The sequence below is a fragment of the Okeania sp. SIO3I5 genome (genome assembly GCF_010672085.1).
Lineage (GTDB): Bacteria > Cyanobacteriota > Cyanobacteriia > Cyanobacteriales > Microcoleaceae > Trichodesmium.
Map to the genome: position 1 here is coordinate 1 of NZ_JAAHHT010000043.1, position 55,718 is coordinate 55,718.

The 55,718-nt window shown below is 36.0% G+C and carries 39 protein-coding genes, 6 tRNA genes and 1 pseudogene; 29 read left to right on the plus strand and 17 right to left on the minus strand.

Annotated elements, in window-relative coordinates; translation table 11 throughout:
* Positions 1-276 precede the first annotated feature (276 nt).
* The 3 genes from F6K40_RS12765 to F6K40_RS12770 all read right to left on the minus strand — a co-directional run bounded on the left by F6K40_RS12765 (position 277) and on the right by F6K40_RS12770 (position 4,846).
* Positions 277-3,870, minus strand: coding sequence for a DUF4347 domain-containing protein (locus tag F6K40_RS12765; RefSeq protein WP_293136312.1), 3,594 nt, complete (start codon positions 3,868-3,870; stop codon positions 277-279).
* 556 nt (positions 3,871-4,426) lie between these two features.
* A complete protein-coding gene (locus F6K40_RS40815) occupies positions 4,427-4,573 on the minus strand; it encodes a DUF5131 family protein (RefSeq protein WP_365671253.1) in 147 nt (48 codons plus the stop codon).
* Between the two features lie 18 nt (positions 4,574-4,591).
* Entirely contained in the window at positions 4,592-4,846 is a 255-nt protein-coding gene (locus tag F6K40_RS12770) for a hypothetical protein (protein ID WP_293136314.1), read from the minus strand.
* A gap of 1,272 nt (positions 4,847-6,118) precedes the next feature.
* Here F6K40_RS12770 and F6K40_RS12775 point away from each other — a divergent pair.
* The 5 genes from F6K40_RS12775 (at position 6,119) to F6K40_RS12795 (ending at position 12,033) form a co-directional block, all read left to right on the plus strand.
* Complete coding sequence (locus F6K40_RS12775; protein ID WP_375340564.1) at positions 6,119-8,047, plus strand: AMP-binding protein; 1,929 nt, start codon at positions 6,119-6,121, stop codon at positions 8,045-8,047.
* A gap of 539 nt (positions 8,048-8,586) precedes the next feature.
* A complete protein-coding gene (locus tag F6K40_RS12780) occupies positions 8,587-9,036 on the plus strand; it encodes a YlqD family protein (RefSeq protein ID WP_293136318.1) in 450 nt (149 codons plus the stop codon).
* 21 nt (positions 9,037-9,057) lie between these two features.
* Entirely contained in the window at positions 9,058-9,183 is a 126-nt protein-coding gene (locus tag F6K40_RS12785; RefSeq protein ID WP_293136320.1) for a hypothetical protein, read from the plus strand.
* A 153-nt stretch (positions 9,184-9,336) separates the two neighbouring features.
* On the plus strand, positions 9,337-10,623 hold the full coding sequence (locus F6K40_RS12790; RefSeq protein WP_293136322.1) for a dihydrolipoamide acetyltransferase family protein: 1,287 nt from the start codon (positions 9,337-9,339) through the stop codon (positions 10,621-10,623).
* Positions 10,624-11,037: 414 nt separating this feature from the next.
* On the plus strand, positions 11,038-12,033 hold the full coding sequence (locus F6K40_RS12795) for a zinc-dependent alcohol dehydrogenase family protein (protein WP_293136324.1): 996 nt from the start codon (positions 11,038-11,040) through the stop codon (positions 12,031-12,033).
* A gap of 989 nt (positions 12,034-13,022) precedes the next feature.
* Here F6K40_RS12795 and F6K40_RS12800 read toward each other — a convergent pair.
* A complete protein-coding gene (locus tag F6K40_RS12800) occupies positions 13,023-13,718 on the minus strand; it encodes a hypothetical protein (protein ID WP_293136326.1) in 696 nt (231 codons plus the stop codon).
* 1,168 nt (positions 13,719-14,886) lie between these two features.
* On the opposite strand from F6K40_RS12800, the gene F6K40_RS12805 reads away from it, so the two are divergent.
* The 4 genes from F6K40_RS12805 to F6K40_RS12820 all read left to right on the plus strand — a co-directional run bounded on the left by F6K40_RS12805 (position 14,887) and on the right by F6K40_RS12820 (position 20,458).
* Positions 14,887-15,267: a hypothetical protein gene (locus F6K40_RS12805; RefSeq protein WP_293136328.1), complete on the plus strand. Its 381-nt coding sequence runs from the start codon at positions 14,887-14,889 to the stop codon at positions 15,265-15,267.
* Between the two features lie 320 nt (positions 15,268-15,587).
* Entirely contained in the window at positions 15,588-15,986 is a 399-nt protein-coding gene (locus F6K40_RS12810) for a response regulator (protein WP_293136330.1), read from the plus strand.
* Positions 15,987-17,668: 1,682 nt separating this feature from the next.
* Positions 17,669-19,390 (plus strand): ABC-F family ATP-binding cassette domain-containing protein, encoded by a 1,722-nt coding sequence (locus F6K40_RS12815; protein WP_293136332.1) that lies wholly within the window; start codon positions 17,669-17,671, stop codon positions 19,388-19,390.
* 555 nt (positions 19,391-19,945) lie between these two features.
* Complete coding sequence (locus F6K40_RS12820) at positions 19,946-20,458, plus strand: hypothetical protein (RefSeq protein ID WP_293136334.1); 513 nt, start codon at positions 19,946-19,948, stop codon at positions 20,456-20,458.
* Positions 20,459-21,684: 1,226 nt separating this feature from the next.
* Here the strand turns inward: F6K40_RS12820 and F6K40_RS12825 are convergent.
* Complete coding sequence (locus tag F6K40_RS12825) at positions 21,685-23,403, minus strand: hypothetical protein (protein WP_293136336.1); 1,719 nt, start codon at positions 23,401-23,403, stop codon at positions 21,685-21,687.
* 897 nt (positions 23,404-24,300) lie between these two features.
* On the opposite strand from F6K40_RS12825, the gene F6K40_RS12830 reads away from it, so the two are divergent.
* A complete protein-coding gene (locus F6K40_RS12830; protein ID WP_293136338.1) occupies positions 24,301-25,392 on the plus strand; it encodes a metallophosphoesterase family protein in 1,092 nt (363 codons plus the stop codon).
* A 1,903-nt stretch (positions 25,393-27,295) separates the two neighbouring features.
* On the opposite strand, the gene F6K40_RS12835 is transcribed toward F6K40_RS12830, so the two are convergent.
* Complete coding sequence (locus tag F6K40_RS12835; RefSeq protein WP_293136340.1) at positions 27,296-28,555, minus strand: FIST signal transduction protein; 1,260 nt, start codon at positions 28,553-28,555, stop codon at positions 27,296-27,298.
* A gap of 1,951 nt (positions 28,556-30,506) precedes the next feature.
* On the opposite strand from F6K40_RS12835, the gene F6K40_RS12840 reads away from it, so the two are divergent.
* Both F6K40_RS12840 and F6K40_RS12845 read left to right on the plus strand, forming a co-directional pair.
* Positions 30,507-30,731, plus strand: coding sequence for a Calvin cycle protein CP12 (locus F6K40_RS12840; protein WP_293136342.1), 225 nt, complete (start codon positions 30,507-30,509; stop codon positions 30,729-30,731).
* A 573-nt stretch (positions 30,732-31,304) separates the two neighbouring features.
* A complete protein-coding gene (locus F6K40_RS12845) occupies positions 31,305-31,925 on the plus strand; it encodes a DUF3177 family protein (protein WP_293136345.1) in 621 nt (206 codons plus the stop codon).
* A 108-nt stretch (positions 31,926-32,033) separates the two neighbouring features.
* Here F6K40_RS12845 and F6K40_RS12850 read toward each other — a convergent pair whose 3' ends face one another.
* Positions 32,034-32,345, minus strand: a complete 312-nt coding sequence (locus tag F6K40_RS12850) for a hypothetical protein (protein WP_293136348.1) — start codon at positions 32,343-32,345, stop codon at positions 32,034-32,036.
* Positions 32,346-32,548: 203 nt separating this feature from the next.
* On the opposite strand from F6K40_RS12850, the gene F6K40_RS12855 reads away from it, so the two are divergent.
* On the plus strand, positions 32,549-34,114 hold the full coding sequence (locus tag F6K40_RS12855; protein WP_293136351.1) for an IS200/IS605 family accessory protein TnpB-related protein: 1,566 nt from the start codon (positions 32,549-32,551) through the stop codon (positions 34,112-34,114).
* An 897-nt stretch (positions 34,115-35,011) separates the two neighbouring features.
* A complete protein-coding gene (locus F6K40_RS12860) occupies positions 35,012-35,311 on the plus strand; it encodes a DUF7734 family protein (RefSeq protein ID WP_293136353.1) in 300 nt (99 codons plus the stop codon).
* A 318-nt stretch (positions 35,312-35,629) separates the two neighbouring features.
* Here the strand turns inward: F6K40_RS12860 and atpC are convergent, their stop codons facing one another.
* From atpC to minC, 7 genes and pseudogenes are all read right to left on the minus strand, one after another.
* Complete coding sequence (gene atpC / locus F6K40_RS12865) at positions 35,630-36,034, minus strand: ATP synthase F1 subunit epsilon (RefSeq protein ID WP_293136355.1); 405 nt, start codon at positions 36,032-36,034, stop codon at positions 35,630-35,632.
* A gap of 324 nt (positions 36,035-36,358) precedes the next feature.
* A complete protein-coding gene (gene atpD / locus F6K40_RS12870; RefSeq protein WP_293136390.1) occupies positions 36,359-37,813 on the minus strand; it encodes a F0F1 ATP synthase subunit beta in 1,455 nt (484 codons plus the stop codon).
* 664 nt (positions 37,814-38,477) lie between these two features.
* A pseudogene (locus tag F6K40_RS12875) lies at positions 38,478-38,774 on the minus strand (FkbM family methyltransferase); the annotation flags it as partial.
* Between the two features lie 51 nt (positions 38,775-38,825).
* A complete protein-coding gene (locus tag F6K40_RS12880) occupies positions 38,826-39,053 on the minus strand; it encodes an SAM-dependent methyltransferase (RefSeq protein WP_293136357.1) in 228 nt (75 codons plus the stop codon).
* A gap of 136 nt (positions 39,054-39,189) precedes the next feature.
* A complete protein-coding gene (gene minE, locus F6K40_RS12885) occupies positions 39,190-39,492 on the minus strand; it encodes a cell division topological specificity factor MinE (protein ID WP_293136359.1) in 303 nt (100 codons plus the stop codon).
* Positions 39,493-39,552: 60 nt separating this feature from the next.
* Positions 39,553-40,359, minus strand: coding sequence for a septum site-determining protein MinD (gene minD / locus F6K40_RS12890; protein WP_293136361.1), 807 nt, complete (start codon positions 40,357-40,359; stop codon positions 39,553-39,555).
* A gap of 121 nt (positions 40,360-40,480) precedes the next feature.
* Entirely contained in the window at positions 40,481-41,272 is a 792-nt protein-coding gene (minC, locus tag F6K40_RS12895) for a septum site-determining protein MinC (protein ID WP_293136363.1), read from the minus strand.
* A 283-nt stretch (positions 41,273-41,555) separates the two neighbouring features.
* Here minC and F6K40_RS12900 point away from each other — a divergent pair, with 283 nt between their 5' ends.
* Positions 41,556-42,524, plus strand: coding sequence for a GNAT family N-acetyltransferase (locus tag F6K40_RS12900; protein ID WP_293136366.1), 969 nt, complete (start codon positions 41,556-41,558; stop codon positions 42,522-42,524).
* Between the two features lie 117 nt (positions 42,525-42,641).
* Here F6K40_RS12900 and F6K40_RS12905 read toward each other — a convergent pair whose 3' ends face one another.
* The 3 genes from F6K40_RS12905 to F6K40_RS12915 form a co-directional block, all read right to left on the minus strand.
* Entirely contained in the window at positions 42,642-43,217 is a 576-nt protein-coding gene (locus F6K40_RS12905; RefSeq protein WP_293136368.1) for a hypothetical protein, read from the minus strand.
* A 259-nt stretch (positions 43,218-43,476) separates the two neighbouring features.
* On the minus strand, positions 43,477-44,622 hold the full coding sequence (locus F6K40_RS12910; protein WP_293136370.1) for an AAA family ATPase: 1,146 nt from the start codon (positions 44,620-44,622) through the stop codon (positions 43,477-43,479).
* A gap of 171 nt (positions 44,623-44,793) precedes the next feature.
* A complete protein-coding gene (locus F6K40_RS12915; protein WP_293136372.1) occupies positions 44,794-45,528 on the minus strand; it encodes an SDR family NAD(P)-dependent oxidoreductase in 735 nt (244 codons plus the stop codon).
* An 811-nt stretch (positions 45,529-46,339) separates the two neighbouring features.
* Between F6K40_RS12915 and F6K40_RS12920 the strand changes: the two genes are divergently transcribed.
* The 14 genes from F6K40_RS12920 to F6K40_RS12985 all read left to right on the plus strand — a co-directional run bounded on the left by F6K40_RS12920 (position 46,340) and on the right by F6K40_RS12985 (position 55,627).
* On the plus strand, positions 46,340-46,540 hold the full coding sequence (locus tag F6K40_RS12920) for a hypothetical protein (protein ID WP_293136374.1): 201 nt from the start codon (positions 46,340-46,342) through the stop codon (positions 46,538-46,540).
* A 29-nt stretch (positions 46,541-46,569) separates the two neighbouring features.
* A tRNA-Ser gene (locus F6K40_RS12925) sits at positions 46,570-46,657 on the plus strand.
* A 122-nt stretch (positions 46,658-46,779) separates the two neighbouring features.
* A tRNA-Leu gene (locus F6K40_RS12930) sits at positions 46,780-46,849 on the plus strand.
* Between the two features lie 551 nt (positions 46,850-47,400).
* Positions 47,401-49,221, plus strand: a complete 1,821-nt coding sequence (locus F6K40_RS12935) for a type 2 periplasmic-binding domain-containing protein (protein WP_293136376.1) — start codon at positions 47,401-47,403, stop codon at positions 49,219-49,221.
* Between the two features lie 429 nt (positions 49,222-49,650).
* Positions 49,651-49,721 (plus strand) — tRNA-Ala (locus F6K40_RS12940).
* A 4-nt stretch (positions 49,722-49,725) separates the two neighbouring features.
* Positions 49,726-49,799, plus strand: a tRNA-His gene (locus F6K40_RS12945).
* Positions 49,800-49,833: 34 nt separating this feature from the next.
* A complete protein-coding gene (locus F6K40_RS12950) occupies positions 49,834-50,805 on the plus strand; it encodes a GNAT family N-acetyltransferase (protein WP_293136378.1) in 972 nt (323 codons plus the stop codon).
* A 288-nt stretch (positions 50,806-51,093) separates the two neighbouring features.
* Positions 51,094-51,167 (plus strand) — tRNA-Asn (locus F6K40_RS12955).
* 960 nt (positions 51,168-52,127) lie between these two features.
* Positions 52,128-52,211: transfer RNA gene (locus F6K40_RS12960), tRNA-Met, on the plus strand.
* 98 nt (positions 52,212-52,309) lie between these two features.
* Positions 52,310-52,696, plus strand: a complete 387-nt coding sequence (locus F6K40_RS12965; RefSeq protein WP_293136380.1) for a ribosomal protein L7/L12 — start codon at positions 52,310-52,312, stop codon at positions 52,694-52,696.
* 165 nt (positions 52,697-52,861) lie between these two features.
* Positions 52,862-53,251 carry a 50S ribosomal protein L7/L12 gene (gene rplL, locus F6K40_RS12970; RefSeq protein ID WP_293136382.1) on the plus strand — a complete coding sequence of 130 codons (390 nt, stop codon included), beginning with the start codon at positions 52,862-52,864 and terminating at the stop codon, positions 53,249-53,251.
* Positions 53,252-53,258: 7 nt separating this feature from the next.
* Positions 53,259-53,486 (plus strand): hypothetical protein, encoded by a 228-nt coding sequence (locus F6K40_RS12975; RefSeq protein WP_293136385.1) that lies wholly within the window; start codon positions 53,259-53,261, stop codon positions 53,484-53,486.
* Positions 53,479-53,688 (plus strand): hypothetical protein, encoded by a 210-nt coding sequence (locus tag F6K40_RS12980; protein WP_293136387.1) that lies wholly within the window; start codon positions 53,479-53,481, stop codon positions 53,686-53,688. The genes F6K40_RS12975 and F6K40_RS12980 overlap by 8 nt, the downstream gene beginning before the upstream one ends.
* A 460-nt stretch (positions 53,689-54,148) precedes the next feature.
* Positions 54,149-55,627: a hypothetical protein gene (locus tag F6K40_RS12985; RefSeq protein WP_483143768.1), complete on the plus strand. Its 1,479-nt coding sequence runs from the start codon at positions 54,149-54,151 to the stop codon at positions 55,625-55,627.
* Positions 55,628-55,718: the final 91 nt, after the last annotated feature.

The following is a 55,718-nucleotide window of genomic DNA, read 5'->3' on the forward strand; positions in this document are numbered from 1 at the left end:
TATCAAATCCAGTTGAATACAAGAGTGTATTGTTGGGGGAGATGGTCCGATTGTCCGATTTAATAATGAACATATACTATATAACCGGATTCTATATGAAATAGTATTTTGGTGATATAGCGCTACCCATTAAGGTTAGGACATTCCTAAATCTTGTTTGCGGAGCATTTCCCTATACGAAAAACCTTTTGACAGTTTACTATTCCCTAGTACGTAACGCCATACCATTTCTGCGCTTGAGATGCACCTTTTTGTAGGATTTTTTTCAAAGTGCTATTATGCTATTAATACAAAATCTTCAGCTTGCAAGTTTGCTTGATTTTCTAAAGTTGCAAACAGACCTCCATCACCGAAACCGCTAGTTGCACCATTAGGGTTATAGAAAAGTTGACTATTGGCAGAATTATAAACTATCTTAGCGCTGCTAGTCGCTGCTGCAGCATCACTATCAACAACGGCGAATTCTCCTGCTACACTGAAACCATCCCCAGCTACACTAGCTAAACTGGTAAAGGTAGTTTTATCTAAAACTATTTTGTCTAACTCAGCACTATTGAAGTCTGTAATAATATCTGAACCAATATCAGTCAGATTAAATTGACTGCCAATATCAAAGATAAAGCGATCGCTATTACTACCACCTGTTAAAGTATCTGTTCCCTGTTCGCCATTGAGAATATCTAGACCATCACCACCTTGAAGAATGTCATTTCCCGTAGCTCCCGTCAGAGTATCATTACCTATCCAACCAGTGAGGGAGTCATTACCTGCATTACCGTTGATAATATCTTGACCATTACCGCCACCAAGTGTATCTTGACCATCACCACCGTTAAGTTCGTCATCACCTGCCTGACCTTCTATAAAGTCGTCCCCACTATCACCGTTAAGTTGGTCATTCCCTTTACCTCCTTTGAGGGTATCAGCATCATTGCCACCATTCAAGGTATCAGCATCATCTCCACCTTGGAGAATGTCGAAACCATCACCTCCATCAATAATGTCATTACCTATCCAACCAGTGAGGGAGTCATTACCTGCATTGCCGTTGATAATATCTTGACCATTACCACCACCAAGTGTATCTTGACCATCACCACCGTTAAGTTCGTCATCACCTGCCTCTCCTTCTATAAAGTCGTCCCCACTACCACCGTTGAGTAGGTCGTTCCCTGTACCTCCGTTGAGAGTATCCGCATCATTGCCACCATTCAGGGTGTCAGCGTCATCTCCACCTTGGAGAGTATCAAAACCATTCCCCCCATCAATAATGTCATTACCCAACCAACCAATTAGGGAGTCATTACCTGCATTGCCGTTGATAATATCTTGACCATTACCGCCACCAATTGTATCTTGACCATCACCACCGTTAAGTTCGTCATCATCTGCCTCTCCTTCTATAAAGTCGTCCCCATTACCACCGTTAAGTAGGTCGTTCCCGATACCTCCTGTGAGGGTGTCAGCATCATCTCCACCTTGGAGAGTGTCGAACCCATCACCCCCATCAATAATATCATTACCCCGCCAACCAGTGAGAGAGTCATTACCTGCATCACCATTAAGTTGATCGTTACCCGCACCTCCACCTAGGGTATCATTACCATCACCGCCATTTATAGTATCGTCACCAGCAGCGCCTTTTAAAGTATCGTTGCCACCAAGACCATCAATGCAGTCATGATCTGATGTACCATTGAGTGAGTTATCTGAGCTATCGCCAGTTATACAGTTTTCTGGTGGTGATGTAGGGATAAACTCAACAGCACCAATATCTGTAATGCTACTACCATTATTATCGCCATCTACAGGGCGAGTATTGCCTAACTGGTCTGTAGTGGGTGCATCAGTATTAACTCCTGCATCAATAGCGGCACTACCATCTTCCAGGGGATGAACCAAGAAACCGTTAACCTCTTGCAAATGTGCTAAGTTAGGATCGCCAATTGCAATATTCGCTGTCACCAATATGTCATGGCCATTTACTGCGGGAAATTGCAAGTTACCTCCCCTGTCAGTCAATTGAAAGTGTGTTTGTTGACTAATACCAAATTCATTACCAGCAGTGTTGCGATCAAAAATCGTATTTCTGACTCTGACATCAGGAGCTATACTCTCCGTGGTGTAAACAGCACCTGCCAGATTTGCTGCATAATTGTTAGTAATTGTCGTGTTGGTAATTGTCGTAGGTGATAAAGTGGCGATCGCACCTCCCAGCCCCACCGTACCATCTGGACTTTCTGTTCTGTTCTCGGAAAAGGTACTGTTAACAACATTGACTCTGGTTAAATCTGGTTGTTGTTGGACCCACAAACCTCCACCCTGGGTCTCCGCAGTATTGCCCGCAAAAGTAGTATTGGTAATTTGATGCTGCACTGGAGTGGTACGGCCTGCGCTACTTTTCCCTGTACCGATTCTGATGCCTCCACCATCAGCAAAATTCTGGTCGTTAAAAATTACAGAATTATTGATAACCTGAGTATCTTCAATTACTACATTATCCCCCGGATAAGTAAACAAGAACGCTGCACCACCACCACCAGCACCTTTGTTATTTTCAAACAAACTATCGCGGATGATAATGCTGCCATTATCGCCCCCGAAACTGGCAGAAACTCCATCGGTATATATTGCACCTCCCAAACCGTGGTTACCGGTTGGTGTAAATGCTCCAGCAGTGCTGTCATTCTTGATAAATGTCGAATTTTCTATTGTCAAAGCAGTGGAAGGAGTATTGATGGCACCACCGTTAATTCCTTTATTATTAGTAAACTCGCTATTTTGAATTGTCAGAGTTGCAAAACCAAATGTAGCAATTGCACCACCACCTCTTTCATGTTCACCCGCAGTAGCATCGTTGTTATCAAACTTACTGTTAATAATTGTCGTATTACTCTGATGTCCCGTCGCAATAGCACCGCCTCCTTGTCCAGAGGTTACGTTATTTTTAAACGTACTGTTTTCTACGGTTAGGGTACTTTGAAAGCCAGTATTAATTCCGCCTCCGTTTCCTTCTAAACCTGATTCAGTTGTTCTGCCATTAGCAATTGTCAAGTTTTTGATGGTAACATCTGTTTGATGATCTGTCTGGAAAACTCGATGGGTGTTATTCCCATTAATAGTTAAACCAGGTGCATCTACTGCATCAATGATTATGTCTTCTGTGATGTCTAATTGACTGGAAGTAAGGGTAATAGTTTGATTAGCTAAACTGGGAGAAAATTCAATTGTATCTCCTGATTGAGCAGTGGCGATCGCTTCTCTTAAGGAACCAGCACCACTATCATTATTATTGGCGACTGTAAGAGTGGCTAAAGTACCATTATAATTAGCCATTGTTTCTGGCTTTAATACTTTAGAAGCTGTAATTTTTCCAGTAGTAAATTCTAAGTTCCAATCTCCAGGATAAGCACCTGTTAGATTAACTGAAGCTGCAATATTTGCTTTAGTTAGTTGATGTAATTTCTGGACAAAGTTTTCACCTATTCCTGCTGCGATATTACAACCATAAAGTAAAATTTCTGAGCTTGAATTAAGAGAATTTTGCCACTGTTTTAAATGGTCGCGATACCGATCAATATTATTGATATCTAGACAAATATTTCCTAATTTTAAGCTGCCTGGGCTACCGTGGGAAAATATGTGAATGGTATCTAATGTTTGGCGGGAATTAGTATATTGTTCTAGATAAGTTGTAATGACTTCTATTCCGTCTTGATTTTGAGGAATAATAATTACATTGATTCCTGAAGAAATTCCGGAAACTAAGAATTGATAATCCTCAATTTGCGAATCAATAAAAACAAGATTTTGGGATAAAAAATTAGGTGTTTCTAATTTCTGATTAATTTGAGAATCTGCAGTTAACATTTTTCTTTCTCCTAGAGGGTGATTATTGGTAGATATACCCTTGGAGTTAGATAGTCAGCTTGATTAGTTATTCTCTGAGCAACAAGTAATAATTATTACTCATTTAAAGCTTTAGTTATGGGATAATCTAGCAGGAATTGCCAGCCTTCTAATATTCAAGATACTTCAGGCTCGTACAAAATGTCACCCGTGGTTTTACTGAATTTTTCTGTTGTTGAGTAGAATACTAATTATGGCTTAGTAAAAAAGTATTTTGCTGAGGACAAAGAATTAGAAATACTTAATCCTTAACAATTGCACGAGATAAAATTCCTCACCCCTCACTAATATAAAATCCGGTTATACAGTAATCGCATTCAAAAATCCTCAACTAAAATATGTGTTTGCTAGAAGGACGAATTTAAAAATTTATGCATTTTCATTTCCTTTCTTACTCCTTACTTCTTACTCCTTACTTCTTACTCCTTACTCATTACTCCTCAGTAATACGATAACTAATTACCCGGATTCTATATAAAATACAAGGGTTTTAGGCTGTGTGCTCCGTGCCCACGTATTAAGTATATACAAATATAGACATATTTTTCGGCTTCCTGTTCGTAACCTCTAACGCATAACAATTAGCACACCCAGGGCTAATTTGGTTGCATCCTGTCACCGGATTCCAGGACTTGTCGCACAAATCAATATTAGTTTTCTTCATCTATTTCTTCAACCCTTTCTAACTCTTCAACTCTGATTCTTCATAAGCTTGTAACTCTTCAAATTCTCTTAGCAATTCCTCAAGAAATTCAATTTCTCGGCGCTTATAATACCCTTGAAAAACCTCCAGATAAGAATCATACCCCAAACGCGAATCAGGATCGAGTTCTCTTGAATAATAACACCCTAAATCGTTTCGAGACAGAGACCAGAATTCGTCAGAATATTCTCTAGCAAACTGATGATCAAGGTTGACCGAAATTAGTTTTTCCAATAATTAAAGCAAGAAAACATTATTTGGAAACCTTAAAAAAAAGTACCTATAGCCTTTCCCAAGCTCTCGGAGGTACAGTTGTTTTTCTTCTTTATATTCCTACGGAATGAGAATTACTACTCCTTATTCCCTACTCCCTACTCCCTATTCCCTACTCCCTATTCCCTATTCCCTATTCCCTACTCCCTACTCCCTATTCCCTATTCCCAGTTAATAGTTAATAGTTAAGTGTTCCCTGTTCCCTAAAACCAAAGAATTTTGTACCTCACGCTTTTTGGGAATTGCTATATCACTCCTTATATAGAATCCGGGTAATTAGTTATCGTATTACTGAGGAGTAATGAGTAATGAGTAATGAGTAATGAGTAAGGAGTAAGGAGTAAGGAGTAAGGAGTAATATCAAATCCAGTTGAATACAAGAGTGTATTGTTGGGGGAGATGGTCCGATTGTCCGATTTAATAATGAACATATACTATATAACCGGATTCTATATTAGAAGGAAAATTTAGGGGTTCTACAGCAATTCCGGCAGCTTGTGCAGCCACCATAATGATTACTGGAAAAGAAAGGGAACCCAGGCATATCAAGTCTTATAAGTGTCGGATTCAAGGAGGAGAGATCGATTTTTTGTATAGACTTGATGAATATTATTGGCCTCAGAGAACATCATCGAATATACCAAGTGTTGACTTTTCAATAGCCAGGCAAATTATTGATTATTTGTGCAAAAAAGGTTGTGCTGAAGTCAAAGAATTAGCAATGTTTTTAAACAAAACATCCGAATATATTATAGTAGTTTTAAGTCGGTTAAAAAGCAGGGGAGTGGTTAAATGTAAAGTAGGGAGGAAGGACAAAAGGCGACGAATATAGGAGTTAAGTCGGGGTGATAAGGGAACACTTAACTGGGAACAGGCATGAAAAACATTTCCTAGTCTAAGATTTATCATCAGAGACTGAATGCACAACTAAAGATTAAGACGGCCAGAGTGGTTGATGTTCGGTGGGTGGGGTGCGGAAAGTTAAATTTTGGTTACGATTCACGCGTTATTGCCGCCTCACCCTCCCCACCCTAGGCCTGGATTTAATATTCCTTTTACAAACATTCTCTCAGTAGTTGTCCTAACTCTCCCTTACTTTGCTATATATGTAAGTTAAAAAATCGTCCCGAAAATTAGTAAACTTACTTACAATTCTTAGATACTAGATTTATAACCAAAACTTTTAGGAAATAGACAATGACCATATCTCCCACCTCCCCCAACTCCTGGCAAATGAGCGATCGCGAACGTGCCAATCTCCAAAAAGTCACTCTCTACGACTCTGTTCAATCTCTCCCGGAAATATGGCCCTTAGCATCCCAATATTTTGGCAGAACTACCGCCCTCCACGATCCCCACGTTAAACCAGAAGTAAAATTTACCTACGAACAACTAAATCAACAAATTCAAAAATTTGCTGCTGGTTTACAATCTTTGGGGGTTGTCTCCACGGAAAATACCACATCCCTACCTCCTAGAGTGGCCTTATTTGCCGACAATAGTCCCCGGTGGATGATTGCTGACCAAGGTATTATTATGGCTGGTGGAGCAGATGTAGTTAGAAGCGGGACTGCAGATATACAAGAATTGGTCTACATTCTTCAAGATAGTGGCAGTATTAGTTTGGTCGTAGAAAACTTGGCCTTGTTGGAGAAATTGAGCGATCGCCTACAAGACCTACCTATACATTTAATTATTCTCCTATCTGACGAAGACCCAGACTCTAACGAAACTCTACCCGTGGTCAAATTTTCCCAAGTTATTGCCACAGGAGAAGAAACTACCCTCAAACCAATTAACCAAAATCTGGAAACTCTAGCTACCCTACTCTACACTTCCGGGACTACAGGTAAACCCAAGGGAGTAATGCTAACCCACGGCAACTTGCTGTATCAAATCAACCTGCTTGGCACAATCATTCAACCTAACCCAGGAGAATTTACCCTGAGTATTCTGCCAACTTGGCATAGTTTTGGACGTGTAGGAGAATATCTTTCTCTCTCCCAAGGTTGTACCCAAATTTATACGAATAAGCGTTATTTGAAAAAAGATTTCCAAGAATACAAACCCCACTACGTCTTCTGTGTACCCAGGGTTTGGGAATTAATTTATGACGGAGTACAAAAACAGCTCAGGGAACAACCAGCAAGTAAACAAAAATTAGCCAACTTTTTCTTCAGTATAAGTCAGCAATACATCACAGCTAGGCGTATTAGTCAAGGGTTAATTTTGCAACTTGACAAACCGTCTCAGTCTGAGAAATTCCTAGCAACCTTAAAAAGTTGGTTATTATTACCTCTTCATATTTTGGGAGAAAAAATTGTTTATCAAAAAATCCGTCAAGCTACAGGAGGTCGGTTAAAATTTGCCGTAAGTGGGGGTGGTTCCCTAGCAATGCACTTAGAAAATTTCTTTCAAATAGTTGGTATAGATTTATTAGTCGGATATGGTTTAACGGAAACTTCCCCAGTTTTGACCGCCCGACACCATTGGGAAAATCTGCGGGGGTCTGCGGGAAGACCTCTTCCAGGAACTGAGATTAAAATAGTTGACCCAGAAAGTGGTAAAACTTTACCTCCTGGAGAGAAAGGAATAGTTTTAGCACGGGGGCCACAAATTATGGTGGGTTATTATCAAAATCCTGAAGCGACCAAAAAAGCTATTGACTCAGAGGGTTGGTTTAATACTGGTGATATTGGTTGGATGACTCCTGAGAATGATTTGGTATTAACAGGCCGGGCAAAAGATACAATTGTTTTGACTAATGGGGAAAATATTGAACCTCAGCCTATTGAAGATGCTTGTGCCCGTAGTCAATATATAGACCAAATTATGTTGGTGGGGCAAGACCAAAAATATTTGGGTGCTTTGATAGTACCAAATGTTGAGGCAGTAGAAGCTCAGGTTGCTCAAGGGAATCCTTCAGAGTCTCAACCAGAGATTGACTGGAAAGGTCAAGCACTTCAAGAATTGTTCCGTCAAGAATTGAATCGAGAGGTAAAAAATCGCCCTGGATATCGGCCTGATGACCGTATTGGCCCATTTAACTTGATTTTGGAGCCATTTACGATAGAGAATGGAATGATGACCCAAACTATGAAGATTAAGCGTCCTGTTGTCACAGAGCATTACCGCGATATGATCGACAGAATGTTTGATTAATTATTATTGGTAATTTTTGATTTTAGATTTTAAAGAACCAGTAAGGGTTTTTTAACGTTTAGAAGGAGATTTTAACCCAAGTTCAAAAAGCTAATAGCTGAATGCTAAAAGCTAATATAGCAGTCGAAGCAAAGGTTAGGACCTATAAAAAGCCTAAAACTCAGTTCCTTCTGCCCCCCCTTTGAAAGCTATGCTTTATAAACATCTTTCTTAACATAAAATTTGGGCATTATTGACAAGTTATGGGTATATCTGGGTTCGGTTTTTTCGGGAGAAAAATGTATTGAATTAGACACGCTGGAGTGAAGACTGTAGACAGAATTCTTCCTCCCCCTCCTCCCCCTCCTCCCCCTCCTCCCCACCCTCCCACAAGGGTGTTAAGAGTTCCTTATAAGGGATAGCTTGTTAAGGGGGGTAGGGGGGATGCCCTCAGCATAAATGCCTTTTGCTATAGCTAGTTAAATTTTCCTCTAAATCATCTAAAATCAAATTTTTTACCCATATTTGTAGACACAAAACAAACTAACAAGAAAAATTTTATGGAGTATTCTCAAACACAATTACTTCTAAAGCGAGCGATTAATGTTAAGGTAGTCGTTACACCACGCTGGAAAGAAGAAGCTCAACAACAATTGCAAGCTCAAATTAATAATTTAGATAGCCAATTACAACAGCTAGAAATGCAAGGGCAAAAGGCAATTTCTGAAATTCAAAAGCAAAGCGTACAGCCTCCAGGTCCTCAAGTACAACAGCAAATAGAAAATATTCAATTGCAGGTAAACCAAAAGAAAAATGAACTTTTGGAGCAGAAAAATCAGGCTCTACAACAATTACAACAAGTACAAACATTAGAATTAGAACAACAAGTTAGTCAAGGTCAAATTGAAAGTGTCTTTACTGCGGATATTGGAGATAATTTGATCAAAAAAATGCAAGTAGAAATTCTGCTTCGAGATGGGGTAATTGAAGAAGTCCGGGGTGAGGTTTAAATTTTTTAGGGAATAGGAAGTGTGGGGAGTGTGGGGAGTGTGGGAAGTGTGGGGAGAAGGGGAAAAGCAGGGCATTTTTATTCTAATTTTTTTGCGATAGCCAAACCCCTGAAGAGGAGAGATTTCTACCGAAAAATTAAGGTTTAAAGCCTCTCCATTCAGGGATAAAAAAAAGAAAAAAAGTTCCTCTGAACCAATCCTATTCTTAAAAAGAAGAGGTAATTATTAATTGTTAATTATTAATTATTAATTATTGAACCCTTTCTTCTTGTCAACAAAAAACAACAACGGAAAACTAACATGATTAACGAAATATTTATGCCCGCCCTTAGTTCTACTATGACAGAGGGTAAAATCGTTTCTTGGCAAAAATCCTCCGGTGATTGGGTGGAAAAAGGCGAAACAGTCCTAGTGGTTGAATCAGACAAAGCAGATATGGATGTAGAATCCTTCTATTCTGGATATTTGGCCACGATTCTTGTAGAAGCAGGAGATGTCGCTCCAGTTGGGTCTACTATTGGTTTGTTGGCCGAAACAGAGGCAGAAATTGAGCAGGCAAAACAGCAAGGTGGAACTACAGCAAAGAAAGAACCTGCTGCTGCTTCTAGTTCGGCAACTGCTGTTGCTACAGCTCCCATTTCTACCACCACAGAAATCCAAGATAATGGCAGTCGTCGTAATGGACGGATTATTGCTTCCCCTCGTGCCAAAAAACTGGCCAAAGACTTGAAAGTAAATTTGAGTACCCTCAAAGGTACTGGTCCTCACGGTCGTATTGTGGCCGAGGATGTGGAAACAGCAGCAGGTCGTACTCCAGCGACCGTAGCTGCACCAGTGAAGACCCCTACTCCTACTGCTCCGCAACCATCTATTCCTGCTCCACCACCACCTGCACCTCCTGCTCCAGTCACTCCTGGGCAAGTTGTGCCGATGAATACTCTGCAAAATGCAGTGGTGCGGAATATGATGGTCAGTTTATCTGTGCCTACTTTCCATGTTAGTTACACGATCGCCACCGATAATTTAGATGGGTTGTACAAACAGATTAAGTCTAAGGGTGTGACTATGAGTGCTATTTTGGCAAAAGCAGTCGCAATGACTTTACAAAAACATCCTTTGCTCAATGCTGCTTATGTGGAGCAAGGTATTCAGTATCCTTCTGGGATTAATATTGCAGTGGCGGTGGCAATGCCAGATGGTGGTTTGATTACACCAGTATTGCAAAATGCTGACAAGATGGATATTTATTCTTTGTCTCGCACTTGGAAAGGTTTGGTAGATAGGGCGCGGGCAAAACAGTTGCAACCGGATGAATACAGCACTGGAACTTTTACTATTTCTAATTTAGGAATGTTTGGGGTAAATACGTTTGATGCTATTTTACCACCTGGTCAAGGTTCGATTTTAGCGATCGGCGCATCTCAACCTCAAGTCGTGGCAACTAATGATGGTATGATCGGGATTAAGCGACAAATGCAAGTGAATATTACTTGCGATCATCGGATTATTTATGGTGCTGATGCTGCTGCTTTCTTACAAGATTTGGCAAAGTTGATTGAAACTAACTCACAGTCTTTGACTATGTAATTTCAGTTATCAGTTATCAGAGGTACACCCACGCGAGCAAGATGCTCGCACTGGGTTGATTCTTGTTATCCCCTTTGATTTTCAGATTGACAGGACTGACGCAGAACCACCATATCTATGTAGTGGCGATTCGCGAATCGCCACTACATATGGTGTCTTATTTTGCGTAAGTCCTGTATAAATGACCATATTAAATCTGTTTTTGAGCAGTTACAACCAGGGTGACTACCTTTAATCGATATCTGTAAAAGGCATTTTGCAGAAATTAATTGTGTAATTTATGTCAAAGGTGACGAAAGACCTGCAATTCATTTTGATAAAGATATTGTTGATAAAGCTGCTACACTAAATGCAGAAATTGATGTAGATTTATACTTTTTACCAAAATAATTAATATCAGGAAAAAAAACAATTATGAAAGCAGTTTTAATGACATCACCAGGAACACCAGAAGTTTTACAAATACAGCAGGTTGCTGACCCTATAATTGAAAATAATCGAGAAATATTAGTCCGTTTGAAAGCTGCTGGGGTAAATCCTATTGATACAAAATTACGAACTCGTGGCACTTTTTACCCAGATAAAATGCCAGCTATTTTAGGATGTGATGGAGCGGGTATTGTGGAAGCTATTGGCAAAAATGTAGAAAAGTTTCAAGTGGGAGATGAAGTTTATTTTTGTAATAGTGGTATCGGAGCTACTCCTGGAAATTATGCAGAATTAGCCGTTGTTGATGAAAGATTTGTAGCCCAAAAACCGAGTTCTTTAAGCTTTGTTGAAGCTGCTGCTGCACCGTTAGTTTTAATTACTGCTTGGGAATCTTTGTACGATCGCGGAAAGTTACAACCTGGTAGAAAGGTTTTGATTCATGGTGGTGCTGGTGGTGTTGGTCATATAGCTATACAATTGGCAAAGTTACAAGGTGCTGAGGTTGCTACTACTATTAGTTCGGAAGAAAAAGCCGATTTTGTTAAAAGTTTGGGAACAGATTTAGCAATTTTTAAACATGAAGATTTTGTGGAAGCTATTTTAGATTGGACGAATGGAGAAGGGGTAGATTTAGCTTTTGATACTGTTGGTGGTAAGGTTTTTTATGACACTATTCCGGCAGTGAAAGTTTACGGTGATTTAGTAACAATTTTAGAGCCAAATTATAGCTTGGGAAATTTGAAAATTGCTAGGCAAAGAAATCTGCGAATAGGGTTGGAATTAATGTTAACTCCAATGATGAAAGGATTGATGGAAGCTCAAGAAGACCAAGCTAAAATTTTGCAGCAATGTGGGCGGTTATTTGACCAAGAAAAACTTAAGATTTATGTGAATAGAACTTTTGCTTTAGATGATGCTATAGAAGCGCATCGAATTTTAGAAGCAGGTTCTATGGTTGGTAAGATTGTTTTGACTATTTAATTTGTAAGCATTCAGCTATCAGCTCAAGTATTTTAATACTGCTGATTATTATTCATAACATTCTTTTTTAAAATTGGTATGATATCAAATCCGTTAGTATTAGTAAAATTTCTGCCCGTAGGGGTTTGGTCTCCAAACCCAATCCCTAGGAGTGAATTTCTGCCTCGTAGGGGTTTGGTCTCCAAACCCAAACCCTAGGAGTGAATTTCTGCCTCGTAGGGGTTTGGTCTCCAAACCCAATCCCTAGTGTAGGATGGCAGAAATAATATCATGTCCAGTAGCATCGTTTGTGTATAAAATTAAATCATAATAGGAAAAAACCCTTCTGCACTCTGACTTCTACTCTCTGCCTTCCTTCCACGAAAGTATAAGTATTCAAGCGGACATTATATAACTGATCAGTTACAAAATCCTAAAATCCTTATACCATTTCGACCTGATGTTGCGCTTAATATAAACAGGACTTACGCAAAATACGAAATTAGACGCCACCTGTAGGGGCGAATGGCATTCGCCCTTACTATATATAGTGGTTCTGCGTAAGTCCTGATAAAGATAATAGCTATCAGTAAAATTCAGGTTTTGGTAAGAATTATTAAGCGCATTGTTACAGAGAAATGGTATTATATCATGTCCGGTTGAATAGTTATAAATAAAAATGGAGGAGTCAGGAGACAGGAGACAGGAGATAGGAGGGAATAAGAGGAAGTTTTAAGGTATAAAGAGGAGCAAGTTTTTTTATCACGCTCTTATCCGGACATGATATTACTAACCAATAATGCATGAATTTTGAATTTTGAATTTTGACTTCCGCGTAGCGGCACTAGGAGTGAGTTTCTGCCTCTTTTAGAACCTCCCAACTTACTGAGCAAGAGGATTTGATATTAGCTATAGACATGAAAAAGAATGTAGGGATATTCCATGAAACATCCCTACAGAGGTGTGAGAAAAGGTTTATTTACTTTCTGGATATGTCTATTAACCATGAATTAATATCTAGGAATAACTGAAGTTAGTAGCCAATATAATTTATGCTTAAAAGTTTTTTTGGGTACATTTGTTTTAACCGTAGTCGGTTGTTTCATTACTTGTAATAACGAACTTAAAGCATAATTTTCAGATGAGTTGACTTGCTGATCAAAAAGAGCAATATTAATCGCCAAAGGTAGAGCAATAGCAGCTACATCTGGCTCTAATTCTTCAACTAATAAATCAATACATTGAGGAACTCTAACTGCAGAACGAATTCCTTGCAATATCTCTTCATGTAATCCTAATTGTTGCAAATTAGGATATATTTCTTCCCATTTAACTTCCCGATCTGGGTCTCCTGCTTGAATAACATAAGCTATCAACCTTTGCAATTTTCCTTGTTGCTTGGTTGTCATGTTTTCGATAGGTTCAGTTGTAGTTAATTCTTGGGAATTATTTTGATTTTCTTCTTGCTTTACACCATCAACAATTTTTTGCCAATCTTGAGTATCGCAAGATTCTGGTTTTTCTACAGTTAAGGAAATAGTTATTTTTTTATCTAGACCAGCGTCAAGTTCAGTTACTTCTGCTTTTACTCCCAAAAAACCTAGCCATTTAGCAATAGTATGAATTAATGTTAGACGGGTTGAGTGGCAGTTTGCTAATAACCGAACTTGGGTCCGAACCATGGGACGAACTATTTGTGTCAGCATTATAATCCACTTACTGTTAAGTTTTTGTCTTAGCTAGAAATTTACCTTTTTATAGTGTAACTAATTTTTTTGTCGCAAATAGCAGTTTTAGCTACAGATTTTTCTTAATATAGGTGGGAAAGTCAACTGCTAAACACCCACCGACTTGATATTGATAGTTATATCATGTCCGGTTGAATAGTTATAAATAAAAATGGAGGAGTCAGGAGTCGTAGGGGCGAGCAAGCGAATCGCCTGTACAGGAGTCAGGAGGGAAGAGGAGGGAATTTTAAGCTATAAAGAAGAGAAAGTTTTTTGGTTGCGTAAGCGGAAGGTCGTTCTATCACGCTCTGATCCGGACATGATATTAGTGATAGCTTACCTTTGGCAGAAGGAAAAAAGGAAAAGTTATAATTTGTCAATTTTACCAATTATATTATCAGGACTTACCCAAGGACACTATATATAGAGCATGGCAAACAGAGCGATTGCTGACGTAGAGCTTCAGCTTTTCATGTCGCGTAGCGAAACGCTATAATTTTTTCAGCGATCGCCGAGTATTTCTTAGCCTTTCTCTATTAGACATAGGGGTGAAAAATATGTAGACTTTTTGTCAAAGTAGGGAACACTTAATATCATGTCCGGATAATTAGTTATAAAAAAACTTTCTTCTTCTTCTCCTATTCTTCCTCTTCCTTCTTTCTTCCCTCCTGACTCCTGACTCCTGACTCCTGACTCCTCCGTAGTTATTTATTTATCACTGTTCAACCGGACATGATATAACTGGAAGGAAGAGATTTTCAGTAAAAATGTACAGAAAATGATTTTATTAGCAAATTTTACAACTCTAGCTTATGGTAAATAAAGGGCAAGTTTATTTTCTGGAGATGTCTATTGATAAAAACTTAAATAGCCGTCATTTTTATTCTAGGATGTTTGAGTTCAGATCCGCTTATATTTAGATAGTAATTGATGCTTGAGTTGATCAATAGTTTTTCCAAAAATGTCAGCTACTTTTGTCAGGACTCCAGACCAACATAGCGCAAGCTTTTATGTTTTTTTGAATTTTTGCGCCTACGACATTGACTTGCATTTTATTCCTGTTAACTGCTTGATTCTGGCGTGAAATTCTTCGATTTTCCATCAAGGAAAGCGAACGGAAAAATTATCACTCCGTAGTTTTGGGTTAATGGTTAGAGCTATATTGCTCGTTCGATGCTATCCTTTGTCTCGGTTTGAATCAGAAGGAGCTTTTAAGCGTCGGTTAGGTTTGGGCCTTGAGGAAAGGTCAAGTGGTCAAGTTGAAAGTTTTAGTAGTAGTGGTTCTTCTATTGCCAAAATTGAACTATATAATTGGAGTCGCACAACTGTGGCAAAGAAAAGATTGATCTCTCAAGTTGGCCTAGAAGTGCAGGCCAAATTTGAGGAACATAAGGCCAAGTTGAATAGTCAGTCTCAAGGCCAAGAAAAAGAACAAACTGGAAAGTTTACTAACTTAGTCCACAACCGGACAGTGGCCTTTGCTTTGAGGAGATTATTTCCTTTGTTAAAAAAAACTTGTGTTGATTAAAAAACTAATTTAATTTAGTAAAGTAATATAGTTCAATTGATCGGAAGGTAGTAGGTTATATCATGTCCGCTTGAATACTTAAATACTTTGCTGGAAGGAAGGCAGAGGGCAGAAGGTACTTATGCTGAAGGGTTTATTCTAGTTATGACTTAATTCTATACACGCTCCGATGCTACCAGACATGATATTATAATTGGAAACAAGAAATAAAATTAGGTAAAAAGAACAATCAACAATTTGTAAGTATAAATACTAAAATTTGTATAATGCTAATTTTGTAAAAAATTGTTCCTTAGATAGAAATTGCTAAAATTTTAACAATGTCGAAAAAACTTAAGTTAATGGTTGTTGATGATGAACCTAATAATTTAGATTTACTCTATCGGACTTTTAGACGTCAATTTCAAGTGTTTAGGGCAGAAAATGCTAGTTTAGCTATGGAAATTCTCGAATCTGAAGGGGAAATGGCTATAATTATTTCTGACCAAAGTATGCCAGATATGACGGGTATTCAATTTCTCAGAAAAACAAAAGATCGCTTTCCTGATACTATTCGGATTTTGTTAAGTGGTTATGGGGAAGAACAAATAAATTCTGAAGTTGATCAGATACAACAAGCTGATATTTTTAAATGTGTAACTAAGCCTTGTTCTCCTCAAGAACTGAAGGATGTGCTTCAAGAATCTCTGGAAGTATATAAAAGTAAGAAAGGTTTATAAGTAAGAATAAAATAACTAAAATTTTTCAATATATCTAAGCAATATAATGACTAAAATTTTTTGATTTTACTGGATAAATTTTTAGTCTGTTCTAGTGGTGTATGATATTAATTGAGATATAGTATTTTTTGTTCTTCCCTCTTCTCACTAATTGTAAGTATTCATTTATTAGCGGTCAATATTTCTATTTGTCATGCTGCGCAAACAGCTTTTTTTTTGTGAATTAATTGAGACACATTTTTGAGATAAAGCTAATTATCAAAAATTCTGGGTAGTGGTTTACAAGTAGCGATATTTAGAAGATAAGTCAACTATGTAAGTAAAGAGTATTATTTTCAAACAATGTATGTGGGTGCTTTTTTGTTCTCTATTCTCTTCTTCCAGTCTAAATTATTACTTTTTCTCGACTACTAAATGTTGCTATATTTGAGAGGTTTATGAGTTCTGAAAATCAAGGTTATAAGTGTAGCAGAACTTTTTTAAAAAAAGATACTTATGAATAAGTAGGTGAGCATAAATAAACGCAACAAGCTGAGGGCGAGTTTAATGCACTACATTGGAAATATCCAGACTTTCTTATAACCTGCCGCTACATTTTTTTTTACATTTAATTAGACCTACCTACTTATCGCAAATCTCATTTATCGCAAGCTATTCAATAATTAATAATTAATAATTAATAAGTAATAATTAATAATTAATAATTACTTATTCTGTAATAGAAGGATTGCTTAAAAGGAATTTTTTCTCCTTGAAAGGAGAGGGTTTCAACCTTTATTTGGCGGTAACCAAATATAGCATTACTATTTAGAAATGGTATTAATAAGGAGAATTAAAAGACTTTACACGACTATTTTTCTTTGACTAAAAAGGGATATTAAATCTAAAAAATGATATTTAAGCTATTTTTTATAAATCTGTTTTCCTATACTTAGTTAATCTGATGCCTCCTCTACCCGACTCCTAAGCAGTAAACATTTATTAAACTGGTATAAGAGACTGAATGTATCAGGAAATATAAAAAGGAGATAGGGAACAGGGAACACTTAACTCTTAACTGGGAATAGGGAATAGGGAATAGGGAATAGGGAGGAAGAAATCAATACAAGTATTGAAGAGTTAAAATCAAGGGAATATATATACCTTTCCACCTCTTAATCTACCAAATTTGAATCTCTTGAAGTACCTTTGACTTTGAGATTTTAGTCACTCAACAACTCTCTTAAGACTTATTTTACAAACAGTTTCTAATATCAAATCCACTAACTATGATATAAAAAAATGTTTCATCTTCAGCTATTAGCAAATTTTTCTAAATTCTATCCCCTCCTGACTCTTGACTCTTGACTTCTAATTAACTATCTAATTATATCAATACTACTGGATTCCATATAACACTATGTTGTTGAAAAATATCTTACAAAACTTTCAAAATTTAGTATTGTTGCTTTTCTATAGGAGAAATAATTGTCTTGATATATTGATGATGAATTTTAAAAATTAACTATTCCCAAAAATGTCAAAATCTCAGAACTTTAACTAATATTCAAAACTAGCAAAAAATTGAGATAGAAAATCTAGTTAAAATTTGTTAAGATATATAATGCTTGAGAGTCAATATTAATAGTTTGGCCCGAAAAAAACTTAACTTGCTGTTAACCTAACTAGGAGATAAATTAGAAATGCTGAGATTAGAACATATAAGTAAAATATATCCTACAGGTGTTGTTCTCAAAGATGTTAACTGGGAAGTTAAACCAGGCGATCGTATTGGTTTAGTTGGTGTTAATGGAGCAGGAAAATCAACTCAATTAAAAATTATTACTGGGGAAATGGAACCTACTTCTGGAGAAGTTATTCGCCCTGCAAGTTTACACATTGCTTATCTAACTCAAGAATTTGAAGTAAATCCTAATCGTACAGTTAGAGAGGAGTTTTGGACGGTATTTACAGAAGCTAATAAAACTCACGAATCTCTTCTACAAATACAACGAGAAATGGAAACTGCTACTCCAGAAAAATTAGATGAACTTATTCATAAATTAGACCGTTTACAACGACAATTTGAAGCTTTAAATGGTTATGGGTTAGATGCAGAAATTGAAAAAATATTGCCAGAAATGGGGTTTGAGTCTGAGGATGGCGATCGCTTAGTTAGTGCTTTTAGTGGTGGTTGGAAAATGCGGATGAGTTTAGGAAAAATTCTTTTGCAAAATCCAGATATCTTACTCTTAGACGAACCGACTAACCATTTAGATTTAGAAACAATTGAGTGGTTAGAAAATTATTTAAGAAATTTAATAACTCCTATGGTTGTAGTTTCCCATGATCGAGAATTTCTTGACCGCCTTTGTACTCAAATTGTGGAAACGGAAAGAGGAGTTTCTACTACTTATTTAGGTAACTATTCAGCTTATTTGGAACAAAAAATTGAAAATCAAGCTGCACAACTTAGCACTTATGAACGACAACAAAAAGAAATAGAAAAGCAACAAGCTTTTGTCGAACGCTTTCGTGCTAGTGCTACTCGTAGTACCCAGGCAAAAAGCCGAGAAAAACTGTTAGAAAAAATAGAAGTTATAGAAGCTCCTACAGCAGGATTAAAAACTTTAACTTTCCATTTTCCCCCTGCACCTCGTAGTGGTAGAGATGTAGCAATAATTAAAGATTTAGTTCATACTTATGACGATAAAATTCTCTTTTTAGGAGCAAATTTAGAAATAGAAAGGGGAGATAGAATTGCTTTTTTAGGACCGAATGGTTGTGGGAAATCTACTTTACTGCGGATGATTATGGGATTAGAAAAACCCACGGAAGGTACAGTCGAATTAGGCAAATACAATGTTATACCTAGTTATTTTGAGCAAAACCAAGCGGAAGCTTTAGACTTAACAAAAACTGTGATGGAAACTATCCATGATGAAGTACCTGATTGGAAAAATGAGGAAGTAAGAACTTTACTTGGTAATTTCTTGTTTAGTGGCGATACGGTATTTAAAAAAGTAGCTGCTTTGAGTGGTGGAGAAAAAGCTCGTTTAGCTTTAGCAAAAATGCTCCTAAAACCAGGAAATTTTATGTTACTAGATGAACCGACAAATCATCTAGATATTCCAGCAAAGGAAATGTTGGAATCAGCTCTACAAAATTATGATGGAACTGTAATTATTGTTTCCCACGACCGTTATTTTATCTCTCAAGTTGCTAACAAAATTGTGGAAATTCGGGATGGTGAATTTTATCCTTACTTAGGAGACTATCATTATTATCTAGATAAACTAGAGGAAGAAAAAGAGGCAGAAAGGTTAGCAAAAATAGCTGCGGAAAAAGCTGCTAAAAAAGCTGAAAAAGCAGCCAAGAAAAAACAAAAAGAAAGTCAAAAATCAAAGGTCAAGAGTAAAAAGTAAGAAAATTAAGAAGTATTTAACCTATTTAACCAAGGAAAGTATTTAAAATATTTAAAAGTATACAGTCAATAATTAATAATTAACAATTAATAATTAATAATTAATAATTAGGGCTTGCTGAAAAAGGCTTATGGGTGAGGGTAGGAGTCAGGAGACAGGAGACAGGAGACAGGAAAAGTAAGGAATGAGCGAGGAGGCAGAAGGAAGAATTATCCCTTGATTTTTCTACCTCGCGTCAACCCTTTCATTCTAACTTTATGCAGCTCTTGCGTAGCAAAAACCTTGTACTTTTTCAATATCTAAAACGGCTAAAACCTTTATCTTTCAATGCTTTAAAATTTAATCAGCAAACCCTAATTACCTCTTCTTAAGAATAAGAAGAGCGGTTCAAAGGATTTTTTTTTCCTTGAAAGGAGAGGCTTTAAACCTTAATTTTTCGGTCAATAAAGTCAAAATTTTAAAGTAAGTAGAATCTGAATTATGTCTATCTTTAGTCTTTTTAAAAGCACATTTTTACTAGGCAGTCTAATAATATTTTGGGATTATTCACAACCAATGCTTACAGTATTTAATCATCCAATTAATCTCCCCAATAATGTATTAGCAACTCAAAATTCCACACCAGTCGCAGCAGAATTACAAGAAATTTTGCCACAAATCAAAGAACAAACTCAAGTACCAATTTTACTACCTACTCAATTATTAATTACAGGTACAGATAGAAAGATTTATGTTGAGGGTAAAGGTACAAGTAATGGTTATGAAATTACTTTGGCTTTTGAATCTAATTGTACTGGTAATGCTTGTTTAATTGGTTATATCAGTGCCGAAAAGGGAGGTAAATCTTTAGAAGATGAATTTAGTAGAGAATTGAGTTTAGTGCAAAACATTAAAGGATATTTTAGACCTTTAACTTGTGCTGCATCTTGTGCGCCTCCAATTATTGGTTGGGAATATAAAGAAGTATTTTATCGCATGGCTTTTAAAGGTGTTGGTCAAAGTCCTGAAATTGAAGGAGATACTTTAGCAAAAATGGCTAATTCTGCAATTGAAGCGGGGGAAAGGTAATACTAAGCGTGTTAACAAAGTCAGAAGTCAGAAGACGGAGTTCTATCGCGCTCGAAACTACACTATCTTTTGTTGAATAAAAAATCATGCGTATGGGCGAGCAAACCCTTATAGTTTTTATCATATCACAATTTTGACGAGGATGGAGCCGAAAATCCTTTGACGCGCAATTTTTTTTTCAGGAGCTTCAGAAAATGCAAATGTTGGTGGTTTTCCGATCAGGAGCGATGGCTGGAAAGATTTGATGAGGGAAAAACTAGCATTTATGGGTGCTTCACAAAATGACAAGATTTGGGGTATTACTCCTGGGGAAAATGTCTGAATATTTAGTGGTCTCTCAGCCAGAAAATTTAGTTGAATAAAAAGTCATACGTAGGGGCGAGCGACCCCTTATAGTTTTTATCATATCACAATTTTGACGAGGATGGAGCCGAAAATCCTTTGACGCGCAATTTTTTTTTCAGGAGCTTCAGAAAATGCAAATGTTGGTGGTTTTCCGATCAGGAGCGATGGCTGGAAAGATTTGATGAGGGAAAAACCAGCAGGGTGCTTCACAAAATGACAAGATTTGGGGTATTACTCCTGGGGAAAATGTCTGAATATTTAGTAGTCTCTCAGCCAGAAAATTTAGTTGAATAAAAAATCATGCGCACGGGCGAACGAGCCCTTATAGTTTTTATCATATCACAATTTTGACGAGGATGGAGCCGAAAATCCTTTGACGCGCAATTTTTTTTCAGGAGCTTCAGAAAATGCAAATGTTGGTGGTTTTCCCATAAGGAGTGATGGATGGAAAAATTTGATTCTAATCTAAAAAGAGAATAGGGGATTATTTTTCAATCCTTTTCCTGTATTGCCTCTATTCCAAAAACGACTCGTCACTCAAAAATTTAATCCCAGGCAAAGATACCAAATAGCTTCTATAACATAGAGTTCTCTGTCTCCCATTCATTCCCTTTATTAAAATTAAGTTACCGAATAATTAAGGTTTAAAACCTCTCCTTTAAAGGAGAAACAAGAAAAAATTTTCATGATTAGTAAATCCTATTCTTTTCAAGGAGAGGTAATAATAATTAACAATTAATAATTAATTGTTGAAACATTTTACCTATTACTTAATGTAGAAAAGTTTAACTTAAATTTTCTACAGAAAAGCAATGCTTTTAACGACACACTACCTAACATGAAACCCAAATCAAAACACTCAAATCTTTCCTGACTAAATATTAACTATTCACTACCGATGGTTGATCATCAATAGGAATTTTGGGAAAGTTAGGCAAATCTATCGCTCCTAATGATAGGCGCTGTTTTTGTGGCGCTTCTGACACCACATCCTCTTGATCTTCCTCAAAAGGTTCAGACTCAAATACAACTGGACTCCAAGTTGGTAAATCTAACTTACTACTTACTGGCGTTGTTTGTTCAGCATCTTCCTGAACTTCCTCTGCAACTTCAGAAAATTCTTCTGCATATATTTCGGAATTTATTTCTGTTTTTGCTTCAGGTTGATACTCAAAAACATTCCACTTTCCTGTAGATATATTCCATGATATGCGTTCGTGTTTAATCTCTATATTTGGTTCTTCTGGAAATTTCTCTACTTTTTTAGGTTCTGCTATAACCTGATTTTCTGCCAATATTTCTACTTCTTGAGATTTACTTTGTTCTTTAGTTAAATCATTTTCTATAACTACATACTCTGCTGCTTCCGTATTTTCTAAAATATCTTTTTCTAAAACATCTTTTTGCGATGTTTTGTTTACTAATTCATAATCAGAAACTTCACTTATCTTACTAAATGAGGGTAGGGTAGGATTTAATGTACTTTCGTTGACTTCAGGAAAAAGGTCATTCTCAGGAGTATTTTCTTCTGATGGTGATGCTTGTTGTGGTCTTGTAAAACCTTGGGGTATCTCTAATGTTTTACCTAAATTAATCTTAGGAATAGTTGCTTCTTTCTTTTCAAGAATAGATTCTTCTTTTTGCTGTTTTTTTGTCTGTGGAGACCAAGGTTTAACTGGTTCCGAATTGAGCAGAGGTAATATTTTCGTATTATCCTGAATGAAAGGATTCTGTTGTTTTGAAGGTTCAGATTTAGAACTTACTTGAGATGCTCTAACTGGAGATAATTCTATAGGTTTTTCTGTTGATTGATTTACCATATCTATTCTCCCCGGCATTTCTAAACTTCTTTCTAAAGCTGTTTTAAACTGAAGAGTTTGTTGTTGTTGGCGGTATAGTCTTGAGCGTAACTCTTGGCAACTATTTTCTAATTCTTTGAGATGATAACTTTGTTGGTTGTAAGATTGTTTTGTTAAAGCACATTCTCTTTCCATTTGTGCCTGATGTTGTTCGCTCTTTTCCCATTGATCTGTTAGAGATTCGACTAAAACTTCCTGACGCTGAATAATTTGATTACACAATTCCAACTTATAAAATAGACGAGTTACTTGCTGTTGAGTACCTGCTAATTCTCTAGTTCTTTCTTCTAGCAACTTTTCTTGATTTTCTAGAGTTTTTTGACATTCTTCTAAGGCTGTTTCTAATTCTGTAACTCTATTTACCAGTTCCCGGTTACAATCATGTAAGGCTTCCATGATAGTTGCAGATTCTAGTTCTTCGGTAGAGTCTTTTGTTAAGACCACTGGAACTTCTGGAAGTTCTGGAACTTCTTGGGACTTTCTGTCAATTTGGTCTTGATTGGGTAATATTAAATCTTGTGGGTCTCCTGAAGTTGTTTCTAAAACTGGAATTGAATCTACACTAATAGCATTAGGAAAATTAACGGTTTCCCACTCATCATCTTCTGGGGATGTTTGTAATTCTGGACTGAGATTTTGTTCTTTTTCGTCCAGTTCATTATTCTGGTCCAGTTTTTCTTGATTTACTGGATCGTTGATTTCTGTTAAATGCTCGTTTCCAGGAAGTTCGGCTTCTGGCATTGCTTTTACCTAGAGTCTACAGACTGCCTTATTGTTTCTATCCTAATTTTAATGTTATCACCCCTGAACGTCAACTATAGCATAAGTCAGAAGTTAAAATTCAGAAGTCAGAAGTCAAAATAAATTTTTTCCAGCCATAACATAAGTATATTTGAGAGGAGCGAGAATGTCCTAATCGCTCTGGCGACTCCTATATTTTGTTTCCACAATACCTTTAATTATCTATATTTTTGGCAAACAAATACTTTACAGAACTTTTCGCTCTTGATGAACCACATCCCCATAACCAAAACCCTGTAGAGACTAACCATGCTTAGTCCCTACTATGGTCTACTGAAATGAAAACCGCTGTATATTATAGATTAGCAAAAGTTTTGATTTATCAAACAGGATTGGGTCGCGCAAATGCACCTTGATCGGCGAAACGTTTTTGGAGCGTTGCTCAAATCCCCGTTACAAAAACAACTTCTGTAGGGGCGAACTGCCGTTCGCCCCTACAGACTTCGTTAAGGCCATATCTTTGAATAAGAAGTCAGGAGACGGCAATTTTGTCTCCAAAATCAATTGGTTAAAAATTCCTTACCCAATGAATTGTGGACACTGTAGGCGACAATGGGGATTTATGCTCCTCATCCTCCCGACATTGCGCTGACGCGACAACGTAGGATTCCCTAACATCACTGATAGGAGCTTTCTGCTTCACAGCACCTGCCTCCAAGGGAACCTCTTTTTGGTCTTAGGATTGCTCCACAGACTAACACTGCTAGCCCAGCACTCCTACCCCTATCTTATAATGTTATAGAGGCTAGCATAATTTATAGTTGATTTTGAAATAAAATGGAAATCTAGAAAAATAATTAACAATTGATTTAGCCTAACTTCCAGAGGACTTTTTCCATGGCTTTAAATTTTAGATTTGCTGTTGCTAGTGACTTACATATTGCTCTTCCTCATACTATTTCTGAATCAAAACATCGTTTTCATTTAGTAGAAGTTAGTATCCCTGCTTTGGAATTGGTACTTGAAAATTTAAGTAAACTAGATATTGATTTTTTACTACTACCTGGAGACTTAACTCAAGATGGTGAACCAGAAAATCATACTTGGGTAAGTAAAAAATTAGCTGAACTTCCCTATCCTGTATATGTAGTTCCTGGCAATCACGATATACCTGTAAAATTTGCCAATGATTATTCTATTGGTGCAGCAGATTTTCCCAGTTATTATCATCATTGTGGATATGATTATCAACAAAGATTATATTATAGCGAACAAGTCTTGCCTGGATTGCGAATAATTGGGCTTAATTCTAATCAGTTTGATACCTCAGGTAAACAAGAATATACTGGTGGTTTAGAAGAAGAACAATTAGATTGGCTAAAACAAATTTTAACCACTGCTGAAGATGAATTAGTAATAGTCATGCTACATCATAATGTAATTGAACATTTGCCAGATCAATCTAATAACTCTCTTGGTCGTCGTTATATGTTAGAAAATAAAGCAGAATTGTTATATATTCTCCAATCTGCAGGTGTTAAGCTTATATTTACTGGTCATCTTCATGTTCAGGATGTTGCTCAATATCAAGGAATTTATGAAATTACAACTGGTTCTTTAGTTACTTATCCTCATCCTTATCGGATAGTAGATTTTATGACTGATGCAAGTGGTAAACAATCTTTAAAAATTGAGAGTTATCGGGTTAATTCTTTACCTAACTTGCCAAATCTAAGTGATGTTTCTCGCGACTGGATTGGCGATCGCTCTTTTCGTTTTATGTCTAAACTTTTGACTAACCCTCCTTTAAATTTATCGCCAGAATTTGCTGCCCAACTTGCTCCTAGTCTGCGTTATTTTTGGGCTGATATTGCGAATGGGGATGCTGTTTTGGACTTTCCTAATTTTCCACCTGAAATCCGGCGATATTTTCAAAGTTTTAATGCCACTAATAGTATTGATAATAATGCCACATTACTATTGCAATAAAATTGCTCTATTTGTCTAAGTAAATTATTTAACCTATAGCTTTAAACATTCAGCTTAAGTAAAAACTACTTGATCTAAAGGATTTCAATTTTATCAATATCCTAACACTTTTTCGTAGTGGTATATTACCAATATCAAAATCAACTTTTTTTGACTTTTTTATAATGTATAATACTTTTATTTCTTATTCTCTCTATCTAAGCTTTGGCAGTAAGTGTGTTGGTTTTAGGCGTTGCATTATCAAGGGATGATTTTGATATGTATCCAAAAATTTTATCTGATCAATCAAAAGTTTCAGATGGATGCAAATTTAATTATCATCCCTCAAATATACAACGCCTTTTAAATAGTTAGTACACATCTCCAGAAAATAAACTTGCCCTTTATTTACCATCAAATAGAGTTGTAAAATTTCCTGATAAAATCATTTTATGTACATTTTTACTGAAAATATCTTCTCCTGTTCCCTTTTCCTGACTTTTACAAAAAGTCTACATATTTTTCCGAGATGTCTAGTGATTTTTACCGAAAAATTAGGGTAGGTGTCTCGCCCATAAGCGCATTGCTAATTCTTTGTCGTCAGAGAATATTTACAACCCTATATTTTGTTAAGCTCCTGTGCTTCCGACACTTCCGACACTTCCGACACTTCCGACACTTCCGACACTTCCGACACTTCCCACCCCTCTCCTCCTTTTTTTCTCTAGTGAAAATAAAGTAACCTTGGCCCATAAGCAGGGGATTTTTTCATTGATTAAGTGAGAATAAATATGCTATAGTATTATTGTTGCAAATCGGCAATCTCAGACATTAAACGGATGTAGAGAGAAGCGTAGGACTACCGTCGAGGTAGCAGCGCCATAAAAAATTTCAATCCATCGAAGCAGCTCAAGCTTATTAGGAATCTCTGAGTCTGCCTATTTCAGAGGAGCTTTCCTAAGCTATGCTTTACTATGCCAAAGAAACGCTTTTCATGTCTTGCAGTGTTTCATGTCGGCGACAGGGCAAAATGCTCAAAGTCCGGATGAGAATCTCAATTGTGAAAAGTAGTAAAGTCAAAAGCGATAAGTATAGACTTTTGACTCTCAACTCATTATCACCTTCTAAAAATCTAGACAATCCTAGACACGCTCTTCATCGGTGACTAAGAGCGAAATTCCTGCTCACCCGTCCATAAGTCTACTGGCAAAGAAGATTAATGTTCTGATCAAACACCTTGAGTTGAGGACTTGCTCTGAGGTTTTCATCATACATGAAAAGTCTAGTTTCAAACACTCTATAATTGTTGCTAAAATCCTCTGGTCTTAGCAGACATACATAATAACAAAGATTGATGGCGTAAAAACATAGACATTCTGTATATATTTGTCTACTATAGTCAATGTTTTTAAGCTAATTCAAGCAGCAGTTCTTGCAGTCGTCATTACTATTAGAGCATTATCAAACTTTCAAATTTACTCCCTGTTCCTTCAAGAAGGTTGACGACAAATAGTTGATAAAAATATAGTCAAATATGATATAATTTTATTTTCCAAGTTTTACCTTAACTGGGTGTTAGCGTAGATCCTCCGCAGGAGGCACTACAACACCACGCCAGTTGCGTGACTGTCGGGAGACCCACCCAACGCACCGGCTTCTCTATCCAATGGTCTAAATACATTTGAGACTAATTTTTCTTTTCCTCTTTTTTAATTATCTCCCTGATTCAATTTCTACTTGGTCATAATACAGAGGCTTAGACTTATGTTCTTATGTGTCTAGAGGTAGCGTGTCAGTCGAGGAATTTCACCCTATTGAAATCAGATCATTGACTTTTGAGGTTATTTAATCTTCTATTATCACAGACATTGTTAGATTATGTCAATATTCGCCCAAATTTCTTTCGACAGAAGACTATATTTAACTACATAAAACTATATTTGTGTTTAATATTTATGATACCAAATACAGAGGTATAACCATGTAAAAATGTGCTACTACCTACAGGGCCAATTTCACCATTACAGAAAAACCCACTTATGGGGATATCCAAATAACTACTAAATAATCTAGAATCAAAATTAGGTTTACCATATAATCCTTCCCCACGTCCCAAACAAGAAAACATTAAAGCAGCAGCATTATTTGTATCTTTAGTCTCCAAAGCAACTTCTCTTCGATAGCGCTGTAGTAATATTTCTAAATCTTCTGCTGAAGTATGGGCATCTCGTAAATGAAATTGAATTCTTTGGCCAGTTCTCACTTTATCACCTATAGCGATCGCTCCTGCTTTAGGATCTACCCCAATTAAATTACGGATTAAAAAGTCTCCTTGTTCCAAGTTTTGTTTAAATTCGTCTCTAACTATACCGACAAATAGGGAATTTTCTGCTAACTTTCGATCTTTTTCGTTGAGATTTTGTACTAAATTTTGTAGTGCTGCTAACGGAGACTGTTTAATACCATTACTAACTATTTGATCCGAACTAACTAATTCTTCTAATTCTAAAACTATATTACGTTCTCCTTCCGTAACCCGATAAGGTTGGCCGATAGGGCGACAACCCTGAGCTACTATTGTTTCTAAAATTATATTACCAGATAGAGAGACACCTACAGTTCCTTCTTGGTAGAGGCGATTTTCACAAAAGAGTCCGGCATTTTGACCATTGACTCCACTACTAGCTAATCCTCCCACCTTGGGAGAATTAGGATAAGCATAATCTAGTCCTTGAAGCAGGTCATTAATTTTACCAGAAAATGGATCGCCAAGAATAATAAATTGAGGTTCGTCTGCGGTAGGTACCCCAATAAGATTACACCAGCGGTCTGGAGAACTGTCCAAGTCTGGTAGTTGTCCTGCTGATATATGAAAAGCTTTAACTGTTACTTCTGGCAAATGTGCCAAACTAAGACTAATGGCCGTCTGTTGTTCTACCTCCTCTGGTTTTCCATACTCATTCATACCAACAATACCGCCACCACCACAGCCTATTATAACTGTTTCTGGTAGATGTTCTTTTAGCAGGGGCATGACTCGTGGATATTCACTGGTAAAAGCTGATGAAATAAATACCAGTCCTAAATCTGCTGTAGTTCCTAATGATTCTAAACTTTTTTCTGCTACTTCTTTGACTGCTGCTTCTAATGATGGACGGGTTGATAGAAAGTTTGACCACCGCATCTGTTTGACGCTCCTTATAAATTATGATTATCTTTCCTAATGTTAATATTTCAGTTAAATAATTGCGAATAGGGAATAGGGAATAGGGGGTAGAGGCACGGGAACAAGGGATAGAGTGAGTTTTTTGATCACTAACCAGGTAGACATGATTTAAGAATCTGAAGGCCAGTCCCGTACTCTCTTGGCAAAGGAGGGCCGTCTGGGACATCCCTGGTTATGTATCCAGCTCAACTTATAGTAAAATATATTACTCGGCTGACCAATGACCACTATGTAGAATCAAACTGATATATTCCTAAGATTCCCAAGTATCATAAAAGTTATACATAAATATAGTCTTATGTAGTCAAATTATGTCAAATATCTTCGTTGATTTGTACAAGCATAGCTACTAAATATCTGACAAAATTTAATAAATCTCGACGATCTATTTATAGTATGCGAAATGAAATTGCCTGAGAGTTCCAGACTAAATAGTCATAAAAATTCCGAACTGCTCTAATCCTAATATAATTTTAACTCCTTGATTTATGAAATTAGTTGAGAGAAATATTATTCAACCAACACATCTGTTTTATGCTGAAATTGACAGACTATGGGAAAATTAAACACTTTGAAAACTCAGGTTATTATCAGACTATACTCAAATATAACTCATACCAATTCCCCAAAATAATACTTATATTTATTCAACTATTTATTCAACATTTCACCAACTCGTGCAGGATTTGTTAAGAATCCGAAAATCAATAAAAACTCTGAAAGTTTTATGCCTATTTCCTGTCACCTAATTCCCACAAAAATATAATACCAAACATGAAAAAAGAATGTTACCAATAATTTTATCAACTAAAATGCTTGAAGTCAGATGTATATTTACTAAGATAAAATTGTTTCAGGGTAAAAAAATGGAATAGGAGAGCTATTTCTAGCTGACTACTCACTATTAACTATTGACTACTAGAAATAGTACCAATATTTGTAGCCAACATTTATTTATGAAATTAAGATGTAACTCCATATCCCTGAATTTGGTATAAGCTCCTTTAACCTGATCAGGAATTATTCATTATTTGCTAATAGCTAACTGCGCTTGAGTTGAATGCTTACCTTAATATTAAATTCATCATATATAACAGATTTGTTGAGCAACTAAATCTTCAAACTGGAATCAGATTATAGATTGAAACCAGTCTGTAGGCGCATGGGTATCAGAATTTATATTCCTTAAAGTTCTGGTAAATTAATAAGATACAAATAACTTTCTCTGAGGCTATTCTCTATTCCCTATCTTGTTTTTTATATTTCTTGATATATTCAATCTCTTAGAGAGTGTTTTTCAACAAAAAAATATTAATGAATAAACATAATTATAAATTGACATTTCTAGTTAATAGGAAACCTATGATTTTGCTTAAGTAACTTCTATATAAGACTAGCTGTATTTTAGTTATATTTCATCACTATTTAATGATAGCTGTGTATTTTTTCCCTATTCCCTATGAAAGTTACATACAACATCCCTACTCTCTATACCATTTTTTAGATTTAGTGATATCTTAAGTCTCTAAATACTTATAGAACTACTCTGAGTTTTTCTATATTTTTGAATTTATTTAATAATTTTTACTTATCGAAATAAATGGCAATTTGAGCCATATTATCATATTATAAGGTATGTTAATATATTAACTATTGTTGAGCAAATTGGACATTGGACACTTAACATTTAATAGTCTGATGATTTGATTATTGCTCGGCAAATCTTAAAAGATCGAGATCCTTTGGTTAATGAGCTATAAAAACCTATATAATTAGGGAAGGAAGCATCGTTTGACCTTGTTTCTTTATTTTTTTTCAATTCCTAGCCCCTGTTTAAGGTGTTATAGTTAGGAATAATATCCTAAAAGTCTGTAAATCTGTAGGTAGTAAATCAAAATTAAAAAAAACTATGACTCAAAACATTCAAGACAAAATTGAACAAGAGCGCGACGAAGCCCGTAAAACTTGTGATATTTCTGGTGCTAATTCTAAAGAATGTGCAGCAGCTTGGGATTCGGTAGAAGAACTTCAAGCTGAAGCTTCTCATCAAAAAGAGGAAAATCCTAAAACTCCCTTTCAAAATTATTGCGATGATAATCCTGATGCTGCCGAGTGTAAAATACACGATAACTAAAACTAACTAGAATTAACTAATTTAATAGACTTCATTAAAACGTAGTTGATTCAATAATTATGTTCAGTAGGTAAGCAACTGAAATCTTTTACTTTTTGATACAGTTGCTTGCTTTTAAATTAAATTAAACTCAGAGCGTGAATAATTTAGGTGGAGTAGGAAATAACGGGAAGGAGTTCATTAATGGATAATGGATAATTACCTCTCCCTAAAAAGGAGAGGATTGACTAAAAGAAACAAAATTTATTTTTTTCTCCTTAAAAGCGTCCCCTTTTAACCTGAATTATTTAATGATTTTTATTTAATTATTTAATTATTAATTATTCGGTAAAAATATATCTCGCGCGTGAGAGAAAAAGATTTTTATTATGTCTAATTAATGATAATTGATATATCTTTAATATCTTTAATTTATAGTTCATCTTAATATATTATAGCAGGGAATAGGGAACAGTCATAAAAACATTTCTGCGCTCTTGATTCATGATCAGTTTATGTCGTACCAAATTCTTTCTTAGCTACATAGAAGCTAAAATATATAGAATCTTAAGTAATTTTGATAAATGATTAATTATGTTGAGTTTTTTACCCATAGCCATTATATCTGGATTAGAGACTTGGGTCTGGATGGACTATAGATTAGCAGTCTTATTTACTGTGGTATTACCCCTATATCTATTGATTTGGGCTTTTGTAAAAAAATCTGAAGCTATTCAACACTTGTTGATTATTTATTGGCGAGTTGCTAGTTTATTAGCAATCACAGTTTACTTAATGATTGCAGCAATACCTATCAGTTTTTTAACATCATTAATAGCTAGATTTTTAATTCCTGTAGCTTTGTGGTTTTGGGTAGATTTGAATGAGGAAATCAGAGAGTTACGAAATTCCCCTCTCAAGGCCAGCTTGACTTCTTGGCGTTGGGCTGTTACTATTTATAATCTCTTCGGAGTAATAATTCAAATTCCATTTGTGCTTTGTGCTTTTAAATCCCGCAATGAATTACTAAGCGATCCTTCTTGTAATGTTTGGTTAGATCCACCCTGGTTATTTAAACAAATTTTTCACCCAGATTGGCCTCAAGAATTTATAGGTTTTTTAGGGTTTTCTGGATTAATAATTTATACAATTTTTCTGTGCTATTTTATTTTGGTTAAATTACAGAGACAAGGGCGATCGGCTACAGGAAATTAACTTTATTAAGTATCTGGATTAAATTAATTTAACATTTTTAGAGGAGCTTAAATTACCAAAAAATGAGGTCTAAAGCCTCCCCTTTTAAGGGGATGAAAAAATTTTAATTCAGTATTTCAAGCCTCCGACTTCAGTCGGAGGTTCACTGATAACTGATAACTGAAATGACCCTTCCTTTTCGTCCAAACGAGGATTCAAATGACGCACTTCTTCTAACAGAATGTTAAATCTTTGATCGTTTTCTGCTTGACATTGTTGGAGTAATTCCATGTCTCGCTGATTTTGTGCTGCTAACTGAAGTAAAGCTTGAGATGTAACTCTTAAACCGTCTACACTATCCCGAACTTCTGCGATACTTTCACGCATTTCTGTCATACTTCCACGCATTTCAGAAACACTTGAAGCTAACCAGTCAAGCATTTAATCTGTTGCTTGCTAAAACCCAAAAATATAGACTATCCTAGACAAACATCTACAAAATGTCTAGGATATGACACAATGGCAAGGTACAAAAATTAGGAACCTTTTCTCAAAACTTGAGAAAAGGTCAAAGCTATAGCAAATATTATTGACACCCTGAGACAAGCTCTGCTACTCTTGAGTAGAGTAATTCAATGTAAGTAATGACCAAATCTCACGGTTCCTTGACAGGAATAGAAGCTAAAATTGAATACCATCCTGTATTTGAAGAACTCGGAGGATTATATGAATCCTGGAAACGTTCTGCTGTTAACTGGATGCAAACTGAGAAATTATCAGAATCTTCAGTAGAAAAGCGTCTGATGAAAAAGTTTAACATTCAATGGGCATGGGCTGACTCAATCGCTACTGAAGCAACTCAATGTTTAAACCAATTAAAAACAGCTAAAAAAAACCTAATTTATAAATTAGAGTTACAAATCAAAGCCAAAACAACTGCGACAAAAAAACTCATCACTAAACTAGAAAAAACATTAAAATTAGCAACAAAAAAAGGTTTTCCACACCTAAAAGCCAGAAATAAATTTTTTCATCAATTACTAGGTTTAAAGAGTAAAATTCAGAAAATAGCTAGTCTGAAACGAAAATTAAAGCAATTAAAAAATACAGAACGTTTACATATTTGTTTTGGTTCACAGAAATTATTTAATGCTCAACATAATTTAGCAGAAAATGGATATAAAACCCGAAATGAATGGAGTGATTATTGGAGTAAAAAACGCTCAGGCAGGTTTTTCTGTGTAGGAAAATCTCAGCCAGGCGGTGGAACTATGCTCAAAGTTTTTCCATTACAAAAGGATGGTAAATATCAATTACAAGTTCAACTACCTAGACCATTACAAGACAAATATGGTCAGAAAATACAGCTAGAATTTAGTGTTTCAGATAGGAATGGCAAATATAGAGCAACAGACTTAGATTATGCCATAAACAATTTAAAACCAATCACAATTTCTATTTTTCGCAGGGAACATAAACAAGACAATTGGTATATACATCTTTCTACTTATGTACCAGAAATACCAGTAGTTCATACTAGAAAAAATGGTTGTATAGGTATTGACTTTAATGCGGAATCAATTTCAGTTACTTATGTGAAGTGGGATGGAAATATTGAATATTTAGAAGAAATCCCGTATAAATGGAAAAATCAAACTACAGGACAACGACAAGCATCCATGAGAAATATTGTTTGTCGTGTTGTGAAATTAGCAGAATTTTTTGAATGTGCTATTGCCATTGAGTCTCTGGACTTTAGCAAGAAAAAGGCCAAGATGAGTGAAGAAAGTAAAGTTTACAATCAGATGCTTGTCTTATTATCTACAGGAATATTTAGAGAAACTTTAGAGTCACGTTGTAGAAGATTTGGAGTTGAATTAATTAAAGTTAATCCAGCTTTTACCAGTCTAATTGGAATGATTAATTATATGGCTAAGTATGGCCTGAATAGCGGTACTGCTGCAGCTTTAGTAATTGGCCGTAGAGCGTTAAATTTATCAGAAAAAATCCCCAAATGTTTGTTGAGACCGGAGGATGTCAACAAACATGATTGGAGTCATTGGAGGCGAGTTGCTAGTTTTATTAAACTACATCGTGTCCAGAGGACTCAACTTTTTCAGTGGAGGAAAACCCTTGAGGGAATCCTAACCCATAGTTTATGGGCGGAACATCAACTTTCTGTGCCAGTACACATTGAAATGGGTGAATAATGAAATCATTTGCACTCACCGATGGCAAATGTCTAGCTCTGTCTAGTTTTCAAGAAGGTGCCATAGTATATTTCCTCTATATTTATATTTACGCTTATTTTATTTTAACAAGATATTTTACCTAGGGTTCCTGAATAAAATCTTTTGGTAAGGGTAGGAGTCAACCCACCCCTAACCCCTCCCAGGAGGGGAAGTCAGGAGAAATGGGAATTATAGACGAAGTAGGAGTCAGCATTGTCCCTTAAAATTTTCCCCAACTCTTGCTCAAAATCCTAACTTTGTTGAGCATGAAGAGCGGCTTTGTTGTATGAAAACATATAGCTACCGCACAATAGTCTAGCATATTTACTTCGTACTTCTACAACTATTGTCTAATAAATAAATCAAACATCTAAATAAATCAAACATCAATCTTTTCTTTCTTTGATAAAAAAAAAGGCTGAAACTATTACCAGTAAAGGCTTTTAGTTATTCAACTATTGGCCAATAAATGAATAACGCATCAATCTTTTCTTTCTTTGATAAAAAAAAGCTGAAACTATTACCAGTAAAGGCTTTTAGCTATTCAACTATTGGCCAATAAATGAATAACGCATCAATCTTTTCTTTCTTTGATAAAAAAAAGCTGAAACTATTACCAGTAAAGGCTTTGAGCTATTTAACTATTGGCCAATAAATGAATAACGCATCAATAATCTGAAAGAAGGTGATATAGCTGCCACTAGGTTCACCTTTCATATCGGGGACAACCGAAAAGCGGAACGGATGTTCTATGGCTATTACAACAAAGCCATGAAGAGCTAAAAATTTGGTACTTTTTTCGACCAAAAGAAGGCTAAAGCATTGATAAATAAAAACTTTTAGATTTAATCAGCAAGCCCTACCTATAAATAAAAAATGAATAATAACATTGCTCATCGTTTGGAACAATACACAATTAAACGACCAAATCAAGTATTAATAGTTAAGGTACTAATTGATGAACAACCAGATGAAATAGCTATCTTTAAAGGTTTTTCGAGTTCTCTGATGCGGCCTACTGATTTTAACCCAGATATACCTGTCTTGTCAGAAACAGCTAAAATTATTAGTGTCGATCTACTTGCTAGTCCCTACAATCCAGAAGTACCTATTTATATTAAAGAGGGACTGACTTGGGAGGAAATGCAGTCCCTATTAACAGAAGTAGGACTTTAGTTAACTGTTCCAGATACATCAAGCCCGGCAATTCCCGGCAAAAGTCCGGAAAAGCGTTCATAGCAGTGTGATAGCAGAACTATCAAAACTGGCGGTATCTCGCAATGCTTTGAAGAATATCCCCAAAGCGCTATTTTTTGACTGATTTATGGCCAATTGAAATGAGTATTTATTTTGCGCTTTCTTTTTCTTGACTCGGCAACCATTAGGGATGACTCAAAGTCGGGATCTAGATAACGCGATACTCAGTTTTCAGACGTTTTTCAGCTTTGATTGTAACACTATTTTCAGGAAATTGCCAGGGATTCTAAAATATAGTCATGCACCAGCCGCTTGTAGACGTGCTCTGGCTCGCTTTATGGTTTTTTGAGCTTGAATCTTTTCTTGAAGATTATCGCCACTTTCAGCGGTTTGCAGACGTTTTTCAGCTTCCTCATAAGCTGAACGAGCCGCTTCCTTGTCAATATCATCTCCTCTTTCAGCACCATTAACAAGTATAGTTACTTCATCTGCTTCTACTTCAGCAAAACCACCCATCAGAGCGATCGGCATCCAATCCTTTTCAGCACGAACTCGCATTACACCTGTATCAAGAGCGGTTAAAAGTGGAGCGTGTCCACTTAAAATTCCTAATTGACCTGTTGTACTAGGTAGAATTACTTCTTGAGCTTCTGAGTCCCAAACTGTTTTGTCGGGAGCTATTACACGCACAGTTAATGTCATTTCAGTTATCAGTTATCAGTTAACAATTAACAGTTATCAGTACCTCTGTTTGTTTGCGCAGCATTCCGCAGGAAAGCCAGAGGTACTAATAACTGAAGTTTATTTTTTGGTGGTGGTGCATTGTAATGGTCGTGCATTGCCATTACATTAGTTATAAGGTAAGGCAGTGGGAGGATCTTGCTCCCGTGCCGCTATTCCTTTTCCCTGTATACCATTACTATGCAGGACTACCTATTTTTTTTGGTCTCCTTCAAGGGGAGTCTTGAGACCTTATTTTTTTGTCAACATTTATTTGCTAGCTGACAAATAACAGAGCAAATATGACTATGCTTCAGCCTTAATTTTTTCAGCTTTAGCTTTTACCTGTTCAATATCACCCACCATGTAGAAAGCTTGCTCTGGTAAATCGTCAAGTTCACCAGATAAAATCATTTTGAAGCCTTTCATGGTATCTTCCAACTTCACATATTGACCAGGAGAACCAGTAAAAACTTCTGCTACAAAGAATGGCTGTGATAAGAAGCGCTCAATCTTACGAGCACGAGCTACAACTAGACGGTCATCTTCTGATAATTCATCTAAACCAAGAATGGCGATAATATCTTGAAGTTCTTTATACCTTTGTAGAGTAGATTGTACTGAACGAGCAACACCATAGTGGTCATCACCAACTACACTTGGTTGCAACATAGTAGATGTAGAATTTAAGGGGTCAACTGCTGGATAAATACCCTTAGAAGCGAGACCCCTAGATAATACTGTAGTAGCATCTAGGTGAGCAAAAGTAGTAGCAGGGGCAGGATCTGTCAAGTCATCCGCAGGTACATACACAGCTTGAATAGAAGTAATGGAACCTTCTTTTGTGGATGTAATTCGTTCTTGCAACTCACCCATTTCTGTACCAAGGGTAGGTTGATATCCCACAGCAGAAGGCATTCTTCCTAAAAGAGCAGATACTTCAGAACCAGCTTGTACAAATCGGAAAATATTATCAATGAATAGGAGTACGTCTTGCTTACTAACATCCCGGAAATATTCGGCCATTGTCAAAGCTGACAAACCAACACGCATCCTAGCTCCTGGTGGTTCGTTCATCTGACCATAAACTAAAGCCACTTTAGAATCGCTGAGGTTGTCTGGATTAATCACGCCGGACTCAATCATCTCATTGTAAAGGTCATTACCTTCACGAGTCCGCTCTCCCACACCACCAAAAACAGATACTCCACCGTGAGCTTTAGCAATGTTATTGATTAATTCCATGATGATAACGGTTTTACCTACACCCGCACCACCAAATAGACCAATTTTTCCACCACGACGGTAAGGTGCAAGTAAATCTACAACTTTAATACCTGTTTCAAATACGGAAGGCTTAGTTTCTAGCTCTACAAGTTTAGGAGCTTGACGGTGAATAGGGAATTTGTCCTCGGTTCCAACTGGACCTAATTCGTCTACAGGTTCACCCACAACATTAAATATTCTACCAAGGGTGGCGTTTCCTACAGGTACACTAATTGCAGCACGGGTATCCACTACTTCCATGCCACGGACTAGGCCATCTGTCGCACTCATGGCCACAGCTCTAACTTGGTTGTCACCCAGAAGTTGCTGGACTTCACAGGTCACGGACACGTCTTGTCCTGCTTCGTTTTGGCCTGTAATTGTCAAGGCGTTGTAGATTTCTGGAAGATTTCCACTTGGAAATTTAGCATCTACAACTGGACCGATAATTTGAGTAATATATCCTACGTTTGTTTTTTCTGCGGTGCTTACCATATACCTATCTGTAATTATTGACTTATCCGAAATTGGTGGGTTTCCCATTTACTTTCCGCTTTTCCCGGACAAATAGGGGACTTTCAAATGATTAGGAAAAACTTAGTTCCCCTAAATAAAAGGGCTAGGGTGAAAACCCAATTTTCCGGTCATTTTTTAGATTATCACTGAAGTGTTCATCCAGGATGATATTAATTATTTTGCTCAGGAATTTTCTGTATGGTAAGGGATTAATGGGATATATTACTTTATTTTATTTCTGTCAAATATCAAAAACAAATTTTAATTTTAAGATATATAGCAATCCTAAATAGGTTGTAATAATTCTCAAACTAGGAAGAAATTCCGAAACTCTTGCTGATTGCCCGTTGCCTCTAAACCTATTTCCAAAAAGTAGGAAGATTTTTGACACGAATATGCGGAGGATTGCTATGTGTCAAAAACAATCAGGAATTAAGCTTCCCCAACCAAGAAACCGGGTTGATTGCCCTGATTATTGTTGTTTAAACCAGGAAATTTGGTTCATCAACCCGGTTTCTGCGTAAGTCTTAACAATGTTATAATATTTTGTCATTAGGGCTTTAGGAATAAAAGTCAGTCTAAATTATATTTGATGTTTCCTGGATCTCTAGTTGTTTAAGCAATAATAGCGGTGGGTACTGTATTAATCTCTTTGCAACAATAATTGCTTAGTAAAAGAGAGTTTTTTATTAACATTAAAACCGGCATCTTTTAACCTAGAAATAACAAAATCAAGCTTTTCTTGTCCGAAGAAATGGGGATGTAATTCAATCACAATTTTTTTAATTGTATGAAAATCCGCAAATTGCAATAAGTCATATTCTCCACCTTCTATATCCAGAATGAGAAAAGTAGGATTAATTTTGTAGACTTCTTCATTAAAAGACTTAACAGGAACTTGAATAGACTTATTGCTAGGATTTATTCTGATAGTTGATGAAGCCCAAAAACTTTCATTTACATAAAATGTTTTTTCTCCTGCTTGCTCTCCTCAAAGGCAAATTTTCAAATTAGGAGCCACATTATTAAGTTGATATGTTTGACAAATATAATCTTCTAAAGCAGGATTAGCCTCGTAGGTAAAAACTCTTTTGGAGCCAATGATTTTGGCATAATAGCTAGATAATAAACCTATATCTGTAGCTAGCTCCATGACAATATCATTTTCATCAAGCAGATGCTTTACAAGTGTAAGTTCTTCTTTTTCATAAACTCCCATATAGAGATATTCTAGTATTTATGGAGATAGCTTTTCTTTAAATATCGGTATCTTGGTTCCTTGAATTTTAACTACTTTGGGATACTAACTAAGACGTCTAAAAATAACGTCTTTTTTTAAAAAGTTGTAAATTGACTTAACTATCATTACTATCATCACTATCATCAGTATTGGGTTTGGCCCTAATACGTCTAATAGGTAAATTGGCCACTAAAGCAGTAGCTCTTTGATTATTTTCTAACAAAAATTCTGAATCGCTATCATCTATTTCGACATAACGAGATACTACTTCCATAATTTCTTTTCTCATTGCTTCAATTAATTCTGGATTGATATCGGCACGGTCATGGGCAATAACCAATTTGAGACGACGTTTAACTTCTTCACGACTATTAGGAGTATTTCTAGAAAAAAGTTTTTCTATAATTTCATTTAGCATTAGCTTATTTTTAACTCAATAGTTCATTTATTACGTAGGTTGAGGTAAGATTTTCAAGAATTAAATAACTTTAGATGACAATACTTTACGCAGCCAAGTAAAAAAGTTTTCCGGTGGGGGGTTCAAGTCTACAAACTCTACTTTTTCTCCATCCAAACGACGAGCAATATTATTAAATTCTGAACCTGCTTGAGAAATATTTTCTGCTAATACTAAAGGTTCTCCTCGGTTAGTAGATACAATTACTTTTTCGTCATCTGGAATAACTCCCATAAGTGGAATAGCGAGTATTTCCTCTACATCTTGTACAGACATCATTTCATCAGCTTGTACCATCTGGGGTCTAATTCGATTAACTATTAGATGAATATTCCTGACGTTGTTTGCTTCTAGGAGTCCAATTACTCTATCTGCATCACGAACTGCAGATATTTCTGGGGTTGTAACAATTATAGCTTCTTTGGCTGGCGCGATCGCATTCTGGAAACCCTGTTCAATTCCAGCAGGAGAGTCAATCAAAATATATTCATATTTGGGCATCAACATATTGACTAATTCCTGCATTTGTTGGGGACTAACTGCCTCTTTCATGCGGTTTTGAGCCGCCGGTAAAAGAGATAAACGGGGTTGTCGTTTATCCCTAACTATTGCTTGCTCAAGGCGACATTCTCCTGCTAAAACTTCCACTGCTGTATAGACAATTCTATTTTCTAAACCCAGAAGTAAGTCCAAATTTCTCAAACCGAAATCTGCATCAATTACTGCGACTCGGCGACCTTGTTGAGCTAAAGCCATTCCCAGGTTTGCTGTGCAGGTAGTTTTTCCCACTCCACCTTTACCAGAAGTAATCACAATAATTCTGCTCATAAGCTCTTAGACATTAAGTAATTGTATATGGTCAATTTTTCTTACAATACAAAGGGTAATTTTGTCAATAAAATTTTATTTTTGCCAAATTCTGACTTCTAACTTCTGAGTTCTGAATTCATTAACGATATATCTTAGCAAAATCTTTAACTCTGCTAATACGAATGCCTTGGTTTTCTACATAAGCCACTTCAGGATAAAATTGGACTGGTGCTTTTTCTGGCCCTCTAGCAACTTGTTCGGCAATCCTAATGAGAGTTGGTTCCATTTGCAAAGTCATAATTACACTCTTTGAATTTCCTTTGGCTCCTGCATGGACTACTCCCCGTAAACGACCCCATACAAGAATATCCCCATCTGCAATTACAGAACCACCTGGATTCAGGTCTCCTACAATTATTATGGTACCTGGATGCCGAATTTCTACTCCAGAACGTACCGTCATTTGTAGATAAAGTGGTTCAGCTAAAGGTTGAACTTTTTCTACAGGAGTTTGACTTAGGGTAGTCAAAGCAGATTTTTGTTCCACAGAATAGCCGACTGTAGCAGCAGCTACAGCAGTCTGACGACGTGATGTGCTAATTCTTTCTAATTTTAGTTCTACTTCTAAAAGAGCTTCGGCTATTTCTTGGAGTTGACGGGTATCTAATAGACGGTCAAATGCAATTAGCTCTACTTCTGTTTTTGGTTGCCAAAATCTTTCTCCCGCTTTGAGGCGTTGTTTTAATTGTTGCCAAATTTCTGTCCAAGTCATGGCTGTGGGACTTTCTATCTCACCATTATTAGATTCTGGTGGCAATAGTAATAACAACTTTCCTTCCTCTGTTTTGAACCTGACTTGTAAGTTGGTACTTACTTCTTGTGTTGAGGTGGAAGTAGTTGAAACGGAGTCATCAGAAGCATCAGAAGACATAAAATATGGGATGTTTTTTATCTTTTTCCTATGGGCAAACTATCCTATCATATCAGTCATTAGTAAGGAGTTTATAAGTCAGGAGTCAAAATTCAGTAGTCAGGAGTCATGGTATAATCTCAAGGTACCTTCCACATACTATCAGAACTTACGTATAAGCACCATATCTAGTAGGGGCGAATGGCATTCGCCCTCTACGGATAGCGTATTGTCTAAAATTTTGCGTAAGTCCTGACTATATAAAATTGTTATTTGAAGTTATAACTAAATAAATCAGGTAATTATGAGCATTAAAATAGTAATACCTCGTTTTTATAGAGGTGAAATAGATTTAGAGGCGATCGCTACATTACTCAACAATAGTGAATTGGCCAATAAATTCCATGAATGGCTATCTCCAGCAGAAGTGCTAATGCAATTGGAAAATCCTTCTGTAGACAATGAGCGGGATATTTGTCTATGGGAAGATGGAAATAGTCAACTTGTAGCTATTGCAGGACTGATGATTCCCGAAATGGGAGAAGATATAGCAGGTATTTTGTGGTTCCGAGTCGATCCCCAAACTCAAGGTAATAATTTAGAAACTCAAATTCTGGAGTGGGGAGAGAAACGGATGGCGGAAGTAGGTAGAGAAAGAAATGTCAAAGTTAAAGTGCTTTGCGGATCCCATGAGGATAATGTGAAACGTATAGCTTTATTAGAAAATTGTGATTTTAAAATTGAGCGGTATCTTTTTACAATGGAGCGATCGCTTACTGAACCTATTCCAGAAGCTATATTTCCTGAAGGTTTTACCCTGAAAAATATAGATAATGAAGCAGATGCAGCAGCTTGGACAGAAATGTTTAATCAAACATTTATTGATCACTGGAATCATCAAGATATAACTGTTGAATTTGTTAAGAATAAACTCAATAACTCTAAATATCAACCAGAGTTAAGTTTAGTTGCGGTTGCACCTGATGGTACTTTTGCTGCTTTATGTGATTGTCAGATTCATCCTGAAAATAATGAATTAAAAGGGCGTAAAGATGGTTACATTAATATTCTGGGCACTCGACGTGGTTTTCGGAAAAGAGGATTGGGGCGTGGTATTTTGCTATCGGGGTTGAAATTGTTGAAAGCAGAGGGAATGGAAACGGCAGTGTTGTATGTTGATGCTGATAACCTTTTAGGTGCGACGCGACTTTATGAGTCGGTGGGTTTTCGGAGGGTTAATACTCAAATAGCTTATGTGAAAGCAGTTTTGTGAAGTATATTATTCGGTTGAAAAACTTGTTATATGATGTCTGGTTTAATAGTTATAATTAAAGCTTGTAGTAGGGCTTTAGCCCAAAAATAGATAGGGCTAAAGCTCTACTACAAACTATCACTTATCTAATTGTAATCGTTGCAGTTCATTACAAGCATGATGTAGGGAATATGGAGCATTTTCATCAAGTCCTTGAGGACAAATATCGGATGCTAATTTTCTTGCTGAAGCTTCAGCTAATGTAATTCTTTCTGTGGTATTTAGAGTTTTATTTTTGTAGTCATCTTGTTCATTACAATCTTGATTACCGTTAATATAAGAAAACCAAGTTTCTATATTTCTGGCAGGTACAAAAATAGCTATTTTTTCATTAGGTAAACGCATATCTTTGTTCCGGTCTCCTTCTTCTTTATTCACAGCCATATTCAGAGAGCGAATTCTTTCATCTACAGTTTTATCGTCAGCATCAATCATTATTATTACTGCAATATCTTGAGAATTTTTTCTGCTTCTGTAACTTTTTAAAATTTTGGGATAATACTTTAAAATTAAAGCATTATTATTTTCAACTTTCATCCCTGGAGTTTTGGGGAAACAAGTAATATCTCTAGATGATAAACCTCGGCAAATTAAATATTGTCTAATAAATCTTTCTTGGTCAATATCTTCACACAAAATTGTTATTTTAGTCATTTTTAGCAATATGAATTTAGAAGGTAAGAGTCAGAATCAGGATTACAGCAGTTTTCATTTCAGTAGACCACAGTAGGGACGTTCCATGGAACGTCCCTACGGGGTTTTGGTTGTAACGATGTGGTTCATCAATCTGAAAAGCGCTGTCAAACTATAGGAGTAAAATAATTTTTTTGAACGTCATACAATGCTTAGGGCGAATTGCCATTCGCCCCTACAATGCGAATTGCCATTCGCCCCTACAATTATGAGTTTTTATTCAATCATCATAAATCCATCTAAGCTCTATTAATTTGGCAATTGATAAACCTTCTTCATCTTCTTCAACAATTTTCTGTACCCGCACAGGTTGATTCTCTTGTCTTTCAAACCAATAACCTGAATTACTAGCTAAATAGTTAATTAAAGATGGGTGATGGGAAATTAATATTGCTTGTTTTTGATTCGACTGACAATAGTCAAAAAGTTTCATTAGCCAAGGTTGTATTTCTGGTAAAGCTAGAAAGTTTTCTGGTTCATCAATACATAAAGTACAATCGGTTTCTGGAGTGCAAAATAGTAAGGTATATAGGGCAATTAATGTTTTTTTACCTTCTGATAATTCGTTGATTTTATAAGATGTTTTACTGGGAAGATTAAAAATTGCCGAAAGAATTCTGGCTTCTCCAGATTTCTGATTTTGGAAGGAATTAAAACCTTTGATTATTTTTTGCAATTCTAGTGTAAGTTCAATTATTTGATTCAGAAATTCTTGGGATAAGTGACTGTACCAAGCAGCATAGTTTGACATACTTTTATTAGGATGTTTTGCTTCTCCATGACTTTCTGTAGTCATAGCAAAAGGATTTATTTGAACAATAAAAAAATTGGCAATTAGCTTTTTGAAGGAAGTCAGTTTTTCATGCTTTGATATTTCAGGAATCAAACCTACTCCTGAGCGTGAATTATCAAAATATTCAAGAATATTTTCTCCACTGTTGGGATGTTCTTGAAATACTGATGCTGTAGGAATTCCTGGGTAAATATTATGGATAGTGAAAAAAAATAGAGTTTTGTTGTTAAAGATCAATTCTTCAGAATACATTCTGGCAAAAGAATTATCTTGATATTCGATTTCTAGAACATATAAATATGTACCTCCATTTCCTGCAATTTCTAATTCAAATTTCTGGATAGATGAGTTTTGCCATCTAGTTAAATCTTGCTGATGAAAAATTTCTGAGGTTTGATAATATCTTCCCGTAGTTTCAAATTCTCCTAATATAAATTTTTGGAGTTTATGCAAAACTTCAAAAACTGTTGTTTTTCCCGAACCATTTGCTCCTAGTAGTAAATTTATATTTGAGAATTTAATTTCAAAGTTAACCAGACATTTAAAATTGTTGACGTAAAGTTTTTTTAGCATTGGCAGAATTAATAATTTGGAAAAAAGAAGAAAGCACTTTTAATCTCTTGCCATTATACAATACTACCTACACAAGAAATAAAAATGCTTTTTTTGAGGTAAAAAATTTATTTATCTCAAACTGTTTATGCTAACTTTTGAATTTAGATTTTTGAGTTAATTTTGTACTCTTTAAAAAGACTCTTTAAATGGTCTTAAATCAAGTTCGTGAGTCCATGCACTCGAATGTTGTTGGTGAATTGCCCAATAGGTTTCCGCGATCGCTTCAAGTTGTAATAAACCTTCCTCACCTTTTTGAGCAACAAAATTTGGGAACTTCGTGCGAGACTTTTCCCCATCAATAACACCATCAATAATGACATGAGCAACATGAATACCTTCGGGACCAAATTCTCGCGCCATCCCTTGAGCTAATGCTCTCAAACCTGCTTTTGCTGCTCCGAATGCTGTAAAAGGTGGTTTTCCTCTTAAGGATGCAGTCGCTCCGGTAAAAATCAGGGTGCCTTGTTGTCGCTTTTTCATCGTAGCGATCGCTTGTTTTCCAAATAAAAATCCACCAAAACAATTTTGTTGCCAAAGGTTGATAAAGGTTTCGCTGTCTGTTTCTAATAAGGGTGCAGGAATATTTTTACCTGCGTTGTAGACAGCAATATCAAGAGGATAACCTGCTTTTTCCACAACTGCAAATAGTTGTTCGACATCCTGTTCTGCTGTTGCATCAGTAACAACAGCAGTTGCGGTACCCCCTTGTTGTGCGATCTTTTCGACAATTAACTGTAGTTTATCTGCGCTACGACTAGCAACAAAAACGTGCAAACCCTGGTTAGCAAAATATTTAGCAAGTGCGGCACCTAAACCTGCTTCTGAACCAACACCTATGATAACTGCTGCTGATTTTTCGCTCATTTTATTGTTCCTTAAACTATTAGATATCTCCAATAAAATCATTATCCCACAGAAATCATTAATCAGGACTTAGGCAAATTCTTAGACAATACCCTATTTGTAGAGGGAAGAATGAGCATTTACCCCTACTAGATATGGAGGTTCTCCGTAAGTTCTGATTAATTCTTTTCCCCTACTCCCTGCTCCCTACTCCCTCTTTTCTTGTAAATTTAGATTTTAGATTTTATGGAAGCTTTTTGGCCGAATATCTATATTTTACTAACTGTAATTTACCTGTATCCATTGATATAGCTAACTTTCAATATCCTGAAAAAAATTTTTTCTACCCCCTTGACACTAATGTATTATTTATGTAGTATAGAGATGTGGGAGTTAAAGGAGAGGTAAACAACCTCCAGAGAAACAAGCCATATTTGCACCTTGAAAACTAAATAATTAATTAATCGGAATTTTCACAAAAATAGCACTACAAAAAAGTGTTAGAAAATTGATAAATTGATGAAATTAAAATCTTTTATAACTAATAGTTTTGACTTTCGCTAATGTTCCGCACCCTAACTGGTAAAGCGTACATACATTTTGATTTACGAGAGTAAATGTAGGTTCAAGTCCTACCATCGCCATGTTGTTTGGCGATGTAGCTCAGGGAGCGCTTATGTTCAGCTTTGTTGACTTGTGCGGAGCATAATAAAGAATAATTAGGGTAATAAACCCGGTTTCTTGTTTTGGTCTTTTATTAAGCAGCAATAAGTAGAAAATAAACTAAAAAAATATTCTGTTTTCTTCAGATAAAAAATTAGGAGGTGTTGGTATGGTTCATATTAGATTTGAAGGGCGTTCTTATGATGTTACCGAAAATCAATTAGGCATCACAGACAAAATGAAAGAAAATGCTATTAAAGAACGCCTAGCTCAATATTTTGATGTGGGTAAAGAACGCTTTAATTCCTATGTTTTAGACCATCGTCCAAGTGGGGATTTAATTGTTCGTCCCGAAGCTGTTTATGGTTAAATAAAACCTCGGCTTTAACAGAAATATCTGAGAATGTTCCGCACCCTAACTGGTAAAGCGTACATACATTTTGGTCTGCTAAACCAAAGGTTGTAGGTTCGACTCCTACTATCCCCTCTTTGAATATTTTGTGGGGATATAGCTCAATGGATAGAGCGTTATTGTTTAGCGCTTTATTGACTTGTGCGGAGCATAATAATAGTGGTTAAAAATCACTTCGTATCCCAACAAAAAAAGCTTACATACTAGCTCATTTGGTAGAGCATTTGTCTCAAGAACAAAGTGTAGCAGGTTCAATTCCTGCGTATGAATCAACAGCTTTTTTGACTTGTACGAAGTGATTTTTAACTACTTGAATAGCAATAAAAAAATACAAAATCAAACTTTGTTTAGTAACTGATAACTGAAATGACTTCGCACCCTAACTGATAAATTGGAGTTTAGACTAAAGCTTGAATAATTATTCAATTCCTGGGACGGATTGAGATAGTTGATGTTAAAATCAATTAATAGTCTAAATCAATTAATAGTCTAAACTCCAGTACTTAGAACGAATCGTACACCTTGTAAAGTTTTGTAAGATTCACCCGTTTTTTGGCCCGAATTCATAAGAAATCCATATTGGCTTTGGGAATGGGCGATTTGGTAGGTGTAGCAAGATTATTTTTAACTAACAAATATTGCCCTTGAGGGTGCTATTTCCAACTGTGTCCGGATTTCTCTTGTCAATGGGGGAAACAGTAATTAAATCAATAGAGCATAAGTAAAATCAAGTTTCTGAGCTAATTCAGGGTACTTTTTAAGAGAAAGAAACTTGGAGTTAATACCAAAATTTAGAGCCTAAAGTTTGCTAAATCACTATGAGACAAATATTTTTGCTCAGTTGGATTGCCTTGGGAGCAATGCTGAGTGTAAATCTACCCGTTGTATCACAGGAAATTACACCTGATATCAGAGATAGTAATAAAGATTCAATTTTAGAACAATTTAAGAAAGGGGATAAGAATACTCTGATTTTTGGAGTTAGATCTGACTCCTATCCTATTAGTTATAAAGAGAGCGATAGCTGGAGAGGCTTCTGTGTAGAGTTGGCTGGGGTTTTGAAAAAGGAATTGGAAAATTTAAAAGAAATTGAACCTAATTCGATCAAAATTGTGTATAAGGATATTAGCCCAAGAGACATAGAAAAAGAAAGATTTGATATATTAAGAAATAAAAAAATTGATATTGAATGTGGTCCAAATAGTATTCCCGAAGAAGTAAGTGACGATAATTTTGTTCATCCAAGGTATCAAAACATTATTTTTTCTAAACCTTTTTTTGTGACAGGGACAAGACTTTTGATCAAAAAAGATCAGCGAGATCGAGTTAATAAAAATCTTCTTTTTGAAAACGAACATATTGGTGTCCTGAAAAATACAACGACATATTCAGTTCTTAAAAATCTCTATCGACTAGCCTATCTGAAGCCTCCCGATCCTCCTACAAGAAAGAGCGGAATACAATATTTGAAGGACGAATCAGTTATAGCATATGCTACTGATAGCTTAATTTTGGAAGCAGAATTAGAAAGAAAAAAGTATTTAGATAACCCAGATGATTACTATTTATATCCTGAAAATAACTTTTTAAGTATTGAACCCTATGGACTCGCATTTCATGATAGTGAGAAAGAATGGCGTGATTTCGTCGACAGAGTGCTTCAAACTCCTGGAGCAGAAAGAATTATTGAAGAGCTACTAGAAAACAAGTACGACAGCATCTCAAACCTAATCAGACGAGAAAAAAATCATACTAGATATCTTGGGCAGCTTAAATTAGCTTTCAAAGTATTATCCATAATTTTAGTTGTGACTGTTTTCGTTGCATTCATTTGGTTGATTCGTTATTTACGTTTAAAAGCTCAAACAGCAGAAATAATTTTTGATGAGGAAGACGAGTTTGACTGGAATGCTTTTATCTACGCCTTTAAAATGGTACAAGTTGAACATGATGTTGTGCTTCTAGCCATTAATGAACTCAGTATCAAAGACAACAGTGATCTATCTTTTCAGGTGGGTTTATATAAAAGTAATTTAAAAAAAGAAAAATTCATAAAACAGTTTAGCTCTAAGTACGAATTAGCACTTGAAGACGTCAAAAAGCATTATAAGCTAGACATAAAGGAAGCTCAAAGTCATGGTCAGAGTCTCAAGAATCTTCAGACTAAGCATCCACAGACAAAAACACTCAATGACCTTATAGACAGGGTAAGTATTAATATATCAACAAGTCAACCACTCAATATAGGAGCAAATTCTATGACTGAAAATAGTAATGAAACAGTTAATAACTACCAACAAGGAGCAAATATTGCTAACAACGCTGGCATAGTCAAAGATAATGCTAGTCAAAAAGCTAATCAACATAACTACACTCAAGAACAAAAACAATCACTAGCAGAAGTTGCTACAGAAATCCAAGAACTTCTAGATCAACTTTCAGAAACCTACAGTACAGAAGAAGCTGAAAAAAAAGCAGCAGAAAATCTAGCTAGCAAAGCAAAACAAAACCCTTCCTTCAAAAACAACCTCAAAAACTGGAGTCAGTCTATCCTCACAAAAAGCACTGAAGCTGGAGCAATAGAAGTTGGCAAAGAAGCAGCAAAACGAATCATTCCCCTGGCTCTTAGTTTCCTTTGATGTAGCTTGGCTAGTAGGGGTGGGAACACAAAAGACATAACACCCCTCAAATTTAACTTTGATACTTGTTTTCCCCCGTTGCAAGTGCTTGTGTTTTTATTTGAGGGATATAACCCCCTCTACTGGAGTTTAGACTAAATGCCTTCAGGTCATACCGTACAGTCTAGTTTGGGGAGAAGAGGATTGAAAGAGGTGATCAATTTAAAGTATACATACATTTTCTAACAGTCCTAAGGTAGCGATATTCGGGTAACCGACTAATTGTGAAGCTTTCTAAGTCTTTCTGAGATAAAGATTAGCGCGTTCACTGTCAGGTTAAAAACTGATAAGAACGGCTGTATTGTATTCATTACTTTTTCAACTTGTGCGAAGTATTTGACTGAAAGTTAATACATTTTTTTTGCAGAGAAAATTGCTTATAAAATATTTGGGGATTTGGTGTAGTGGGAGCATACGACTCTTGCACAGTCGTGACAGGGGTTCGAGTCCCCTAGTCTCCATTTGGTGTCTGAAGTTGAAGTAGTCGAAACGTCGGTTTGTGACGCCGAAGAAAGCGAGTGCAAGTCTCGTCGGACACCCTGCCATTTCAGTTATCGGTTATCAGAATTATTTATGAAAACGTTAGTAACTCGCTCCTATCAGGGAGAAAATGATTTAGAGGCGATCGCCGAACTTTTCCAAGCTTGTGAAACAGTCGATCGCTTAGATGAATGGGTATCTATTTCCGTTCTGCGACAAATGCTTAACGCTCCGAACCTAGACAAGGATAGTGACATACGCCTTTGGGAAGATGGAGAAGGTCAACTCATTGGTATTGGGATGCTAAAAGAATCAATTGATAGTCATCTCTATTTCAGAGTTCATCCCATTTTCAGAGGTAAAGGTATAGAACAAGAAATCATTAAATGGAGCGAACAGCGAATAGGAGAGATTGCTGCTGAGAGTGGTACATTTGTAACCTTGCGCTCTGCTATTCGTGCCGATCAAACTGAACGTATCGCATTATTAGAAAGCTGTGGTTTTACTCCAAACCGTTACTTTTTTGAAATGGAGCGATCGCTCGTCGAACCCCTATCTAAACCTGAGTTACCTGTAGGTTTTACATTGCACTCTCACTGCTCTCCACAGTTTTCTGGTAAGGTAGGGCAGCGACAGTTCCTAGAAGCATGGGTGAAAGCGTACAATCAAACATTTATCGATCATTGGAACTTCCATGAAGTGAAGGTTGAACAGGTAGAATATATAGTAAGTAACCCTAACTATAAACCAGAGTTAACCTCAGTTGTAATTGCTCCTGATGGTACATTTGCAGCTTTTTGCAATTGTTCTATTTCCCCAGAAAAAAATGAGTACAAGGGAAGCAAAGAAGGTTGGATAGACACCCTGGGGACTCAGCGTGCTTTTCGTAAGCGTGGGTTAGGAAAAGCTATGTTACTTTCTGGAATGCAACGGTTACGAGATGTTGGCATGGATAAGGCGTTACTTGGTGTTGACGCTGAAAACCCGTCGGGAGCAAATAGACTTTATGAGTCTGTAGGTTTCCGTAAAGTTCGTACTAATATTGTTTATGGCAAAGAATTTTAAGTATAAATATTTCTGAATTTTGCATTCTAAAAAAAAATTTTTCTCACCCCCTTGACAGTTTTGTATTATTTGTGTAGTATAAAAATATAAGGTAAATAAAGAGGCAAAGTTGCCTCATCACTGAACCTAGAAAATTAAATATTCAATTTATGCTTTTAGAGAATTTTTAAACTTAGTAAAATCCTATCACTTAAGATGCCCTTTTTACTTTTAATACTCAAGTTTGAACAGCTTGAATAGATTAAATAAAGCATGGAAAATTTCACTTCGCGCCCTAACAATGAAAGCTTACATACTAGCTCATTTGGTAGAGCACTCGGCAGTTAACCGAAAGGTCGCAGGTTCAATTCCTGCGTATGAAACAACAGCTTTTTTGACTTGCGCGAGGTGATTTTAATTCCTATCTCTTAAAATACTCTTTCTAGTTTTAATGCTCAAGTTGAAAGACATTAAATAAAGCATTGAAAAATTCACTCCGCGCCCTAACAATGAAAGCTTACATACTAGCTCATTTGGTAGAGCATTTGCCTTTAACGCGAATTGTAGCAGGTTCAAATCCTGCGTATGAAACAACAGCTTTCTTGACTTGCGCGGAGTGATTTTAATTCCTAATTTTAAAAAACATATTTATCAAATTTATCAACATAAAAAAATTCATTTCGCGCCCCAACTAGGAAAGCTTACATACTAGCCAAAAGGTAAAGGCGCTTGATTTAGGTTCAAGTTAGCGAAAGCTAATGCAGGTACCCTCCGGGAACGCCTTCGGCGAACAAGTCCTGCGTATAAACCAATAGCTTTCTTGACTTGCACGAAATGATTTTAACTATTACAATAAAGTCAAGTACGACACATATTTTAAAACAAATTTACGAATGATTAGAGCAAATATTAATGTCAAAAAATGTCAGTTTATATAATTAAATATAAATTCTCAAAAATTTAATTTTCATCTCGCGCCCTAACTGGGAAAGCTTACATACTAGCCAAACGGCGCTTGACTTACAAGCAAGAAAAAGCAGGTTTAATTCCTGTGTGTATACAAATAGCTTTCTTGACTTGCGCGAGATGATTTTTAATAAAGAAAAATGTATGAAAAAAAATTTATAAATATCAACAAAAACAAAATAGTTTGATGAACAGTTAGGCTAGACAAAAATCAAAATATCTACTTTGCGCCCTAACAAAAAAAGCTTACCGAAAAATTTTGGTTTAAAGCCTCGCCTTTTAAGGGGATAATAAATAAAAATTTTCATGATTAGTTAATCCTCTTCTTTTCAAGGAGAGGTAATTATTAATTATTCATTATTAATTATTAATTGTTGAAATACTAGCCTAGTGGTTTAAGGCACTTGACTCATAATCAAGCAAATCCAAAAAAGGATTTCGTAGGTTCAAATCCTGCGTATGAATAAACAGCTTTTTTGACTTGCGCAAAGTAATTATTTTAAGTAATTAGTCGATAAGTTTTCAGTAGATAAAATTTTTATTATTTGGAGAAGGTATCATGTCTATAAAAACTGATGAAATATTGGAACAAATAAAATCTATAACAACGTTGGAAGCTACAGAATTGGTGAGACAAATAGAAGATTATTTTCAACTGAGTGTCGATCCAATTACTGTAGTGAAACCTATTGATCTTGTGGATGATGATAAGACAGATAATCCCGAACTAAAAACTATTTTTGATGTAGTTTTAGAAGAATTTCCCCCTAACAGTTTAATTTATTTAGTTAAGGAGATACGGAGATTGAATAAAAATGGTTTAAGGGAAATAAGAGATTCTCTGTATAATTTACCCCAAATTATTAAATCTAATGTCAATATTCAAGAAGCTGAAGAGATTAAGCAAAAATTTGAAGAATTGGGAGCAACAGTTTATTTGAAATAATTTTTGGCACTTGACTCATAATCAAGCAACTCCTCCTTTGAGGTTAGCAGGTTCAAATCCTGCCTATAAACAAACAGCTTTTTTGACTTGCGCAAAGTAATTATTTTAAGTAATTAGTCGAGAAATTTTCAGTAGATAAAATTTTTATTATTTGGAGAAGGTATCATGTCTATAAAAACTGATGAAATATTAGAACAAATAAAATCTATAACAATGTTGGAAGCTACAGAATTGGTGAAACAAATAGAAGATTGTTTTCAAGTCAGTTCCAAACCTAGAGTTATAGTAAAACCTCCCATTATCTATATAGATACTCCTGAAGCAAAACCGAAACCCAAAACTATTTTTGACGTTATTTTAGAGGGATTTCCTGCTAATAAAAAAATATCTTTTATTAAGGAGATACGCAGTTTAAATCTCTTTGGAAGTTTACAGGAAACTAAAAAAGTTGTTGATAATTTACCTCAAATTATTAAATCTCATGTCAATATTCAAGAAGCCGAACAGATTAAGCAAAAATTCGAGGAATTGGGAGCAATAGTTTCTTTGAAATAATTTTTGTATGTGCAATAAAACTGTTTATTTCACCAGTAATGATTTAGAAAATCTTGTCAGAGAATTCAATAATTATACTTTACCAAGAAACAATTGGAATCATGCTGCACATTTAATTGTTGCCCTTTGGTATTTGACTAATTACTCGGAGTCAGAGGCGATAAATAATATTCGCGATCGCATCAAAAAATATAATGCGTCGATGGGTATTAAAACGACTAAAAATAGTGGCTAAAAGAATTACAATGTTTTGGGTGAAAATTGTTCGGCAATATGTAGCTATTAATTTAGCCAACAATTCTTTTGTAGAAATGGCAAATAATTTAGTCAATTTTTACAAAAATTCAGCTTTACCTTTTGAATATTATAGTAGAGAATACTTGATGTCTTGGGAAGCTCGAAAAAATTGGGTAAAACCAGATTTAAAACCGTTGTAAAAAAACTTGGTGGTGGTGCATTGTAATTATTTTTGTTACAAAAACAGTGGGAGCATCTTGCTCCCGTATTGGCGCTCCCGTATTGGCGCTCCCGTATTTTGAGCATTGTTTATTATTACGCGATCGGGACTACCAAAAGTTTTCAAGCTGAACGCTGAATGCTGAAAGCTATAAAAATTAGCAATTATCTCGCGCCCTAAACTAGAGAGTTTACATACAGCTTATGGGTAGCAAAACTCTCTGAACTTGCGCGGTGTATTCATCATAAATATTAATATTAATACTCCGCAAAACTGCCAACGATAATTGTCTCCTCAAAGTTAATTTTTTTGTAATTAAATCAGTTAATAGCGAGCAGTTATAGGTTCTAAAATGTATGATTAATTTTACATTTAACCTTAAAAATATTAACTGATAACTGTTAACTGATAACTGATAACTGAATAAAGGGGTGGTTAAAATGAATAAAATTAAGATGAATAATGATGAACGCGATTTACGTTTAGAAATGCTTAATAGTCTGCTTACAACTCCTCACCGTCAATTAGAAAAAGTAGCAGAAATTCATCAATTAATTGTTGAATTAGACCCTATTTTTTACGGACATTTAGCAATTTGGTATCAAAATAACGGTGACGTACGCGATCATAAAGAAGTCTTCCTAGGAAACTTGCTAACAAGTAATCTGACAGAACACCGAGATGCCGGTTTCATAATGCTACAAAATTTCCCGCCTTACCAAGTGTCGCGGATTGTAGACTTTATGAAACAACAGCAAAATAAAATGCCACGTTCCGCGCGTACTGCTGTGACTCGTTATTTGCGCAAGCGCGAACAGAATACCGAATTTTTTGACCGCGCTGCTATCCGTAACCGCAAGGCAATGAAGCACTTATATGCTACCTTGCACATTAAACCCAACTCTCGCGCTGATGCTATCTTATTTAAAGAAAGACCTCCAGAAGATAGTCTAGCTTTCATGTTGAAGCAGTTGGCAAAAACAGAAACAGCAGCAGAACAAGCAGCTTTAATAGTGGAACACAACATTCCCTATACTATTGCTGTGGGAGCAGTCAAACAATTAACACCTACTGTATTAGTAGCGTTGATTAATTCTATGTCTCCCCAAGAAATTATCAATAACATGAAGTCTCTGACTGCTCGTGGGGCAATGGAACACCCAGAGGTAAAGGCGTTAATAGATCAGAAATTGACTGAGGCGCAAAAGAGCGATCGCGTATCTGCTTATAAAGCTAAAGTTGCTGCCGATGCTTCCCAAGTTGATGCGGAAACTGCTGCCAAGTTAGAGCAGGTGACTAACGAGCAAGTCAAAAAACGCGGTAAAATTTCTCTCCCAACTGCTTTACTTGTGGATAAGTCTGGTTCCATGGAAAAGGCGATCGAAGTTGGTAAACGTATTGCTGCTTTAATTTCTGGTATTACTGAAGCAGATTTATTTGTCTACGCTTTCGATACTATGCCTTCCTTAGTGACTGCCAAAGGTACAGAGTTGAGTGACTGGGAACATGGTTTCCGACATATTCGCGCAGGTGGTGGTACAAGTTGCGGTTGTGCTGTGGAGGCAATGCGACGCAAAAAGCAAGTTGTCGAACAGTTTATTCTGGTGACAGATGAAGGAGAAAATAATCCTCCCTATTTTGCTGATGCTTACACTGCTTATTGTCGAGACTTGGCGGTGATGCCAAATGTGGTTATCGTGCGTTTGGGTAATTATGCATCTAATTATGTGGAAAGTCAATTGAAGCAGAAGCAAGTACCAGTGGAAACTTTTAGTTTCAAAGGTGACTACTACTCTCTGCCTAATTTGGTACCAATGTTGTCTCACCGTTCACGACTAGAGTTGTTGATGGAAATTATGGAGACTTCTTTGCCAGTGCGTAATGACAAAGAAACTCAAAAATCAAAAGTCAAAAGTTAAAAGTAATATCATGTCCGGTTGAACAGTTATAAATAATTAGGGAGGAGTCAGGAGACAGGAGACAGGAGACAGGAGATAGGAGATAGGAGTA

Coding starts and splice junctions, on each gene's coding strand:
- F6K40_RS12985 (WP_483143768.1), top strand. CDS start 54,149: ATGAATAAAATTAAGATGAATAATGATGAACGCGATTTACGTTTAGAA.
- F6K40_RS12920 (WP_293136374.1), top strand. CDS start 46,340: ATGGTTCATATTAGATTTGAAGGGCGTTCTTATGATGTTACCGAAAAT.
- F6K40_RS12935 (WP_293136376.1), top strand. CDS start 47,401: ATGAGACAAATATTTTTGCTCAGTTGGATTGCCTTGGGAGCAATGCTG.
- minC (WP_293136363.1), bottom strand. CDS start 41,272: ATGTCTTCTGATGCTTCTGATGACTCCGTTTCAACTACTTCCACCTCA.
- F6K40_RS12835 (WP_293136340.1), bottom strand. CDS start 28,555: ATGCGGTGGTCAAACTTTCTATCAACCCGTCCATCATTAGAAGCAGCA.
- F6K40_RS12825 (WP_293136336.1), bottom strand. CDS start 23,403: ATGCCAGAAGCCGAACTTCCTGGAAACGAGCATTTAACAGAAATCAAC.
- F6K40_RS12950 (WP_293136378.1), top strand. CDS start 49,834: ATGAAAACGTTAGTAACTCGCTCCTATCAGGGAGAAAATGATTTAGAG.
- F6K40_RS12845 (WP_293136345.1), top strand. CDS start 31,305: ATGTTGAGTTTTTTACCCATAGCCATTATATCTGGATTAGAGACTTGG.
- F6K40_RS12830 (WP_293136338.1), top strand. CDS start 24,301: ATGGCTTTAAATTTTAGATTTGCTGTTGCTAGTGACTTACATATTGCT.
- F6K40_RS12975 (WP_293136385.1), top strand. CDS start 53,259: ATGTGCAATAAAACTGTTTATTTCACCAGTAATGATTTAGAAAATCTT.
- F6K40_RS12900 (WP_293136366.1), top strand. CDS start 41,556: ATGAGCATTAAAATAGTAATACCTCGTTTTTATAGAGGTGAAATAGAT.
- F6K40_RS12880 (WP_293136357.1), bottom strand. CDS start 39,053: ATGGGAGTTTATGAAAAAGAAGAACTTACACTTGTAAAGCATCTGCTT.
- F6K40_RS12850 (WP_293136348.1), bottom strand. CDS start 32,345: ATGCTTGACTGGTTAGCTTCAAGTGTTTCTGAAATGCGTGGAAGTATG.
- F6K40_RS40815 (WP_365671253.1), bottom strand. CDS start 4,573: ATGAAGAAAACTAATATTGATTTGTGCGACAAGTCCTGGAATCCGGTG.
- F6K40_RS12840 (WP_293136342.1), top strand. CDS start 30,507: ATGACTCAAAACATTCAAGACAAAATTGAACAAGAGCGCGACGAAGCC.
- F6K40_RS12800 (WP_293136326.1), bottom strand. CDS start 13,718: ATGCTGACACAAATAGTTCGTCCCATGGTTCGGACCCAAGTTCGGTTA.
- minD (WP_293136361.1), bottom strand. CDS start 40,359: ATGAGCAGAATTATTGTGATTACTTCTGGTAAAGGTGGAGTGGGAAAA.
- F6K40_RS12915 (WP_293136372.1), bottom strand. CDS start 45,528: ATGAGCGAAAAATCAGCAGCAGTTATCATAGGTGTTGGTTCAGAAGCA.
- atpD (WP_293136390.1), bottom strand. CDS start 37,813: ATGGTAAGCACCGCAGAAAAAACAAACGTAGGATATATTACTCAAATT.
- F6K40_RS12905 (WP_293136368.1), bottom strand. CDS start 43,217: ATGACTAAAATAACAATTTTGTGTGAAGATATTGACCAAGAAAGATTT.
- atpC (WP_293136355.1), bottom strand. CDS start 36,034: ATGACATTAACTGTGCGTGTAATAGCTCCCGACAAAACAGTTTGGGAC.
- F6K40_RS12860 (WP_293136353.1), top strand. CDS start 35,012: ATGAATAATAACATTGCTCATCGTTTGGAACAATACACAATTAAACGA.
- F6K40_RS12965 (WP_293136380.1), top strand. CDS start 52,310: ATGTCTATAAAAACTGATGAAATATTGGAACAAATAAAATCTATAACA.
- F6K40_RS12855 (WP_293136351.1), top strand. CDS start 32,549: ATGACCAAATCTCACGGTTCCTTGACAGGAATAGAAGCTAAAATTGAA.
- F6K40_RS12790 (WP_293136322.1), top strand. CDS start 9,337: ATGATTAACGAAATATTTATGCCCGCCCTTAGTTCTACTATGACAGAG.
- F6K40_RS12910 (WP_293136370.1), bottom strand. CDS start 44,622: ATGCTAAAAAAACTTTACGTCAACAATTTTAAATGTCTGGTTAACTTT.
- rplL (WP_293136382.1), top strand. CDS start 52,862: ATGTCTATAAAAACTGATGAAATATTAGAACAAATAAAATCTATAACA.
- F6K40_RS12815 (WP_293136332.1), top strand. CDS start 17,669: ATGCTGAGATTAGAACATATAAGTAAAATATATCCTACAGGTGTTGTT.
- F6K40_RS12765 (WP_293136312.1), bottom strand. CDS start 3,870: ATGTTAACTGCAGATTCTCAAATTAATCAGAAATTAGAAACACCTAAT.
- F6K40_RS12795 (WP_293136324.1), top strand. CDS start 11,038: ATGAAAGCAGTTTTAATGACATCACCAGGAACACCAGAAGTTTTACAA.
- F6K40_RS12780 (WP_293136318.1), top strand. CDS start 8,587: ATGGAGTATTCTCAAACACAATTACTTCTAAAGCGAGCGATTAATGTT.
- F6K40_RS12805 (WP_293136328.1), top strand. CDS start 14,887: ATGGTTAGAGCTATATTGCTCGTTCGATGCTATCCTTTGTCTCGGTTT.
- F6K40_RS12820 (WP_293136334.1), top strand. CDS start 19,946: ATGCTTACAGTATTTAATCATCCAATTAATCTCCCCAATAATGTATTA.
- F6K40_RS12775 (WP_375340564.1), top strand. CDS start 6,119: ATGAGCGATCGCGAACGTGCCAATCTCCAAAAAGTCACTCTCTACGAC.
- minE (WP_293136359.1), bottom strand. CDS start 39,492: ATGCTAAATGAAATTATAGAAAAACTTTTTTCTAGAAATACTCCTAAT.
- F6K40_RS12810 (WP_293136330.1), top strand. CDS start 15,588: ATGTCGAAAAAACTTAAGTTAATGGTTGTTGATGATGAACCTAATAAT.